Source organism: Flavobacterium sp. 245, from assembly GCF_004362055.1.
Taxonomy (GTDB): domain Bacteria; phylum Bacteroidota; class Bacteroidia; order Flavobacteriales; family Flavobacteriaceae; genus Flavobacterium.
In genome coordinates this window covers 713,162-770,832 of record NZ_SNXB01000001.1, presented here as the reverse complement: position 1 = coordinate 770,832, position 57,671 = coordinate 713,162, and the positions used below count along the sequence as shown (strand labels likewise).

38 protein-coding genes and 1 pseudogene (1 of these 39 cut by a window edge) are annotated in these 57,671 nt (G+C 35.6%); 19 read left to right on the top strand and 20 right to left on the bottom strand.

What is annotated here, in order from left to right; translation table 11 throughout:
* The 3 genes from hemH to EV145_RS03220 all read right to left on the bottom strand — a co-directional run.
* Positions 1–214, bottom strand: the 5' portion of a protein-coding gene (hemH, locus tag EV145_RS03230) for a ferrochelatase (protein ID WP_133523782.1). 800 nt of this gene lie to the left of the window's left edge; only the first 214 of its 1,014 coding nucleotides appear in the window; it begins with the start codon at positions 212–214; its stop codon lies off the left edge, out of view.
* A 155-nt stretch (positions 215–369) separates the two neighbouring features.
* Positions 370–732, bottom strand: a complete 363-nt coding sequence (locus EV145_RS03225; protein WP_133523781.1) for a hypothetical protein — start codon at positions 730–732, stop codon at positions 370–372.
* 3 nt (positions 733–735) lie between these two features.
* Entirely contained in the window at positions 736–1,608 is an 873-nt protein-coding gene (locus EV145_RS03220; RefSeq protein WP_133523780.1) for a helix-turn-helix domain-containing protein, read from the bottom strand.
* Between the two features lie 227 nt (positions 1,609–1,835).
* Here EV145_RS03220 and hemA point away from each other — a divergent pair, with 227 nt between their 5' ends.
* The 11 genes from hemA (at position 1,836) to EV145_RS03165 (ending at position 11,390) form a co-directional block, all read left to right on the top strand.
* Positions 1,836–3,086 carry a glutamyl-tRNA reductase gene (gene hemA / locus EV145_RS03215; protein WP_133523779.1) on the top strand — a complete coding sequence of 417 codons (1,251 nt, stop codon included), beginning with the start codon at positions 1,836–1,838 and terminating at the stop codon, positions 3,084–3,086.
* Positions 3,087–3,201: 115 nt separating this feature from the next.
* Positions 3,202–4,125, top strand: a complete 924-nt coding sequence (hemC, locus tag EV145_RS03210; protein WP_133523778.1) for a hydroxymethylbilane synthase — start codon at positions 3,202–3,204, stop codon at positions 4,123–4,125.
* Positions 4,125–4,799: a uroporphyrinogen-III synthase gene (locus EV145_RS03205; protein ID WP_133523777.1), complete on the top strand. Its 675-nt coding sequence runs from the start codon at positions 4,125–4,127 to the stop codon at positions 4,797–4,799. The genes hemC and EV145_RS03205 overlap by 1 nt, the downstream gene beginning before the upstream one ends.
* 105 nt (positions 4,800–4,904) lie before the next feature.
* A complete protein-coding gene (gene hemE, locus EV145_RS03200) occupies positions 4,905–5,933 on the top strand; it encodes a uroporphyrinogen decarboxylase (RefSeq protein WP_133523776.1) in 1,029 nt (342 codons plus the stop codon).
* Positions 5,934–6,009: 76 nt separating this feature from the next.
* A complete protein-coding gene (locus EV145_RS03195) occupies positions 6,010–6,387 on the top strand; it encodes a hypothetical protein (protein WP_133523775.1) in 378 nt (125 codons plus the stop codon).
* 2 nt (positions 6,388–6,389) lie between these two features.
* On the top strand, positions 6,390–6,941 hold the full coding sequence (locus tag EV145_RS03190) for a GNAT family N-acetyltransferase (RefSeq protein ID WP_133523774.1): 552 nt from the start codon (positions 6,390–6,392) through the stop codon (positions 6,939–6,941).
* Entirely contained in the window at positions 6,931–7,833 is a 903-nt protein-coding gene (gene hemF, locus EV145_RS03185; protein WP_133523773.1) for an oxygen-dependent coproporphyrinogen oxidase, read from the top strand. Before EV145_RS03190 ends, hemF begins: the two co-directional genes overlap by 11 nt.
* An 81-nt stretch (positions 7,834–7,914) precedes the next feature.
* A complete protein-coding gene (locus tag EV145_RS03180; RefSeq protein ID WP_133523772.1) occupies positions 7,915–8,853 on the top strand; it encodes a DUF4421 family protein in 939 nt (312 codons plus the stop codon).
* Between the two features lie 63 nt (positions 8,854–8,916).
* Complete coding sequence (locus EV145_RS03175; protein ID WP_133523771.1) at positions 8,917–9,819, top strand: fructose bisphosphate aldolase; 903 nt, start codon at positions 8,917–8,919, stop codon at positions 9,817–9,819.
* Between the two features lie 166 nt (positions 9,820–9,985).
* Positions 9,986–10,978, top strand: a complete 993-nt coding sequence (gene hemB / locus EV145_RS03170; RefSeq protein WP_133523770.1) for a porphobilinogen synthase — start codon at positions 9,986–9,988, stop codon at positions 10,976–10,978.
* Position 10,979: 1 nt separating this feature from the next.
* On the top strand, positions 10,980–11,390 hold the full coding sequence (locus EV145_RS03165; RefSeq protein WP_133523769.1) for a c-type cytochrome: 411 nt from the start codon (positions 10,980–10,982) through the stop codon (positions 11,388–11,390).
* 57 nt (positions 11,391–11,447) lie between these two features.
* Here the strand turns inward: EV145_RS03165 and EV145_RS03160 are convergent, their stop codons facing one another.
* Positions 11,448–13,508 (bottom strand): M13 family metallopeptidase, encoded by a 2,061-nt coding sequence (locus tag EV145_RS03160; protein ID WP_133523768.1) that lies wholly within the window; start codon positions 13,506–13,508, stop codon positions 11,448–11,450.
* A 202-nt stretch (positions 13,509–13,710) separates the two neighbouring features.
* On the opposite strand from EV145_RS03160, the gene EV145_RS03155 reads away from it, so the two are divergent.
* From EV145_RS03155 to EV145_RS03135, 5 genes are all read left to right on the top strand, one after another.
* Entirely contained in the window at positions 13,711–14,634 is a 924-nt protein-coding gene (locus tag EV145_RS03155; protein ID WP_133523767.1) for a DMT family transporter, read from the top strand.
* A 293-nt stretch (positions 14,635–14,927) separates the two neighbouring features.
* The gene (locus tag EV145_RS03150) at positions 14,928–15,593 is read left to right on the top strand and encodes an SCO family protein (RefSeq protein WP_133523766.1); all 666 of its coding nucleotides are present in this window, start codon (positions 14,928–14,930) and stop codon (positions 15,591–15,593) included.
* Positions 15,594–15,696: 103 nt separating this feature from the next.
* Positions 15,697–15,936 (top strand): ferrous iron transport protein A, encoded by a 240-nt coding sequence (locus tag EV145_RS03145; RefSeq protein WP_133523765.1) that lies wholly within the window; start codon positions 15,697–15,699, stop codon positions 15,934–15,936.
* On the top strand, positions 15,936–18,035 hold the full coding sequence (gene feoB, locus EV145_RS03140; RefSeq protein WP_133523764.1) for a ferrous iron transport protein B: 2,100 nt from the start codon (positions 15,936–15,938) through the stop codon (positions 18,033–18,035). Before EV145_RS03145 ends, feoB begins: the two co-directional genes overlap by 1 nt.
* Positions 18,036–18,042: 7 nt before the next feature.
* Positions 18,043–18,165: a FeoB-associated Cys-rich membrane protein gene (locus EV145_RS03135; RefSeq protein WP_208110888.1), complete on the top strand. Its 123-nt coding sequence runs from the start codon at positions 18,043–18,045 to the stop codon at positions 18,163–18,165.
* A 148-nt stretch (positions 18,166–18,313) separates the two neighbouring features.
* On the opposite strand, the gene EV145_RS03130 is transcribed toward EV145_RS03135, so the two are convergent.
* From EV145_RS03130 to EV145_RS03120, 3 genes are all read right to left on the bottom strand, one after another.
* A complete protein-coding gene (locus tag EV145_RS03130; RefSeq protein ID WP_133523762.1) occupies positions 18,314–18,967 on the bottom strand; it encodes an HD domain-containing protein in 654 nt (217 codons plus the stop codon).
* Between the two features lie 164 nt (positions 18,968–19,131).
* Positions 19,132–20,124, bottom strand: coding sequence for an acyl-ACP desaturase (locus EV145_RS03125; RefSeq protein WP_133523761.1), 993 nt, complete (start codon positions 20,122–20,124; stop codon positions 19,132–19,134).
* Positions 20,125–20,176: 52 nt separating this feature from the next.
* Positions 20,177–20,917, bottom strand: a complete 741-nt coding sequence (locus EV145_RS03120; protein ID WP_133523760.1) for a lysophospholipid acyltransferase family protein — start codon at positions 20,915–20,917, stop codon at positions 20,177–20,179.
* Between the two features lie 125 nt (positions 20,918–21,042).
* On the opposite strand from EV145_RS03120, the gene rnpA reads away from it, so the two are divergent.
* The 3 genes from rnpA to EV145_RS03105 all read left to right on the top strand — a co-directional run bounded on the left by rnpA (position 21,043) and on the right by EV145_RS03105 (position 24,011).
* Positions 21,043–21,459, top strand: a complete 417-nt coding sequence (rnpA, locus tag EV145_RS03115) for a ribonuclease P protein component (RefSeq protein WP_133523759.1) — start codon at positions 21,043–21,045, stop codon at positions 21,457–21,459.
* A 103-nt stretch (positions 21,460–21,562) separates the two neighbouring features.
* Positions 21,563–23,200 (top strand): S41 family peptidase, encoded by a 1,638-nt coding sequence (locus tag EV145_RS03110; protein ID WP_133523758.1) that lies wholly within the window; start codon positions 21,563–21,565, stop codon positions 23,198–23,200.
* A 7-nt stretch (positions 23,201–23,207) separates the two neighbouring features.
* Positions 23,208–24,011: an OmpA family protein gene (locus tag EV145_RS03105; protein WP_133523757.1), complete on the top strand. Its 804-nt coding sequence runs from the start codon at positions 23,208–23,210 to the stop codon at positions 24,009–24,011.
* Between the two features lie 181 nt (positions 24,012–24,192).
* On the opposite strand, the gene EV145_RS03100 is transcribed toward EV145_RS03105, so the two are convergent.
* The 13 genes and pseudogenes from EV145_RS03100 to EV145_RS22525 all read right to left on the bottom strand — a co-directional run.
* Positions 24,193–24,639, bottom strand: a complete 447-nt coding sequence (locus EV145_RS03100; protein WP_133523756.1) for a GNAT family N-acetyltransferase — start codon at positions 24,637–24,639, stop codon at positions 24,193–24,195.
* A 122-nt stretch (positions 24,640–24,761) separates the two neighbouring features.
* Positions 24,762–25,409, bottom strand: a complete 648-nt coding sequence (locus EV145_RS03095; RefSeq protein WP_133523755.1) for a DUF1579 domain-containing protein — start codon at positions 25,407–25,409, stop codon at positions 24,762–24,764.
* A 223-nt stretch (positions 25,410–25,632) separates the two neighbouring features.
* Positions 25,633–26,598, bottom strand: coding sequence for a DUF4837 family protein (locus EV145_RS03090; RefSeq protein ID WP_133523754.1), 966 nt, complete (start codon positions 26,596–26,598; stop codon positions 25,633–25,635).
* 45 nt (positions 26,599–26,643) lie between these two features.
* On the bottom strand, positions 26,644–28,476 hold the full coding sequence (locus EV145_RS03085; protein ID WP_133523753.1) for a LysM peptidoglycan-binding domain-containing protein: 1,833 nt from the start codon (positions 28,474–28,476) through the stop codon (positions 26,644–26,646).
* Between the two features lie 110 nt (positions 28,477–28,586).
* Entirely contained in the window at positions 28,587–29,774 is a 1,188-nt protein-coding gene (locus EV145_RS03080) for a phosphoglycerate kinase (RefSeq protein WP_133523752.1), read from the bottom strand.
* Between the two features lie 258 nt (positions 29,775–30,032).
* Positions 30,033–30,536, bottom strand: coding sequence for a hypothetical protein (locus tag EV145_RS03075; protein ID WP_133523751.1), 504 nt, complete (start codon positions 30,534–30,536; stop codon positions 30,033–30,035).
* Positions 30,537–30,545: 9 nt separating this feature from the next.
* Positions 30,546–31,241, bottom strand: coding sequence for a hypothetical protein (locus tag EV145_RS03070; RefSeq protein WP_133523750.1), 696 nt, complete (start codon positions 31,239–31,241; stop codon positions 30,546–30,548).
* A gap of 18 nt (positions 31,242–31,259) precedes the next feature.
* The gene (locus tag EV145_RS03065) at positions 31,260–32,003 is read right to left on the bottom strand and encodes an intradiol ring-cleavage dioxygenase (RefSeq protein WP_133523749.1); all 744 of its coding nucleotides are present in this window, start codon (positions 32,001–32,003) and stop codon (positions 31,260–31,262) included.
* 165 nt (positions 32,004–32,168) lie between these two features.
* Positions 32,169–32,858, bottom strand: a complete 690-nt coding sequence (locus EV145_RS03060; RefSeq protein ID WP_133523748.1) for a LytR/AlgR family response regulator transcription factor — start codon at positions 32,856–32,858, stop codon at positions 32,169–32,171.
* Entirely contained in the window at positions 32,855–33,946 is a 1,092-nt protein-coding gene (locus EV145_RS03055; RefSeq protein WP_133523747.1) for a sensor histidine kinase, read from the bottom strand. Before EV145_RS03055 ends, EV145_RS03060 begins: the two co-directional genes overlap by 4 nt.
* A gap of 158 nt (positions 33,947–34,104) precedes the next feature.
* Complete coding sequence (locus EV145_RS03050; protein ID WP_243739193.1) at positions 34,105–35,079, bottom strand: type IX secretion system membrane protein PorP/SprF; 975 nt, start codon at positions 35,077–35,079, stop codon at positions 34,105–34,107.
* Between the two features lie 43 nt (positions 35,080–35,122).
* The gene (locus EV145_RS03045) at positions 35,123–56,314 is read right to left on the bottom strand and encodes a T9SS type B sorting domain-containing protein (protein WP_133523746.1); all 21,192 of its coding nucleotides are present in this window, start codon (positions 56,312–56,314) and stop codon (positions 35,123–35,125) included.
* Between the two features lie 125 nt (positions 56,315–56,439).
* Positions 56,440–57,671, bottom strand: a pseudogene (locus EV145_RS22525) (hypothetical protein); the annotation flags it as partial.

The following is a 57,671-nucleotide window of genomic DNA, read 5'->3' as shown; positions in this document are numbered from 1 at the left end:
ATGGAGAACCTTCTTCCCACCAAATTTTAGCGTATGCATGTGCTGATTCTTCCGGTCTTTTTCTTAGGATAATGCCACGAACTAAAAATGCTCTCAACAAATACGGAACATCGATCACGTATTTATCCATTAAAAATTCGTCTAAATATGGTTTTACATCTTTTGTAGTTGGACTTTCTGGAGATCCTAAGTTTACTAATAATACGCCTTTCATTATTTTTTTGCTTTAGGCTTTAAGCTCTAGGCTTTAAGCTTTTTATTTGTTTTTAAAAATTTCGTCAAAAGTATTGCTTGTAACTTTTTAGAAATATGATAATTATTACTTTTTAATTATACTTTGATTTGTAAAATTGATGCTTCATTATCCCTTCAATTTATATTATTTACTTCTTCCTTCAATCTTTCTCTCCAAGCTTTTCCGTTTCTCTTCTCAAGATAAATATCTGTTATTTTTCTGTACTCATTTGTTGCTTCATCTAATTCTTTGTCTCCAACAATACATCCTAAATTCTTGCTATACAAACCGTATTTTTTATAAATTGCTATTTTTTTATTCTCTTTCAATAACTCCAATGAATCACGTGGTGGAAGTGGTAATCCAAAACCAAATGTCTTTACACTATCTGTTTTAATATCAAGAAGTGCCATATTTCTATATTCAATCAAAAGAGAATTTTCTTCAGATTTACAACTCAAAAAAACAATTAAAACCAGGAAAATTACTTTTTTCATTAATTACACATTCGTATTAATCGACATTAAATACTTCTTTGGAGTTGTGGCAAACTTCTTTTTGAACGCCGCTATAAAGTGACTTCCTGTGCTATAGCCAATTTTCAATCCCACTTCGTTTACATTATAAGATCCGCTATCTAAAAGTTTTCTAGCGAAATCCATTTTATAATCGAATAGAAAACCGTAAACCGTATCGCCGTAAATTTGTTTGAAACCCATTTTGAGTTTCTTTAAATTTAAACCAATTTCATCTGCCAGTTCTTGCAATCCCGGCGGTTCGGCCATATTGGCGATGATGATTTCTTTGGCTTTTCGGATTTTTAAGACGTTATCTTCATCAATCAAAAACGGACATTGTTCTGCGTTTGGATCTTCGGTTCGATTGAAATACAAACTCAATAATTCGTATCCTTTTCCTTTATAATAAAGGTTTTTTATCGATGGATGAAGGTTATAATGAAACAACTGACTCAGCACAATCGCCATCGACGGACTAATATTTCCTTCATTATAATACTTTTTGTCCTTATTATCAGGACTTAAAAAAGTAATATAATCGGCTTCTGCAGAAAACAACGCGTGAAATTTTTTGATGGAAACAATTACCGAAATCACCCACGAGTTTGGAGCGAGTTCTAAATTCAGCGGTAATTCTTTTTGGGGATTATATAAAAGGAGCGATTTTTCTTCCTTCAAATCTAAAGCATAAGAACCTTGATTGAATAAGAATTTCGCATTGCCTTTTATCCCGAAGTGAAACTGTATCAAGCCAGTACCAATTTCGTGCTGTGCAGAAAAAGGTTCTAAACTGTCATTTTGAAAACGGATCAGCGTAAAGTCGTCTTCAATTTTTATAACTTCTTGAGAACTCATAGCGATATTTTTTTTAAACGAAAATCAAAACAAACACAAAATGTTATTTAGAATCACTCTAAACAAATAACTTGAAATGAGTTGATTTTGCTACAAAAATAGTCCTTTTTACTCAAAAACACCTATTTAGGTTCAAAAAAACATACAGCGATATAAAAAGTACTTTTAGCGTTACTTTTATAAACAGTATAGTAATAATTTTGTTGCACTTTTATGAAAGTGAATTTATGGAAAACAATAACGTACCGAAACACCTTTATTTTTACTCAGTTGGTCTGAGTTATAAAAAAGCTGATGCTGAGGTCAGAGGTCAATTTAGTTTGGATGCAATTGCTAAAACGCGTTTGCTTGAACAGGCTAAAAGCGATGGAATAGAAAGTTTACTAGTTACTTCAACTTGCAACAGAACTGAAATTTACGGTTTTGCTGAACATCCATTTCAATTAATAAAACTTATTTGCGACAACAGCAACGGCTCTGTTGATGCTTTTCAAAGAGTTGGTTTCGTTTACAAAAATCAAGAAGCAATAAATCATTTATTTCGTGTAGGAACCGGACTTGATAGTCAGATTCTGGGTGATTTTGAAATTATATCTCAAATCAAAACTAGTTTTGTTCATTCAAAATCAATGGGATTGGCCAATAATTTCATGGAAAGATTGGTGAATGCAGTAATTCAGGCGAGCAAAAGAATTAAAAACGAAACAGAAATCAGTTCTGGAGCAACTTCGGTTTCTTTTGCATCGGTACAATATATTTTAAAGAATGTTGAAGACATCAGCAATAAAAATATTTTACTTTTCGGAACTGGAAAAATTGGAAGAAATACTTGTGAGAATTTAGTAAAACATACTAAAAACGAACATATTACTCTAATCAACAGAACGAAAGACAAAGCTGAGAAATTGGCCGGAAAACTAAATCTGATTGTTAAAGATTATTCGGAACTTCATTTAGAACTTCAAAAAGCCGATGTTGTGGTTGTAGCAACTGGCGCGCAAAACCCAACGGTTGACAAAGCGATTTTGAATCTAAAAAAACCTTTATTGATTCTGGATTTGTCTATTCCGAAAAACGTAAATGAAAATGTAGAGGAATTAGAAGGCGTAACTTTAATTCACATGGATTATTTGTCGCAACTGACAGATGAGACTTTGGAAAACAGAAAATTACACATTCCGGCAGCGGAAGCAATCATCGAAGAAATCAAAGAAGAATTTGTCATTTGGATGAAAGGCCGAAAATTTGCCCCGACAATTAATGCCTTAAAAGAAAAACTAAACGCAATCAAAGCTTCAGAGTTAGATTTCCAAAGCAAAAAAATTGCTGATTTCAACGAAGCGCAAGCTGAAATCATCAGTAACCGAATCATCCAAAAAATCACTACTCATTTCGCAAATCATTTAAAAGACGACGACACCATGGTCGATGCAAGTATCGAATGGATCGAAAAAGTCTTCAAAATAAAAGCATCTTAAATAAATTTTAAACCATATAAGTCATATAAGTTCATTTTAATAGCAAACGGTTAATTGTTGTTTAATCCAAACTGCTTAAATTTCTTATATAACTTATATGGTGAAATTCAACAAAATGGCTGAAAAAACAATCAGAATTGGAACGCGCGATAGCGAATTAGCACTTTGGCAAGCACATACTGTCGAGAAAAAACTAAACGATTTAGGTTATAAAACCTCAATTGTTGCAGTAAAATCTCAAGGCGATATTATTCTGGACAAACCGCTTTACGAACTCGGAATTACCGGAATTTTTACCAAAACGCTAGACATTGCCATGATTAATGGCGATTGTGATATCGCAGTGCATTCCATGAAAGATGTTCCAACGGCTTTACCACAAGGAATCGTTCAGGCGGCAGTTTTAGAAAGAGCCAATGTTTTAGATATTTTAGTTCATAAAGGAAATCCTGATTTCGAAAACCCGAGCACAATTGCGACAGGAAGTTTACGTCGTCAGGCCCAATGGTTTAACAAATACCCAAATCATACTGTAGTTGATTTACGCGGCAATGTAAATACACGCATGCAAAAATTACAGGACAATAATTGGGATGGAGCCGTTTTTGCAGCTGCAGGTTTGGAGCGAATTAACTTAAAACCTGAGAATTATATCAATTTAGATTGGATGATTCCGGCGCCCGCACAAGGAGCAATGCTTGTTGTGGCGATGGAGAATGACAATTATACGCTTGATGCACTTTCGCAGTTAAATGATATCGAAACTGAAATTTGCACCTATATTGAACGTCAGTTTTTAAGAACACTTGAAGGTGGCTGTACAGCGCCAATCGGAGCTTTGGTTACTTATAATGAAGACGAAGATACACTTCATTTTCAAGGTGTTTTACTTTCTATCGATGGGAAACAAAAACTAGAAATCAACAAAACAGTTGATATTTCAGAATGGAAAAAGTTAGGTTTTCATTCAGCTCAAGAGATTTTGAATAATGGCGGAACGGAATTAATGCAGAAAATTAAAGAATCCCTAAAAAAATAATGGCAAAATCAACTCAGATATTATCTACTAAAATATTATCTCCTCTTCACAAACAAGAGTTGACCAAAGCCGGAATTGAATTAATCGAAGCCGATTTCATCAAAACCGAAAACAAACCTTTCGAACTTAAAAACCTCAACGAAAGTTTAATTTTTACAAGTCAAAATGCCGTTCACAGTATTTTATCAAATCCAAAATCAGAAGAACTTAAAAGCAAAAACGTGTATTGCGTTGGCTTAAAAACAAAGATTCTTTTGTCTGAAAATGGATTCAATGTTGTGGCATATACAGGCTACGCTTCAGATTTAGCAGAAATTATTACTTTGATTTATCGCAATGAAAGTTATACTTTTTTTAGTGGAAATTTAAGACGAGAGACATTGCCAAATGCTTTAAAAGAAGCCGGAATACAGCTTAATGAAATTCAGGTTTACGAAACCTCATTACAGCCTCAAAAAATAAAAACGGCTGTTGACGCGATCTTATTTTTTAGTCCGTCTGGTGTTGACAGTTATTTGAAAGACAATACTATTAAAAAAGAAACCTGCTTTTGCATTGGCGAAACCACTGCCGAAGCTTTACATAAAATCACAAAAAATATCATCATCGCAGACCAGCCAACGATTGAGGATGTGATTGAGGATGTAATTGTTGAATACAGCAATAAGCTTTAAGCCTTAGGCAATAAGCTAAAAATGATGCAGCTATAAGCTGTAAGCAAAAAAACTAAAACAAACAAACGCTTAAAGCCTAAAGCTTAAAGCCTAAAGCAATAAAAAATGTTAAAAAACGACCTATTTTTAAAAGCATTAAAAGGAGAAACTGTTCAACGTCCGCCGGTATGGATGATGCGCCAAGCAGGTAGATATTTACCTGAATTCAGAGAACTTCGTGATAAATATGATTTTTTCACAAGATGTGAAACTCCTGAATTAGCTGCTGAAATTACCGTACAGCCTATTCGCCGAATTGCGCCAGATGCTGCAATTTTATTTTCAGATATTTTAGTAGTTCCTCGTGCAATGGGAATTCACGTAGAATTGAAAGATAATTTGGGACCGATAATTCCTAATCCTATCCGTTCTTTGGCTGATGTTCATAAAGTTTTCGTTCCAGATGTAAATGAAACTTTAGGTTACGTTTTTGATGCTGTGAAATTGACTAAAGAAATGTTGAACGACGAAGTGCCATTAATTGGTTTCGCTGGTTCGCCTTGGACAATTTTCTGCTATGCTGTTGAAGGAAAAGGTTCTAAAAGTTTTGATACTGCAAAAGGATTCTGTTTTTCAAACCCAGCTGCAGCACATACTTTATTGCAAAAAATCACCGATACAACAATTTTATATTTAAAAGAAAAAGTAAAATCGGGAGTAAATGCTGTTCAGATTTTTGATTCTTGGGGCGGAATGCTTTCTCCGGTTGATTATCAGGAATTTTCATGGAAATACATCAACCAGATTGTTGACGCTTTGGCTGAGGTAACTCCGGTTATTGTTTTCGGAAAAGGATGTTGGTTCGCTCTTGGCGAAATGGGTAAAAGTAAAGCTTCTGCATTAGGAGTTGACTGGACTTGTTCGGCTAGAAATGCTCGTTACTTGTCTGGTGGAAACATTACTTTACAAGGAAACTTTGACCCTTCAAGATTGCTTTCTCCAATTCCGACTATCAAAAAGATGGTTCACGAAATGATCGACGAATTTGGAAAAGATAAATATATCGTAAATTTAGGTCACGGAATTTTACCAAATATCCCTGTTGATCACGCAAAAGCGTTTATTGACGCGGTTAAGGAATACGGAGTAAAATAGTTAATAGTTGACGGTTGATAGTTGTTAGCACCTCATAACTATCAACCATCAACTTACAACCATCAACTTACAAGAAATGCTCAACAAAGGCCTAAGAGACGACGAAGCAATCAGAATTGACAATGTTCTAAAAACATTGCGCTCTCTTGATTTTGTACCTCAGCCTTTAACCGATGATGAAAAATTTGATATTGAAAATCAATTAAAAGAATTCGGTTTAAACATTGAAAGTTTAATTGATTATGAAGATGATGAATTGATTACATTAGTAGTTCGTCGTCATTTAGATTTCAATCAATTAGAACAGTTTGCCGATTTTTTAATGGAATTTTCAAAAGTTGAAAACTATAATTTTGAAAATAAAGCGCTAGCTCTTTACCAATATATACAAAGAGAAAGCAAAGTTTTCTCCTTTGGAATAAATGCCAAAATCGCCTCAGCTAAAAACAAATAAACATGAGTTTTACAGATTGGAAAATAGATAGAATTGAAAACGTTTCTGCTGAAGAGTTTTTCACGCTGGTCAATAAAAATAAAAAACACATCCACAAAACTTTTCCGGTAACCCTTGCCAATTCTGATTCTTTAGAGAAAGCTAAAGATTTTCTGGCAGTCAGTCGGGATAAAGAAAAAAATAATGAATGGTTTTATTTTTACGCACGAGACATTAAAACCAATGCTTTGATTGGTTATTTATGCTTAAAAACGATAGATTATCGCATCTCAAAATGTGAATTAGGTTATTTTACCCATGAAGATTATCAGGGAAAGGGAATCACATCAAAAATGGTTTCAAATGCACTTGAATTCTCTTTCAACGAATTGAAGCTGAACAAAGTTTTCATCTGCACACAAGAAATTAACTTTGCAAGCCAGCGGGTTGCATTAAAACACAATTTCAAACAAGAAGGAATTTTACGGGACGAATTTAGAGATGGTGATGGCGAATTGCAGAATACTGTTTATTTCGGATTGCTTAAATCAGAATACAATACTCATGAAAGATAAATTTTACGCATACATACAAAATCTACAAGATCAAATTTGTGCCGGATTAGAAGCTGTTGACGGAACGGCAAAATTCCGTGAAGATCTTTGGAAACGCCCGGAAGGCGGTGGCGGAAGAACACGCGTTATTGAAAACGGTGCGGTTTTCGAAAAAGGAGGTGTAAACATTTCAGCCGTTCACGGGAAATTGCCTGAAGCGATGCAGAAAATGTTTGGCGTAGGCGAAGCTGATTTTTTTGCCTGCGGATTAAGTTTGGTTTTACATCCAAAAAACCCAATGACACCAACCGTTCACGCAAACTGGCGTTATTTTGAAATGTACGATGAACATGGAAAAGTGATAGAACAATGGTTTGGCGGTGGACAGGATTTAACGCCTTATTATTTGTTTGAAGAAGATGCAAGACACTTTCATCAAACCTGTAAAACCGCTTGTGACAAACATAATTTGGAGTTTTACCCGAAATATAAAAAACAGTGTGACGCTTATTTTTGGAATGAGCACAGAAACGAAGCCCGCGGAATTGGTGGTTTATTCTTTGATTATTGCAAAGCAAATGAGTCAATGTCAATGGAAAACTGGTTCAATTTCGTATCTGAAGTTGGTAATAGTTTCTTAGAAGCTTATGTTCCAATTGTGGAGAAAAGAAAGAATTTAGCCTATACTCCTGAAAACAGAAATTGGCAGGAAATCCGTCGTGGACGTTATGTGGAGTTTAATCTGGTTCATGACAAAGGAACTTTATTCGGATTAAAAACGAATGGACGAATTGAAAGTATTTTAATGAGTTTGCCACCGCACGTGCAATGGGTTTATGATCATCATGCAGAAGCCGGAAGCGAAGAAGAGAAATTGGTAAATGTATTAGAAAATCCAATTGATTGGGTTTAGACTAAGTCCCACAGGAATGCTATATTTATAAAATTTATACCCTGTTTAATAGGTGATATAATCCCAACTAATATAATTTGTATGAAGCTAAAACTGATTTACATAGCATTCTTTGGAAGTATTTTTGGCTGTTTTGCCCAAAAAGACACGCTACAAAACCCTTATTTTAAATCATATAATGATAAAATTACGGCCAGCGTTTATTATTTAGACACTTCTAATAGTTTTCAAATCGCTTCAGATACGCAGGAACCAAAAGTATATTTGAATCTTATTCCGAACAGAAGAGAACAAATTGGTTTTAATTTGAATTATAAAATTATTGATGTTACGATTGGTTTTGCACCAAAATTTCTTGGGGGCAATACTGGTGATTCGCATTCCAAACACTTTAATTTCAACACCCGTTTTTATTATAAAAAATGGATGCAATCTTTCACTTACATAAATCAAAAAGGGTTTTATGTGAAGGATAACAATATAACGGCACAATTGCCTGCTATGCGCACTATGAAAATCGGTGGCTCTACAGCTTATGTTTTTAATGATAAATTTTCCTTTAAAACGCTGGTAAGCCAAAACGAATGGCAAACCAAAAGTTCGGGAAGTTTTATTCCTACTTTCTCCTTTTATTACACGAATATCGATTTAAACACCCCAGATACATCTCCCGGCGATATTTACGTTTTTACGCTAGCTCCATCTTATTTTTATAATTTTGTAATAAGTGATCGCGTTTTAATTGGGGCAGGACTTGCATTGGGTGCTGGAATCAATGTTAGTGATGGAGATACCTCAGCATTATATCAAGCCGATTTAAATTTAAAATTAGCCTATAATCAAGATCGTTTCTTTGCTTTTGCAAGTCTTAATTCAGTAAGTTTTGCTCAGGACGAAAAAGTCGATCCGCGATTGAATGATAATGTTGTCACTTTAAAAATTTCTGCAGGATATCGATTTGATCCTCCAAAAAAAGTAAAAGAAGTATACGACAAAGCAAATAAGAAAATAGGCCTTTAAAAAGCCTTCAAAACAACAAAAACAAGCATAAGCATGGATTTCTAATAATTAAAAATCATTATTATGGAAAAGAAAGATGTAAAAACGGCACAATTAAATCGTATGCATTCCGGAAAAGGCTTTATCGCCGCACTTGATCAAAGTGGCGGAAGTACTCCAAAAGCTTTAGCCCAATATGGCGTACAAGAAAACAGCTATGCGAATGAAGAGGAAATGTACACACTTGTTCATGAAATGCGAACCCGAATTATTAAGAGTCCTGCGTTTGACAGTGAATATATTTTAGGAGCTATTTTATTTGAAAATACAATGGATCGCAAAATCGACGGACAATGGACGGCCGATTATTTATGGGAGAAAAAGAACATAGTTCCGTTTTTAAAAGTAGACAAAGGACTTGCTGATCTTTCAAACGGAGTACAAATCATGAAGCCGATTTCTAATTTAGATGATTTGCTAACCCGAGCAGTAGAGCGAAATGTTTTTGGAACTAAAATGCGTTCGGTTATTAAAGAAGCAAATCCAGAAGGAATTCGCGAAGTTGTTGAACAGCAGTTTGCAGTTGGTTTACAAATCTTTGAAAAAGGATTAATTCCGATTATCGAGCCTGAAGTTGATATTTACAGTTCTGATAAAGCAAAATCAGAAGAAATTCTAAAAGAAGAGATCAAGAAACAGCTTAGCTTATTAGATAAAAATGTAAAAGTAATGCTGAAATTATCGATTCCGACTGTTAATGATTTTTACAGTGAATTAATGTCAGATCCACATGTTGTGCGCGTTGTCGCATTGTCCGGCGGATACGGACAAGATGAAGCAAATCAAAAATTAGCACAAAACCACGGATTGATTGCCAGTTTTTCAAGAGCTTTATCAGAAGGGCTTTCTGCAGGTCAATCTGATGCAGATTTTAATACTAAAATTGGTCAAACCATCAAAGAGATTTACGAAGCTTCGATTACATAATTTAGTCGAAAGATTAAAGTCTTAAGTCGAAAGCATCTATCAATCAATTAATAAAAATAAGATTGCAGAAAAATCTAAATCTGCATTCTAAAATCTAAAATTCAAATACAATAACAATATTCAATTTCAGCGAAACCTGAAACTTGAAACTTTAAACAAAAACACAATGTTCCCATTACAAAGAAACCGCCGTTTAAGAACCAATGAATCTATTCGTTCTTTAGTTCGTGAAACAAGTTTAAGTCCACAAGATTTTATGCTTCCAATGTTTGTTGCTGAAGGAAAAGATGTAAAAGTTGCGATTCCGTCAATGCCAGGAATTTATCGTCATTCTTTAGATAACACCATCAAAGAAGTAAAAGAAGCTTGGGATTTAGGAATCAAAGCGGTTAATATTTACGTAAAAGTAAGTGATAAACTAAAAGACAATAAAGGTGTTGAAGCCTGGAATAAAGACGGTTTAATGCAACAGACAATCCGAGCGATAAAAGATGCAGTTCCTGAAATGATTGTAATGCCGGATGTGGCTCTAGATCCCTATTCAATTTACGGCCACGACGGAATTATAGAAAACGGTCAATTAATCAACGATGCAACAGTTGATGCATTAACCCGAATGAGTTTAAGCCATGCTGAAGCCGGAGCCGATTTTGTAGCGCCAAGCGACATGATGGACGGAAGAGTTTTGGCAATCAGAAAAGCGTTAGAAGAAAACGGTCACCATAACGTGGGGATAATGAGTTATAGTGCAAAATATGCTTCAGCATTTTACGGACCATTTCGTGATGCTTTGGATTCTGCTCCGGTAGATTCTCAAAATATTCCAAAAGACAAGAAAACCTATCAAATGGATTATGCCAACAGAATTGAAGGAATCCGCGAAGCATTATTAGACGTTGAAGAAGGCGCAGACATCGTAATGGTAAAACCCGGAATGGCTTATTTAGATATCGTTCGTGAGGTAAAAAATGCCGTTCACGTGCCAGTTGCTGTTTACCAAGTATCTGGTGAGTACGCTATGGTAAAGGCCGCAGCAGAAAGAGGATGGTTAGATCACGATAAAATCATGATAGAGCAACTTTATTGCATTAAGCGTGCGGGTGCTAGTATTATCTCCACTTATTTTGCAAAAGAAGCTGCTGTAATTCTAAATAAATAAAATGAAAAAAGCAGTATTCTTAGCCACCGTCTTAGCGTTTGCGTCATGCAAAAAAGAAAGTCAGGAACCTTTTGGAAAGTCATCTGAAAGTACAACCGAAGCATCTTCCGAAGGAGAATCGGCGACAGTCAAAACTCCAGTAGATTTAGGAAAAGAAATTTTTGAGGGAAGAGGAAATTGTACTTCCTGTCATCAGCCTGATCAAAAAGTTATTGGACCAAGCATTCAGGAAATAGCAAAAATCTATAAAGACAAAAAAGGTGACATCGCAACATTCTTAAAAGGAAACGCAGATCCTATTGTTGACCCGAGTCAGTTTGCAGTAATGCAGACCAATTTTGCAATAACCAAAGAAATGTCTGATGAAGAATTAAAAGCAATTGAAGCTTACATCAACAGCTATTCAAAATAAAAAAACACACATAAAAAAAACGGCGCTTAAATAAGCGCCGTTTTACTTTTTATAAGATTACCAGATTTTAACTCTCTTGTCTGGTTCAACATACATAGCATCTCCTTTTTTAATTCCGAATGCTTGGTAAAATGAATCTAAGTTTTGGATTGGCACAACTGCTCTGTACATTCCTGGAGAATGCGGATCAGTTTTAACCTGACTTTTGATTGCTTCGTCTCTAGATTTTGTTCTCCAAACTGTAGCCCAAGAAATAAAGAAACGCTGTTCTGGTGTGAAACCGTCAATTAATCCAGGATTTCCGTTTGCTTTCAAATACAATTGTAATCCATCATAAGCAGCATTTGTTCCACCTAAATCACCAATGTTTTCACCTAAAGTAAATTTACCATCAACGTGAATTCCTGGCAATGGCTCTAAAGCGCTGTATTGTGCGGCAAGTTCACCACCAAGAGCAGTAAATTGTTTTAAATCGTCAGCTGTCCACCAGTCAACAAGATTTCCGTCTGCATTGTAACGTGCACCAGAATCATCAAAACCGTGAGAGATTTCGTGACCAATTACAGCTCCAATTCCACCATAATTTACAGCAGCATCAGCTTGGTAATTGTAGAATGGCGGTTGTAAAATCGCTGCTGGGAAAACAATCTCGTTGTAAGACGGATTGAAATAAGCATTAACCGTTTGCGGAGACATTCCCCACTCTGTTTTATCAACAGGTTTTCCTAATTTATCTAAATTGTCTGCATAAGCCCATTTTGAAATACTTTTCATATTATCAAAATAAGTTCCGCCTTCCTTAACATCTTTAAGCTCTAATTTTGAATAATCTTTCCATTTGTCAGGATATCCAATCTTAACCGTTAATTTTTTTAATTTTTCAATCGCTTTAACTTTAGTTTCAGCAGACATCCACGGCAAAGCATTGATTCTGTTTTCATAAGCCAACATAACATTAGCAATCATGTCTTTTGCTTTTGCTTTTGCTTCAGCTGGGAATAATTTCTCAACATAAAGTTTCCCTAAAGCTTCACCAGTTGCTCCGTTGATAACTTGTAAAGCAACTTCCTCACGTGGACGTTGTTTTAAAGCTCCAGTTAATGTTTTTCCGTAAAAATCAAAGTTTGCGTTTTCAATTTCTGTAGTCAAAGTTGAAGCAGCTCTGTTTAATAACGACCATTTTAAATACTCTTTCCAAGCTTCTACTTTCTTTTCAGTAAAAGTCTTTTCTAAAGCGATCATGTAACGAGGCTGCGCCACATTTACAGTATCTAATTTTGCCATTCCAATTCCGATGAAATATTTTTCCCATTGAATTGATGGTGTATTCTTTTTCAAATCAGCAACAGCAGTTGGGTTGTATTGTTTTCTTCTATCTCTTCTTTCAACACGATCCAATCTTGGTGCAGACATTTCAACTTCTAAAGCCAAAATTTGTTTTGCACTTTCTTTTGCTTTTGCTGGAGCTTCTCCAATAAATTGCATCATACGAGCAACATGAACTTCATATTTCTCGCGTTTTTCTTTAGAATCTTTATCATCTGAATTGTAATAATCCTTATCAGACAATCCTAAAGTACCAGGACCTAAGTTTACTGAATTTTTATTACTGTTTTTAGCATCGGCTCCAACATAAACACCAAAGAAACCTGATCCGCCAGAAAGCTGCATTTCAGTAATATAGTTTTGAAGATCTGCCACATTTTTAATTGCGTCAATTTTCTTCAAATAAGGTTGAAGTTGTGTAACTCCTCTTTTGTTTCTTCCAACAGTATCCATGATAGTGTTGAACAAAGCAATTGCTTTACCTTGATCAGTATTTGATTTATACTTCGGATTTTTCGAAGCTTCTTTCAAAATAGCAAGAGAATTCTCGTCTGTTTTTTGACGTAATTCATTAAAACTTCCCCATGAATTTCTATCACTAGGAATTTCAGTCTTGTCAAGCCAAGCTCCGTTTACATAACGAAAAAAGTCCTGACCCGGACTCACTTTTGTATCCATATTGGCAATATTGATACCTGGTTCTTTTGGTTTTGCATCTTGAGCTTGAACTGCAGTTATTGATAACATTGCAGAAACTACACAAAACATAGGTTTAGTAAGCTTTTTAATCATTATAATTTATTGTTTTAGTATATATACAAACGTATTGTTATTATTTTGAATATTATGTTAAAATTTTCCAATAATTAAAGCTGCGAGTTAATATTCAATATTTGAATGGAATGCAGCAAAAACTTTCATCAATAATCTGTGCGATTTATACCCAATATTTTAAATACTTTTTGGAATATTTGTGAATCGAATCAAACTCAAAATGAAAGCAAAAATTCAGAATGCCGTTTCAGGAAAAATTGAACTAATTGGATTTCCAATTCTAGCTTTATGCTGGGTAAGTTTTGGCTGGGGAACAACCTGGCTTGCATCAAAAGAAGGTGTAAAACATATGCCAGCCCTTCAATTAGCAATGATTCGCCAGTTTTTAGCGGGGCTAATTTATGTTGGTTATTTTCTCTGGAAAAAAGAACCTTGGCCTAGAGGAAAGCAATGGATTACGATTCTGATTCTTGCTTTTTTGAATTTTGTATGCAGCAACGGCTTGAGCACTTGGGGCGTAAAATACATCAGCAGCGGTTTAGGAGCAATCATTAGTGCCATTTTTCCAATTTGGATTATAATCATCAACTTTTTCAATGGCGAACGCGTCGCAAAACTCGCCATAACCGGAATTTTAATCAGTTTTGGCGGGATCTGTATAATATTTATGGACCATTTGACCGAGTTTTTCAAACCTGATTTTCAATTCGGAATCTTCTTGACTATCATTTCTACAATAACTTGGGCTTTCGGAATTTTATTTATCAAGAAAAAAGCAGCGAGTTTTAATCCGTATTTTAGTTTAGGCCTTCAAATGCTGCTTTCCAGTTTTATACTTTTCGGAATTACAGAACCTTTAGGAATGAACATTTCATTAACTGCAATTCCAACTGCATCTTGGTGGTCAATTGGCTATCTTGTAATAATTGGTTCTGTTTTGACTTTTATCGCTTTTATCTATACGTTGCAACATCTTCCAACCGAAATCAGCAGTATTTACGTCTATATAAATCCGATCGTTGCGATGGTTTTAGGCTTTATTATTTTTGGAGAAATGCTTACGCAAGCTATAATTATTGGCGGTATTGTCACTCTGATCGGAATATATTTGGTAAACAAATCGATACGAAAGCCGAAAGTTTAAAACAATTCATTGCGATTTAATCTCGCAAAGTCGCAAAGCTTTTAAATGTTTGTCAGGCTGAGCGAAGTCGAAGCCTCGGAAGTAGTTCCACAACGATTGGCCATTTTGCATACAGAGTAACTTCCAGGGCTTCGACTTCGCTCAGCCTGACAAACTGAAAACTAATCTTTAATTTCAAAATTAAACTTTGCGTCTTCGCGACTTTGCGAGATTAAACCTCAAACCTTGTTAAAAAGTGTTATAGCCGTCGCTTTTAAAAAGCTCTTTTTGTATTTTTGCGCCAAATTATTTTTATGAAATCGCTTTTATATAAATACCGCAAATTTTTTATTGTTTTAATTCTATTTTCGGTTGTCACTATATCTTTATTTTATTCGGCTTTAAAACCACAAAAAACGCTTCCCATTTACAACCCTTCTGATGTAAATCCAGAATTGGTAGACAGTACGATTCAATACAAAAGCAAATACCATACTATTGCCGATTTTTCTTTTGTAAACCAAAATGGCGACACCATTACTCAAAAAAATTACGAAGGAAAAATTTACGTTGCCGATTTCTTTTTTACAACCTGTGGCTCCATCTGTCCAAAAATGTCAACTAATCTTGTTGATGTACAAAAAGCAGTTTTAAACAATCCGAAGGTAATGTTGCTTTCACACACCGTTTTTCCAGAGGTTGACAGCGTTTCGGTTTTAAAAGCATATGCCATAAAATATGGTGTTGTTGACAGTAAATGGAATTTAGTAACTGGTGAGAAAAAAGAGATTTACACCATGGCCAGAAAATCCTATCTGGCAGTAAAACTTGGAAGACCAGATCAACTTTACGATATGGTTCATACAGAGAATTTTGTTTTAGTTGATCAAAAAAGACGTGTTCGTGGATTTTATGACGGAACCAATAAGGAAGAAATTAAACGTCTTTTAGAAGACATTGATTTTTTGTGTAAAGAGTAAATCCCTTATTTTTAGAAAGATTTAGCATATTCAAAAGTGTTAAATACCTTGAAATAAAGAATAATTGCCTACTTTTGCAATCTAAATTCAATCTAAATAAGCTTTGCAAAATACAATTCACACTCTGAAAAAAGGCGAAAAAGCCATTATCAAAGATTTTGATATCGATCTTATTCCTTTAAAATTATTAGAAATGGGTTGTTTGCCAGGCAGTGAAGTCGAATTACTACAAATTGCTCCTTTTGGAGATCCTTTATATCTTGACATTAACGGCTCGCATGTTGCAATTCGTATTGAAACAGCTCGTGAAATTGAAGTTGAACTTATCAAAACCAATTTGTAATGAGTGTTCAAAATATTAATGTTGCCCTTATTGGAAATCCAAATACCGGAAAAACTTCTGTTTTTAATCAATTAACGGGTTTAAATCAGCAAGTTGGAAATTATCCCGGAATTACGGTTGAGAAAAAAATCGGATTCTGCAAACTTCCGCACAATATTAAAGCCAATATTCTGGATTTGCCAGGAACGTACAGCTTGAATGCCAGTTCAATGGACGAAAGCGTTGTTATTGAACTTTTACTCAACAAAAACGACAAATTATATCCCGATGTTGCAGTAGTGGTAACCGATGTTGAAAATCTGAAGAGAAACTTACTGATTTACACACAAATAAAAGACCTTGAAATTCCAACTATTTTAGTCATCAATATGTCTGATCGCATGGAACGAAAAGGAATTTCTCTAGATATTCCGCTTTTAGAAGAAAAACTAAAAACTAAAATTGCATTAGTAAGCTCACGTAAAGGTTTAGGAATCGATGCATTAAAAGAATTAATTGTTTCGTATAAAACCATTCCGCACGAACCTTGCTTAAACGCTTCAGTAATTGATGAAGAATATTTCAAAAAACTGCAGCATGCGTTTCCCAACCAATTGTTATATAAATTATGGCTTGTCATCACGCAGGACGTTAATTTTTCGAACTTGGATCGAAATGAAATCCGAAGCACGTTTACTAAATCACATTCTGAATTAAAGCGTTTACAGCAAAAAGAAACAATCAAACGTTATCAATTTATAAATGATGTTCTAAAAGAAGGTTTAAAAATCGACGCTTCAATTGCAAAAGACGTTCGTGCAAAAATTGACCGCGTTTTAACGCACAAAGTTTGGGGTTATGTCATTTTCTTTGCCATATTATTTTTGATTTTCCAGTCGATATTCAGCTGGTCAACCATTCCTATGGATTTCATTGACAGCACTTTTGCATCATTAAGTGCATGGACAGCCAAAGAATTGCCAAGTGGTATTTTAACCGATTTGCTTTCTCAGGGAATTATTCCGGGTATTGGCGGGGTTATAATCTTTATTCCCCAAATTGCCTTTTTGTTCTTGTTCATTTCTATTTTAGAAGAAAGTGGCTATATGAGCCGTGTAGTATTTTTAATGGATAAAATAATGCGCAAATTCGGGCTTTCGGGCAAAAGTGTTGTTCCTTTAATTTCAGGAACTGCCTGCGCAATTCCGGCTATTATGGCAACTCGAAATATTGAAAACTGGAAAGAACGCCTGATTACCATTTTAGTAACTCCGTTTACAACCTGTTCTGCAAGATTACCAGTTTATGCGATTATAATTTCATTAGTGATTCCGAGTACTCGTGTTTTTGGTATTTTAAATCTTCAGGGATTAACCTTAATGTTTCTGTATGTTTTAGGATTTGCTGCAGCAATTATATCGGCTTATATTTTGAATAAAGTTTTAAAACTTCAATCAAAAACCTATTTTGTTGTCGAAATGCCGAATTACAAAATGCCTCTTTTTAAAAACGTCGGAATTAATGTTGTAGAGAAAACGAAAGCTTTTATTGTTGGCGCGGGTAAAATCATCTTGGCAATATCTGTTATTTTATGGTTTTTAGCTTCATACGGGCCTGGAAAAGATTTTAACGAAGCAGAAGCTATCGTAAAAGAAAAATTTGCAACGACAGCTTTAACAGAAGTTCAATTTGAAAACGAAGTGAATTCACAAAAACTTGAGAATTCATACATCGGATTAATGGGAAGAGCAATCGAACCGGCAATCGAACCTTTAGGCTACGATTGGAAAATCGGAATTGCATTAATCAGCTCGTTTGCAGCACGCGAAGTCTTTGTGGGAACTCTTGCTACCATTTACAGCGTTGGTGACAGTGATAACGAAGCAACTATAAAAAGTAAAATGCAGGAAGAAATTCATCCTGATACCGGACAAAAAGTATTTAATTTTTCCACTGGTATTTCATTATTGCTCTTTTATGCTTTTGCTATGCAGTGCGCAAGTACACTTGCCATTACTAAAAAAGAAACGAATTCATGGAAATGGCCTGCAATGCAGTTGGTCTTCATGAGTGGCCTGGCTTATTTTACAGCCTTATTAGCTTATCAATTATTAAAATAAAAATATTATGATTCAGGAAATTATAGCCTTTGCCATATTAGGATTTGCCGTAGCTTTTTTGATCAAAAAATTCTTCTGGAAATCTAAAAAGAAAAAAGACTGCGGTGATGGAAATTGCGGATGTAGTTAGTTTTTTTTAAGGTACAAAGAGGCAAAGGTGCAGAGATACAAAGTTAAAAAGCTGTTCAGTTGAACAGCTTTTTTTATTTTAAGTCTCAAAATACTGAAACTGTGACTGTAAACTGTGACTGAATACTCAATACTGAACACTGAACACTTTACTTCACCCCTTCCCACTCTGCATAAAACTGAGCAAGAAACTGTTCCATAAATTGATGTCTTTCGGCAGCAATTTGTTTTCCTTTTACGGTGTTCATTTTATCTTTTAAAAGCAAAAGCTTTTCATAGAAATGATTAATTGTTGGCGCATTATTTTTCTTGTATTCCTCTTTCGTCATATTCGTCAGTGGCGCAATTTCTGGATCGTATAACGCTCTGTTTTTAAATCCGCCGTAATTAAAAGCTCTTGCCACTCCAATCGCGCCAATTGCATCAAGACGATCTGCATCCTGAACAACATTTAATTCAACAGAAGAAAACTTCTTTTCGAAATTGCCGCCTTTATAAGAGATATTTTCGATGATGTTAACTACGTGTTGGATAATCTCTTCTGAAACATCTTCTGACTCTAAAAATACGCGAGCTGTTTTTGGCCCAATAGTTTCGTCACCATTGTGAAATTTACTGTCTGCAATATCATGAAGCAAAGCCCCTAATTGCACAACCACTAAATCACAAGCGGTATCATTTGCAATTAAAAGAGCGTTTTTATATACACGTTCAATATGAAACCAATCATGTCCGCCTTCGGCATCGTTTAGTTTTTCTTTTACGAAGGCAATTGTTTTATTTATTAATTCTGAATTATTCATAGTTTTTTGTGTTGGGAATGGGACGCGGATGACGCTGATTTAGGCGGATTAACGCAGATTTTTTAATAGTATCTTTTAAATAAAAAATGTTGATTGCCGTAGTTTAAAAACCTCAGCAATCAACAATATATTTTAATCTAAACTCTAAAATCAGAAATCTAAAATTAAAGTCTCGCAGGTTCCACCCATTTAAAGATATGCGATTCTTGTGGAATTACAATTCTCTCAGAGATTCTAGCCATACGAGCTGGTAATTTCATTAAATAATCACGCGCTTTTTCTGCTTCATCTGTCAAATTCGAAATTTTATCAATTTCCCATTTCGTGATTAGTTTCTGCATAATATCCACATAATCATTAGCGGTATAAACACCAATACGTTGTGCAGAATCTGAAAATTGTTCAAATGCAGAACTTATTTTTTGTCCCGATTCTCTCAAGAAATGAGCCGGCATAACGATTTTCTGCTTCATCATGTATTGAAAAGCAAGCATCATTTCGCTTGGATCAACTTGAAAAATTCTAGTTACAAATTCGCTATAAGCATGATGATGACGCATTTCATCACCTGCAATCATTTTACACATTTTAGACAACTTGTTATCGCCAAATTTCTTTGCAATCTGCGCTACTCTATTGTGCGAAACATAAGTCGCTAATTCCTGAAAACTAGTATATACAAAGTTTTTGTATGGGTCAGTTCCAGTTCCAATATCAAAACCGTCGTTGATCAAATGCTGTGTTGTCATTTCGATTTCACGCATGTTCACGCGACCAGACAAATACAAGTATTTATTTAAAAGATCTCCGTGGCGATTTTCTTCTCCAGTCCATTGTCTGATCCATTTTGACCATCCATTTCCGCCATTTTCAATCTGATCGATGCCTTCTACATCCATTAACCATGACTCATATGTAGGCAAAGCTTCCTCAGTGATGGTATCACCAACAAGCGTAACCCAGAAATCATATGGTAATTCTTTAGCAATTTCACGCAACTCTTTAACCTCTTCAAAGAAATTTTCTCCTTCAGAATTAGGCAAGAAATCTGACGGCTGCCAAATTTTTTCCACTGGAATTAAATACTGTTCAACGAAGCTATCCACGTTTTTTTCCAAAAACTGCATTACTTCTAATCTAATGTTTTTTATAGACATTACTTATTTTTGATTTGGGATTTTTGTTTTAGCTCGGACTAAAAACAAAAATCTATTTATACTCGTTTACTCCTTCTACTACAGCCTTTTCTGTCAAAGCCATTAATTCGGCAAAATCATAATCTTTTACTGCCATTGCTTTATGCGCTGTAAAAGTTAGACGGTTTCCTAAACCAACAGGAAACATACCATAGCGAACCATTTTCCATGAATTATTGATACTCACCGGCACAACATAAGCTGAAGGCGCGTATTTACATAAGATTTTTAAACCGCTTTGGGCAAATTCTTTAGGTTTTCCAGTCTTGCTGCGGGTTCCTTCCGGAAAAATAACTGCCGCTCTGGTGTTTTTTTCGATATATTCAGACAAGCCTTTGATTACTGGAATCGCTTGTTTAGGGTCTTTACGGTCAATAAGCACTGATCCGCCGTGTTTCAAATTGAAAGAAACACTTGGAATTCCGCTTCCTAACTCTTTCTTACTTACAAATTTACAATGAAAACGTCTAAAATACCAAATCATTGCGATTATATCGTACATACTTTGGTGATTTGAGACAAAAATAATTGGAACGCCAGTAGGAATAGTATCTACACCTTCGATTTTATATGTGGTTCCAACAAGATTGGTACATCTTAAAAGCCAAAAATTCAAGTAATCAACACTTTTTTTGTGTGCCTGATAACCAAATAGATTCAGGCAAATCCATTGTATTGGGTGAAAAACAACCAAACACAGTCCAAAACATAAATAGTAAATAACGGATATGGGGTACGAAATTATCTTTTGCATGCTTGAAAAATTAATTGCCAAAAGTAGTAAATAAATTTTTAGCGGTATAAAAATTGAAAACAATAACCGTTTTTCTCGTTTAATTGTACCTTTGTCGTAAAATTTGCAAATTTTTTCTGAATTAAATGAACTTCACTTACCCTAAAAATGAACGCTTAAAAAGCAAAACAACGATTGGATTACTGTTTTCTGAAGGAAAATCGGTATCAAAATATCCGCTTCGTTTGGTTTACCGTCAAGCGGAAGAAAATTCAGAAGAAAAAATTAAGCTTGGTGTTTCGGTTTCAAAGAAATATTTCAAAAAAGCCGTTGACCGAAATTACTTCAAAAGAGTTTTGCGAGAAACCTATCGATTAAATAAGCATTTGCTTTTAGACCAGCTGCATCAGCCCTATTCAATCATGTTTTTTTATCAAACAAAAGACAAATTATCGTATCAGGAAATCAACACCAAAACGATTCAATTGTTTGAGAAATTTTTACAGCAAGTCAATAAAGCAGAGGATTCTGAAAATAAACCAGAATCTCAGAATCCCTTATAATCAATCAGTTTGAAATGCTTGATAGAGATTAGTCTGTCCGAATAATCGTAATTGATGATTTATTCTTATTTTAGTACTTTATTATTTAAGATATTTCACAATTATGTATCCCTATTTCAAAAAGAAATTTATCATACCGGCTGTTGCGTCTGGACTTTTATTTGTTGGAGCGAGTTTCAAAGAAGATTTTTTTGAAATTGCCAAACAAATCGAAATCTTCACTACTTTATTCAAAGCGGTTAATACGAATTATGTAGACGAAACCAATCCAGGTGATTTGATGGACAAAGCCATTAAAAGCATGCTGGCAAGCCTAGATCCTTACACGGTTTATTTTAATGAGCAGGATGTTGTGAATTTTAAAATCAACAATACTGGCGAATACACTGGAATTGGTGCTTTGATTTCTCGCAAGAAAGACCGTTTGATTGTTCGCGAGCCCTACAAAAATTATCCTGCAGACAAAGCCGGACTAAAAGCGGGCGACGAAATTATTCAGATTGGTGATGTAATGATTGCTGATTTTAAAGATGATGCATCGCAATTATTAAAAGGAACCAAAAACACTAAAATTCAGATTAAATACCTTCGTCAAGGAAAAACAAATACTACAGAATTGGTTTTGGATGAAGTTGATATTAAATCGGTTCCGTTTTATGGGAAAATTGATGCCAAAACAGGTTATATTGTTTTGGCACATTTTAGCAGAAAGGCATCTTTAGAAGTAAAAGAGGCTTTAGAAAAATTAAAAGCTGATGGAGCAACTCAAATTGTTTTAGATTTAAGAGGAAATCCAGGAGGTTTATTAAACGAAGCAATTGACATCTGTAATTTATTTGTTCCAAAAAACGAAGTAATTGTTACAACAAAATCGAGAATCGAAAAACACAACAACACCTACAAAACTACCAAAGAACCCGTTGATACTGAAATTCCGCTTGCTATTTTAGTTAATGGAAGAAGTGCATCGGCATCTGAAATTGTTTCTGGAGCTTTGCAGGATTTAGATCGAGCGGTAATTCTTGGAAGCAGAAGTTTTGGAAAAGGTTTGGTGCAACGTTCTGTTGATTTAACTTACGGAACACAGCTTAAAGTAACGATTTCGCGTTATTACACTCCATCTGGCCGTTGTATTCAGGCACTTGATTATGCACACAAAGACAAAAATGGCGTAGCACAAAAAACAGATGCTAAAAACTTCAACGCTTTTAAAACCAGAAAAGGCAGAACGGTTTACGACGGTGGCGGTGTTTTGCCTGACATTGAGCTGGACGAAACAAAAATGAGTCCAATTACGAGTGCTTTATTAAAAAACGACGGTATTTTTGATTACGCTACAACTTACTATTACAAAAACCCCAATTTAGGAGACAAAATTCCGGTTCTTACTGATGCTGATTACGTAAGTTTCAAGCAATACTTAAAAACCAATAAAATCACTTTTGATACCGAAACCGAAATTGCGCTGAAAAATACTTTGGCAGCAGCCAAAACAGAAAAAATAGATGAAACCATTGCACCTGAATATCAGCAATTATTAGCGGCTTTAGAAAAAAGCGAAACTACTTTACTGGACAAAAATCAGAAAGAAATCAGGAATTTAATTCAGGAAGAACTCATCAAAAGATACCAATATCAAGAAGGTCTTTATCAATTTTATTTAAAAAACAATTCAGAAATTAAAAAAGCGGTCAGCGTTTTAAATAATCAGACGGAGTACAAAACGATTTTAAAAATGTAAAAATGAAATGAAACTTTGTTTAGCCCTATTTCTGTTTATTATTTACAATTTATCGGCACAGCAAAAACCTATTGAAACCATTTATTTTGAGTTTGACAAATTTGATCTTACTCCGAAACAAACCGAAGTTGTAACTAATTTCATTAAAAGTATTGACACAACAAAAGTTGAATCAATACAAATCTACGGATACTGCGATGATCGCGGTACAGATGAATATAATTTTAGATTATCAAATAATCGTGCCAATACGATTCAGAACTTATTGGTAGCTACTGGATTTAATCAAAGTAAAATCGTCATTTTAGAAGGAAAAGGCCGTATTGTAGTACGGCCTGACACGATCGAGAATCTTCACGAAACCCGATCACGAAATCGGCGGGTCGATTTGATAGTAGTAAAGCGAAACAGTTTTGGAAAAGGAATCTACACTTCTTTTAAAGACAATCTAAAAGTTGGCGACAAAATATATATTGAAAGTATACTGTTTGATATTGGCAGTTCTGTTTTAACCTCATCATCTAAAAAGGAACTTGACAAAATTGCCGAAATACTGCTTCGGCATAAAAATTTTAAATTTGAAATAAGAGGCCACGTATGCTGTACACCTGACATGTACGACGACGGAATCGACAAAGCCACCAAAGAAAGACGACTTTCCTGGAACCGCGCCAAAATGGTTTTCAATTATCTGAGTTCAAAAAAGGTATCCAAAAACCGAATGACATATCAAGGCTGTGGTAATAAATATCCGCTAGGAAAAGGAGATAAGTATGACCGCAGAGTTGAATTTTTGATTACGAAGACATAATAAGCATTCATTCAATCGAAATAAAAAAAAATCACATTTTTACTTAAAGCAAAACTATAAAACAAACTGATATTTCTTTGTTTTTTAGCTTTTTATAAAAATAAACAAAACACCATTTTTGTTAATGCAACTTTTTTGCGTTTGTAATTTTAATCATCAATTAGCTGAAAAATTAAACTCTTTAACCACGAATCATCTCAATATGTTCAATATCATCTTCAAGATACATTTCACTTGATTGAACAAAACCATGACTTTCGTAGAATTTCTTTAAATACAATTGTGCGCCTATCGTAATTTGATCTTTCCCAAAATTTTGTTTTATAGCTGCAATTGATTCACGCATCAAATCATGTCCCCATTTTCTATCACGATACTTGGCATCAACAACCACTCTTCCTATTGAAGCGTTATCAAAACTAATTCCAGCATCAAATAAACGCGTATAAGCGACAATTTTGCCGTCAAATTCGCCAATTAAGTGTAATCCTTTCTTGTCTTTGCCGTCAAGATCTAAATAAACGCAATTTTGCTCCACTACAAAGATCTCACTTCGCAGTTTAAGCAAATCATATAACTCATGAACCGTTAATGCCTCAAACGGCTTCATTTTCCATTTTAACTCCATTTCTATTTGTCGTTTTGTTTTGGGTTTCTTTTTATTCTTAAGATCTGCAAAATTACATCAAATAGAAATCCCGACTACAATTTGTAATCGGGATTTCTATTATTTATATCGAAAGTAAACGACTATTTTTTCTTCATGACAATTTCCATGCTTTTATATTCGGCGCCATTTTTTGTATCGAACATTTCCATTTTGCGAGTTGTTGGATCGACAATTGTGTAAAGTTCACGATAAGGTGCCTTTTTTCCTGTTATCGGATTTACAACTTCACCTTTTAATTCTATTGTTTTTGAAGCTTCGTCATATTTACCCATTGCCACCATCATTCCGGTTCCCATATTATCAATAAAAGTATTGGTGTATTCTTTAGTTACATTATTATATGCTATAGTACCTTTCCCTTCAAAAGGAGCTCCCATAATAGTCCCTTTGTAATCTGTTTCTTGATAACGCCCGCCAAGAACCATTTTTACATTTGCTGTTGCACTAGCTTTTTCAGGTTTTCCGTTTGGCTCATACCAAAAAGTCATATCGCAATTCCATGCTCCCACTTCGTCTGCCATTATTTTATGTGGCTCACCTGGAGTCGCGTAAGCCTGCCATGCCTTTACCTGCGTTGCAGAATCTACTGGTGCTTCAGCTTCAGCAATTGGTTCTTCGGTTTTAATACTGTCTGAATCTTTTGTTGTTACTGTTTCTGTTTTTACATCTTTTTTACAGGAAATAAAACTCAATATCAATACTACTAATATTCCGGTTACATTTTTCATAAGTATTTGTTTTTACGTTTGTTACAAACAAATTTAAGGAAAAATTTTTAGTTTCAGGTTTCAGGTTTCAAGTTTCAAGTTCTACACCTAATTTGAGGCTTATGCATTTTTTATGTCACCCTTAGCGAAGTCGAAGGGCGCAACGTAAAGGGCTTCGACTTCGCTCAGCCTGACACTACAATTAGGATCTGAAACTTGAAACCTTAAACATGAAACAAAAAAATTACTTCTTATCAATCTTAACTGATTTAATAATGGCTTCTAAATCCAGCATTAAATCACGTTCTTGATTTGATGGTGAGTAACAAAAACCTTCAATCACTAAAATTCGGTTATGTGTTTCGTCGAGAATTGCGTAATTAATAAACGGTCCAGCCATAAAATCGTTTTTCATTTCCCAGCTTCCTTTGGTTTCGTACGCCTTTTTTCCATCTAAAATTGTATTAGTAAAATAAGGCGCATAAGCCTCTCCTGTAATCATTCGCGTATAGGGCTCACGTCCTTTAATATACCCGCCAACAGAATCTCGCATTTTGACAATATCTGCAACAACATTTGATTTCTTGAAAGATTTAAGCGGAATCTGATAAATAAGCAAACTTGTATTGCCGCTTATAATATTCTTTTTGAGCCAAATAAAATTCTTTTTATGAAGCATATATTCGTAACCAACTGGAACTTCAAGTTCTACATGAAATTTATTCTTGATAATAGCCTGATTAAGTAATGATTTGCTATTGTCCTGCTGCACTTTTTCAATCTCAGCATCGCGAATTATTTTAATCATTTGCGCCGAGTTGAGTTCGATACTGCAAATAATATCATCTACCGATTTTCCATAAATCCGAAAAGTATTGTGAGGAAGTTTTGTACTTCGAATAATTTCAAACTTATCCGTTGCTGCTTTTTTTACCACAATAATGCTTCGGCTGTCGGTAACAAAACCTTCTAGCAAGCGTGCAGGATATTGATTTATGGTAAAAAGAGGCTCTTCTTGCGTCAGGCCCCAAACAGGCGATGCAAATTTATTTCTGATAGTGTCGCCAACTTCACCGTACCAAAGCTGATCATCAATAATAATAGAAATGGTGTTGGTTTTACCAGATACAGGCTGAGACTGTTTTTCGGTTTTTAAACACGAAATCAGTAAAAACGGCAGTATTAGAAATAAAAAATGGGTTTTATTCATTTTTTTAATTTATGAAATAAAACCCAAATTTAGATGATTTTTTTATTATCCGTTTATTTTAAGCTTCATTCCGGGTTTTATATCTCCATCTTTAATGCCATTCCATTTTTTAATATCTGAAATCGTAACTCCAGGATATTTTTTAGAAATGCTATAAAGAGAATCTCCTTTTTTAACGTAATAATCTTCGCTCATCTTTTTTGACATCGCGTTTTTCTTGAATGAATCTACAGAAGCATTTGATGCTAAAGCTGTATTTACATTTGCAGTTTCTTCAATAACAGGAACTTCTTTAGAAATCACTAGAGTTTTTCCTAAACCAATATTATTTGAAGGAAGATTATTAAGTTCTTTTAACTCCGCAATAGTCGTACCGAATTTTTTAGCAATGCTTCCTAAATTGTCTCCAGCGACTACAACATATTCTTGAGGCTGACCCGCATTTTTATCTTTATCATCAGCAGAAGCAATTGCTTCTTCCGATTTTTTCTCAACAGCAGGAATCGCTTTTGCTTCTTTTAAAGCCTTAGCAGGATCAACGTCCGACTTGATTTTCAAAGTTCTTCCTAATGCAACATTATTTGATTTTAAATTATTCCATTTCCTTAAATCAGTAATATTGACATCGTATTTTTCAGCAATTGCGCCTAAGTTATCACCTTTCTGCACTTTATAAAGTTGCATATCGGTATCAATTATTTTCTCAGCTTGTGGTTTTACTTTTGGAGCAACTTTAGAAGCCAGTTTCGCAGGTATAGTACGAATTGTCGATTGATGATCTACATAAGCATAAATTTGCTTTTCATTTGAAACAAAAGTGGCAATTTTATCTTTCGGAAGTCTCAGACAATGTTGTTCACCTTGATAATAAGGCACAACATTTAATTTATAAGAAGGATTTAAAAGCTGAATTTGAGATTGTGGCATGTCAAGCAAATCGGCGATTTGTTTGAAAGTCATTTCTTTTTTAATGTTCAGCGTGTCTGTTTCGAAGTTTTTGACAACAGCTCTTTCAGGATTAATTCCGTGTTCTTTGTGATATTCAAAAAGATACATTGTTGCATAAAATGCCGGAACATAACCTTGAGTTTCTTTTGGAAGATTACTGCGAATGTCCCAGTATTTTGTTTGTCCGCCAGAACGACGAATAGCTTTAGTAACATTTCCAGGTCCTGAATTGTATGACGCCAAAACAAGTTCCCAATCACCAAAAACCTCAAACATTTTTGTCATGTAATCACTTGCTGCAGCGGTCGCTTTCATAGGATCACTGCGCTCGTCAACATACGAATCGATTTTTAAAGCGTATTGCTTTCCTGTTCCGTACATGAACTGCCAAAGTCCTGTAGCGCCCATTTTAGAAACTGCTTTAGGATTTAAAGCAGATTCTACAACGGCTAAATATTTTATTTCTAAAGGAACATTGTTTTTTGCAAAAGACTCTTCAAAAATTGGGAAGTAGTATTCTGATAAAGCCATTAATCGAGAAAACGATTTTTTACGATTCTTAAGAAATGACTTTATTATATTTTCTAAACCTTGATTATACTCTATATTAAACGGTGATTTTTCGTTCATTGCCTGTAGACGCTGTTTTAGCAATTCTGTAGGCAATTCTTCATCAACCGTAACATCTGAATTAATAGTTTGAATATCTTTCGATAAATCATCATAAATGTCGAGGCTTGTTAATTCTTTCATCCAAAGACTGTCTGCTTTTGCAGCCATATCATTTTTTTTGAAAGTGCTTTTAACCGAATCTAGATACGATAATTTTACTTCTGGCTTTATTTCAACTTCTGATGATGCAGATTGCTGTGCAAACATTGACATTGAACATAGAGCTCCGACTATTATAGATATTTTCCGTACAATCATATAACATTTTTTTAAAATCTTATAAATCAAAGAATTATAAGATGCTTATTTTTGCAAAACTAAAAAGTTTAGTGTTTAAAAATACGCAAAAAAATGTTAATTGTGATATTTTAGTCTAAAATTGCTGCAATTCCAGGTAAAACTTTACCCTCAAGCATCTCTAGCATAGCTCCACCACCAGTTGAAACGTAGCTCATTTTATCTTCAAAACCGAATTGTTTAACAGCAGCAACAGAATCTCCTCCTCCTACTAATGAAAACGCACCATTTTCTGTAGCTTCAGCAATATAATCACCTAAAGCGATAGTTCCTTTTGAGAAAGTTTCCATTTCAAAAACTCCTAAAGGACCATTCCATAAAATAGTTTTAGATTCTAAAATTACTTTTTTGAAATTCTCTAAAGATTTAGGACCTGCATCAAGACCTTGCCATCCGTCAGGAATAGCTGTTACATCAACAATCTGAGTATTTGCAGTATTTGAGAAATCATCTGCGGCAACTACATCAACTGGAATATGAATTTGAACTCCTTTTTCTTTAGCTAATCTTAAAATTTCAAGTGCTAAATCTTGTTTGTCATCTTCACAGATAGAATCTCCAATTTTTCCGCCTTGCGCTTTTACGAAAGTAAAAGTCATACCACCACCAATAATCATATGGTCAACTTTGTCTAAGATATTTTCAATAACTGTGATCTTTGAAGAAACTTTAGAACCTCCAAGAACCGCTGTTACAGGTTTTTCACTGTTTTTCAAAACTTTATTCAAACTCTCGATTTCTTTTGCTAATAATGTTCCGAAACATTTTTCAGTTGGAAAAAACTGAGCAATAATTGTAGTCGAAGCGTGCGCTCTGTGTGCAGTACCAAAAGCGTCATTTACATAAATATCACCAAGTGAAGCTAATTCTTTTGCAAAAGCAACATCTCCAGCCTCTTCTTCAGCGTGGAAACGTAAATTTTCTAATAAAAGAACTTCTCCTGGTTTAAGATTTTTAGCGGCAGTCTGAGCTGGTTCTCCAACGCAGTCTGAAGCAAACTGAACTTGAACTCCTAAGATTTCAGAAGCCGTTTTCAAAATATGTTTTAATGAGTATTTTTCTTCAGCACCTTTTGGTCTTCCTAAATGTGACATTAAAATTACACTTCCGCCTTGCGCTAAAATAGCGTCAATTGTAGGTTTAGCCGCTTCAATACGTGTTGCATCAGTTACATTGAAATTTTCATCTAAAGGGACATTAAAATCAACACGGATAATTGCTTTTTTATTTTTAAAATCGAAATCGTTTAAAGTTTTCATTTGACTAGTTTTTTAATTTTTTTGAAAGAACAACAAATATAGAACTTTTGCAGTACTAATAAATTCGGATAAACTAAAAAATCGATAATTAAAAGAACGAAAACGTTATAATTTCACAAATAAATTGGTTTATTAAATATTAAACACAATTTTAAATGCAAAATTTACATCTACTTTACCAAAAAAAAACCTTTCCTGCTTACAGACTAGCAGAAAAGGCAAAAAACGAAACGAATAATTTCTGTTTTTTTATGTTTACTATTTATTTTGGAGAAAACAAATTGCTAAATTCTTCTGCACAGGAAACATTATGGTTTCAAATTCGTTTGTTTCTTCCGTATTTTTCGAAACCAGATAACTTCCTTCGACAATTCCGAAATAAGTTAAAAGTGGAGAATAAAATGTAATTCCGATTTTATGTTTTGATAAATCAGTACTATCTGTATTGATAATATCCAGCTGATAATTAATAAATGGAAAATAGTGGTTTCCCAGAACATCCGTAACGCGATGAAAACTTCCTTTTAACTGATCAACGTATCCGCTTGCAGCGATTCCGGTTAAAAAATGCAATTTTTCTGCTTTTTCATTTTCGGCTACTAATTCACGAAAAGTGTTTTTTGGATTCTCTTCCGAATTAAACTGCTGACTCTGCATTTGATATTCTTTGAAAGTATCTTCAAAAACATATTTATCCCACAAAAAAGTTGAAGAACTGTCGATAACAATTCGGTACGCCAATTTTATCTTTTTGATTTCCATTTCTCAATTTTAAAACTTTAATGGCACTTCAATAACCAGCAAAATTGCATTTTCAGACAAAGCTTCCCATTCGATGGTTGAGATTTTTTTTATTCCTAAACCGTCTTTAGCTTCTAATAGCCGATTTTCGATTTCAAAAGCTCCATTTATAATAAAGACAAAAACACCATTTTCGGCATTTTTTAAAGTATAAAAGCCCTCTTTTCTTCCATCATAAATTCCGATGAAACCCAGCGCTTTTTCAATCTCAAATAAAGCATTCAGCTTATTGTGTGCCGTGATATCAAACTTGTACTGCTGAAAATAGTTTTTAAAATATTGTGGGCTCATTTGAAAATCGATTTCAAGGTAACTAACATTTTCCCCGTCATATGGGTTAAATAGTTCTACTTCTAAATCATCATCAGCCGCTATGACCCGAATTTGATCGACACGCAAAAACTCCTCATTACCAAAATTATCCTTGTATTCAATACCGCCAAATAAAGGCAAAATGATCACATTAGTATTTGAACTTATAAATCTTGTAATACGTTGTTGGGGAGCAAGTATTACTTCGTTTAGAATTTTCAAGGAACCAAAGCCTTTTCTGGATATATCTTGGTAATGTTCAAAATTAAAAGTCGCAAAACGATTGTGCTTTGCAGAATTAAACACACCTCTTGCATCTGACTTATAAATTTGAGCTGGAATTTGAACGATCATTATTATAAAATTTTAAAACTAGCTTGCAACATTTATTGTATGTGTTAAAACAAAACCATCACTCACGCTTCCGGTTACTGTAGACATTTCATTGGCAACTGAATCTGAAAAAACATTATCAGACGCATTATAAGTGTAACCAGACAACCCTTTTTTATATCCGTTAGCGCTTGACGCGTTTACTAAAGTAACTGCACTGTTTGAACCTTCGGGAAAAGCAATTTGAGTAACTAATAAAGAAGTGCCGCTGGCATTGTAAACATGCACGTGAATATGCGTTGCCCGGCCTGAATACCAGCCTGGAAAAATAGAGGTAAAAGTGACCAATCCATTCTCATCTGTAGTTTGTCTTCCTCTTAAAAAATGAACCGAAGTGTAATTTACAGACTGCATTGAAGTTCCTCCATATTCAGAATAATAACCATCTTTATCGCAATGCCAAATATCAACTATAGCGCCTTTTAAAGCTGCACAACTCGCTTTTGTGTTTTTAATGGTGATTTTTATAGTAAAACCAACGCCGGTTCTATCCATTACGATATTTGATTTTACTAGAGATGAAGGCGTAATTGTTGGGAAAGGTCCGGCAGTTTCTGACGGAGAGACGGAGCAATCACCCGAAGATGATCCTGAACCAGAAGATGAACCAGAATCTGACGTAGCATCAGATGCGTCATCTTTACTACATGAGTTGATAATAGGAATTGCCAAAGATGAAATCCCGATTAAACCCAAACCTCTTAAAAACTCTTTTCTTTTCATTGCTTTTGTTTTAAATGTTATACCAATTAAATGATTAACAGTTATTTTCGAGTAAAATTATTCGAAATTGAAGCGTTGAAAAAAGTTTGAGGTAAACCACAAAATTTATGAGGTGAACAAAGAAAAAAATGTTTTTTGTAGTAAAAATAAGTCGGACAGAATCTTTTATTTTTTATCCAAAAGTGCAAAGAAAGCTTCTTCGTAACTGGCGCTTATCGGGATTTCAGCCTTTTCTATAAACAGTACTTTGTTTCTGATTTTCTCGATTTTTGCAATTGGAACAATAAAAGAACGATGCACTCGGATAAACTCCGTTTCTGGCAATTTTTGAAGTATCGCTTTTAAGGTCATTCTTGCAACGACCGTTTTTTGATTTTGAATGTGAATCTTCAAATAATCATCTAAACCTTCGATATATAAAATATCAGAAAACAAAATCTTGATCAAACTATAATCAGCGCGGATAAAAAGATATTGCTGTTCAATATTTTGATTTTGCAGTTTCCATTGCGAAAAAGCTTTTTCGGTGGCTTGCTGAAAACGGGAAAGCGAAATAGGTTTTAAAAGATAATCGGTTGCATTTAAGGTAAAACCTTCAACAGCAAATTCAGAATAAGCCGTCGTGAAAATAACCATTGTTTTGTGTGGCAGTTTTTTATAAAAATCAAGACCAGAAATCGACGGCATATTAATGTCTAGAAACAGTAAATCGACCGGATATTTTTTAAGATATTTAAAAGCTTCATCAGATTTCGTAAAGACTTTGTCCAGATTTATGTAATCAATTGTATCACACAAACTCTGAAGAATTTCTAATGCCAATGGCTCGTCATCTAATGCAATTGCTTTGATCATTCTAATTTTATAGAAAGGTTTACAACATATTCTTGAAGAGTATCTTCAATTTTAAGCTGATGTTTGTTTGGATAAACCAATTTTAATCTTTCGATTGTATTTTGAAGTCCAATTCCGGATTCAGACTGTACTGAAAATGTTTTTTTATTGGAAACGAATAACGTTAGCACTTCTTCTCTAATATCAATAGTGATACAAATTTCAGAAGTTTGATCTGGATTTACACCATATTTGAATGCATTTTCGATGAAAGATATTAAAATAAGCGGTGTAATCTGTTTTCCGAAAGTATTTCCGGTGACTTTATAATCAACAATTACGGTATTTCCTAAACGTGTTTTTTGGAGTGAAATAAAATTATTAATGTAGTTTATTTCTTTGGACAGATCAATAACTTCATCATTTGAATTGGTCATTATATAGCGCATTAATTCGGAAAGCTGTACTACGGCGTCTGGTGTTTTATCATCTTTCTTTAAGGCCAAAGCATAAATACTGTTAAGTGTATTGAACAAGAAATGCGGATTTATCTGCGCTTTTAAAAATGCCAGTTCCGATTTTACTTTTTCTTTTTCAACACGTTGCAATCTGCCTGTAATCGCAAAAAGCAGGCTAGAAATTACTCCAATTAAATAAACCAAAGCGGTATGCCCATATTGTGTTGGCGGACCACCTACGAAATCAAAAGGTTCTTCTTTTACAAAAGAGGGATGCGGAGGAAAATGCTCTGAAAATAGTCCAGGATTGTGTTCAAAATGTTCTGGAGGATTTCTGAAATCTAAAAAATTTCGGGCTGGATGATCTAGAGTGGTTGATATCCAAAGAAAAAATAAAAGAAATACAACAATGATGGAATAGTATAGAAATTTCTTTTCGGAAAAATAGAACCTCGGAATTAAGTAATAATAGTTAAAATAGAAAAAACAAAGAAGTGTAAAATAGATGAAAAAGTAAATGCGGTCGTGTGCATTTGTGTATAAATGCGGCAACGAAAAAATGGTATTTGTCGATGTGAAGGCATACGGCAAAAAAAGAAAAGCGAGGCACAGAACTATATGTTTCGCATAAAGTGAAAATTTTGCTTTCATAAATCAAATTTGATTTATCATTTTGACAATGCAAACTGATACTATCCAAATTTAATGTTATTGCCAGTTTATTTCAAATTATTGCGGTAAAAACACATAATGTTGCGACTCGCTTTATACTTATGGCTTATTAGCCTTTGAAATGGTTTTGTCTTTTATTAATCGTGAACCGGACTCTGCGTACAAGGACAGTTACTGATAGCCTGCAAGAAATCAAAACCTATGGTTACTACGTGAGTACCTGTATTATAGTTTCCTAAATCGTTGAACATAACTTGGTAAGAATATCCAAAATAAAATCTAGACTTCATAAAACCTGCCATTGGCCCAACAGATAATGGTTTTGGAAACTGGTCGTTTAACATACGATAGGAAACACCAATCCAGTAATAATCTTCGTAACGGTTGTAACGTCTGTATTTGAAGTTAAAATCGGTTGTTGAACGTTTATCGCTGGCAAAATATTGAAAGTAAACAGATGGTTCATATTCAATACGTCTATTTTCTCCGTCGTTAAAAACATATCCTGTGTAAACTTGATAATTAGAAAGCAAGTTTGGCTCTACTCCACGGTATTTATCGACATTTTTCTTTAAAACGTTATTTGCGTTGAAACTCAAATAGAAGTTTTTATTACGATATAAAGCACTAATATCAAAGTTATTATTTGCCGTATAACGATTGTCTGTTACCGATGGATCAAGAATTGGATGCTCAATGGTATTATTGAACTCATCAATATCAATTCTGAAACTGTTGAAGTTATACGAAATACCAAAAGACAAATACTGCTTAGAATAATAATCTAAAATCAAGTGGTGAGCAAAGGAAACCTTAGCTCCGGTTTGTCTTGTATATCCGTTTTTATCATTATAAAGCGAGATACCAACACCTGAACGATCCAAGATTCTAAAATCAGCATATAAAGACTGGTTTTCAGGCGCATCTTTAATTCCGACCCACTGCGTTAAACCGTTCGCTCTAATACGAAAGTTATCTCCAACACCGGCATAGGCAGGTGAAAGCACGAATGGGTTATCAGCTAAATACTGGGTAAACACTGGTAGGTTTAACTCTTGGCTGTAACTTGTTGTTACAGCCATGAGTACTAGGGATAAAATAAACTTTTTCATTGTAATAATTTTTTTAGATAACATCATAGGGGCTATTACTTTGTTATCTGTATAAAGTGAAATGTCCAACAAACTCTCTTGCATCTTTCTCGTCATTTAGTTTAAGAACATACCAGTAATCACCAGAAGGCAATTCTTCTCCATTGTATCTTCCGTCCCATTTTTGACCATAGTGATATTTAGCAATTACACGACCGTATCTGTCGAAGATTGAGAATTCAAGGTTGTTGTAAATATTTGTACAACCAGGACCCCAAGTATCATAAATACCATCTCCGTTAGGTGTAAAGTAATTGTCTAAGCAAACATCAACATAAATCGCTGGCACTGTAATAGTAGCCGTACAGCCGTTTTGATCTCTTACTACCACTACATAATCACCTGATTTGTAGATTTTGTAAGTGTTAGAAGATGTAAACGGTTCTCCGTTGAAACTGTATTCATAAGCTGGAGCTCCACCTGAACCTGTCACTGAAATTACGTTCATTTCAGGTTTACCTGCAGATAAAGCAATTGCTAATGGCTGAACAGCTTTAATTTCGAAGCTTACTGTTGGAACTTCACATCCGTTCGTATGTCTAGCCGTTACGTAGTGGTTACCTGGAGCAACATTTGTAAAGATGTTGCTTGGCTGATAAGCACCCGTTCCGTCAAGTTGATAATCAACATCAACTGGGTTAGTGATACTACTATCAATAGTAATTGTTACTCTGTTAGCAGCTTTATTGTCAACGCAATCATAGTTTATTTCCGCTTTTGGATCAAGAACTACTGGAAGTGGCATGTCGATTTGAACAACATTCATACATCCTGCAGCATCTTTAAAGTAAACCATGTGTGTACCTCCAGTTAATTTAGTGAAATCAAATATTGTCTGACCAGCTGCACCAGCAGTAAATGGTCCTTTTTCAACATCAAGACTTACACTATAAGGAGCAGTACCACCGCTAATTTCAACACTAAATGCACCATCTTTATCACCTACACAAACTTCAGGAATCATAGAGTTTGGAACCTCCGTCGCTTTAAGCAATGCTGGTTGTGTGATAGTGAAAGTGTACACTTCATTACATCCGTTTGCATCGATTGCCGTAACAGTGTATTCACCAACTGCTAAGTTCTCAAATACATTTTTAGTATCGTACTGATCTGAGTCTGGAGAAATAGAGTATTTGTATGCTCCCGTTCCGCCAGTTGCTGTAATCACCATCTTACCATTGCTTTCACCAAAGCACGTCACATTTGTTTGAGCAAAACCAACTGCAAATGGAGCTAGTGGTTCGGTAATTTCAAATGCACGGCTTACTGAACTACAATCACCGCTTTGTACACTTATTCTGTAGAAGCCTACTGGCAAGTCTAAGAATTGACCTGTATTTTGAGCAGCACGTACAACATTTGTTCCTGTTGTACCACTGTACAATGTGTAAACATAATTTCCTAAACCACCTTCTGCCTTAGCAATCAAGATTGCTGTTGCATCACCTTTACATCTCACGATTGCGCTAGATACATCTAGATCAACAGTTAATGGAACTAATGGATTAACCGTTATTCCGTTCGTAGCAAATCCAACACATCCGTTAGCATCAGCAACATAATAGCTGTACTGTCCAGGAGTTACATTGAATGTAACCGAAGTAGTAAATGTTCCTAAAACTGTAGTACCATTTACACTATATGTGTAAGGAGCACGTCCGCCAGTTGCGCTTAATGTAAGCTGTGCTGGTAATGTACATGTTGCTGCTCTAGATTGAAGCAAGCTTCCGGTAACAATAGTTGGCTCACTAATCACGATTTGAGCTGATGTAGCTGAACAGCTGAATCCGTCTGTAACTGTTACTGTGTAAGTTCCTGCACCTAATCCTGTAAATATCGGACTTGGCTGTGGACCTGCAACACTGATTGGATTATCCGAAAGCGTATTTAAAGTGTACAAGTAATTGCTTCCTTGACCTCCTGTTGGAAGTGCCACTGTAATTACTGCGCTCTTATCTCCGTAGCAAGACAACATTGTTGCACTAGCTGTAGCATTAACAACAATTGGAGTTGGATTAACAAGTACAGCAGTTGTAGTTGCTACACATCCTTTTCCATCTTTTACATTTATAGTATAAGTTCCAGCGGTTAAGCCTTTGAATACATTTTCAGATGAATACACTTTGCTTACTGGGCCAACTAATTCATATTCATAATTAGCATCCCATCCGCCAACAGCGGCAACTGAAATTGATCCGTCATTGTTTTCAGCAGCACATGTAATTGGCGTTTGTGATTTAGTAATCGTCAATGCCGATGCTGGCTGTTTAATCGTGAATACTGTTGTTACCGTACATTCTGGGCTATTGACCAATTTAGCTGTAACTGAATATTGACCTGCCAATAATCCAGAAATTCTAACTGGTCCTGCATTTGCAGAATTTCCAGAACTTGGTACTGGACCTGTAATTGAATAGGTAAATGCACCTGCTTCGTTTCCAGGGTTCAATAAAGTATCAACAAATAACAAGTCAACACTTCCGTCTGCTGCTCCGTAACATACTTCTCCATTTACTGGAGTTGCATTGATTACAAAAGTATTAGCATCATTTACATAGTGGAAACCTTTAATTGTACAACCCGTTGCTGGGTTAAATACTGTAATTTGATAGCTTCCAATTGCTAATCCAGTGAATAATCCATTTGGATTTGTTTGATTGTAAACTGTTCCTGTAATACCTGTAAGTGTATAAACTAATGCAGCTGGAGTTCCACCTGTTGTTGCAACAGAAACTTGAATAGTTTGGTTGCTTACACATGTAATTGGAGCAGTCACATTCACATTTACATCATTCATAGTAATGAAAGGTGCAATTACGATTGGAGCTGTAGAAGATCCTACGCAACCATTGCTGTCGAATACTCTTACTGAGTAAGTTCCGCCTGCAAGATCTGTTTCATTGTAAACATTAGAGCTGTTGTTTTGAACAACTGTTCCGTTTTTAGTGAACTCATAAAGAACATAAGGAGTCGTACCACCTGTCACAGAATTAACCGTGATGCTCGCAAAGTTTTTAGTGTTTGTACCTGCTGTACATCCGAAAGGTGTAACAGTTGGAGCATTAACCACAATTGCTGTTGGTTGTAAAATTCTTGTGTCCGCTTGATCATTACATCCTCTTCCGGAAGTTACTCTTACTGTATAATCACCCGGTAGAAGATTATCAAAAATATTCCCTTCTTGAGGTCCTACACTTACAGCAGTTCCACCAATAGTAGTTCCTGTTAAAGTATAAGTATATACAGGGTTATCATTTACGCCTGGAGCATTAGGAGCCAAGTGAACAATGATACGCCCATTTGATTCTCCGTTACAAGTAACATCTGTTTTCTCTAAATTAAAGCCTGTAATAAGAGTCGCTGCTTTCATTTCAACAGTAACAATGTCTTTACAACGTGTAGTCAAATCTTCAACAGTAATTGTATGAATACCTGCTGGCATATTGTTGAATGTTGCAGTAGTTCCGACAATTACAGGAATATATGCTCCTGAAGTATATCTATAATTTCCAGATCCTCCAGTAGCACTAGCAACAATTCTTCCATCAATGAAATCACAGCTTGGCAATTTCTGAACATCTAATTGTAAATCAAGAGCATCGCTAATTACGACAGCACCTGTTACCGTAGTTGTACATCCGTTTGCATCTCTAACAGTGATGTCATAAGACCCAGAAGAATTTACACTGAATGTATTACTTGGTTGGAATCCTCCGCCAATACTGTATTCAAATGGTCCTACTCCTGAAGTTACTGTTACTGTGAAATCGTATGTTCCAGTTGAACTAGGACATTGACTTGCAACATTTGCAGTAATACCACTTGGAAGTGGAGCCGTTGAAATATTTTGTGTTTGTACTAAAGTTGTACATCCGTTGAAATCTTTCACATAAACATCCCATGCCAAATCAGTTCCGTTATTAGTATCAACAACAATTTTGTTATCAGTACTGAACGATGTTGGAGCTGTGGCATTTCTCACAACAGCAGCATAACCATAAGCTGGTGTACCTCCTGCTGCAGTTACTGTGATTGTTGCGTTTTTATTATTACAAGAAATATCTGTAGCAGTCATTGTAAAACTCAATGGCGCAGTTGGCTGATCAACAAGGAAGTTAGAAACATTATCTGTACAACCTGATGTACGATCAGTAACTGTAAACGTATAATTTGTTGCCGATAATCCAGTATAAGTAACAACATCACCTACTTGAGTGAAAGTTCCATTATTTGGAGACAATGCAAATGTATAATCAGCTGGCGCAATAAAATTACTGATTGTAAACGCGATTGAACCCGTTGTACCACCATTACATAATACATTACTCAATAATTGAGCTTCAACACTGATTTCGCTTGCTTTTTTAACTTCAATTGAATTTAAAGTACTACAGCCATTATTATCCGTAACTTTTATTACGTATGTACCTGGCAATAGATTAGCGAAACTACCTGTTGTATTTGACGTTGCTGAAGCCGTTGGTTCAACAATAGCATAGTTATATGGCGTAACTGCAACACCTCCAACAACATTGCTCACTGTTACCGTTGCAACACCGCCTACTGTATTACAGTAAATTGGCGTAGCCGATAAATCAAAACTTGTTGGCGGGTTGTAAGAAGGAACTGCTACAGATCCTGTTACTCTACATCCGTTAAAATCAACTACTACATAATTAATTGTAGATGCTGCGTTAACAACATGAGTTGGAGAAGATCCAAAACTCACACCATTATCAAAACTATAGCTATATGGTGAAGTACCTCCAGCCGCAGTAAGCGTAACTGATGCATCTTTTGCATTATTTGAAACATCACATCCAAATGGTGTTACCGCATTAGTTGCTGTTAAAACAACTGGTGCATTGATATCAATATTTGATGCCGATAATGGCGAACAACCTTTTGCATCTATTACGGTAACTGAATAAGTTCCTACAGCTAATCCAGTGAAAATATTAGAATCGAAATATGTTGTTCCTCCATTAATACTGTATTTGTATGGTGCAACACCATTTGAAGCAGTAATCGTAATACTTCCGTTTGAATCACCTTGACATAATACATCTACTGGTGCAGCTGCAAATGATGGAACAGAAAGAGGAGTAACTACTACTGGAACAGAAACTGTCTCACAAATACCATCATTCACTTTGAAAGTATATGTTCCTGCATCAACTGGGTGGTATGGTGAAGTCACTCCAACATAAGCACCTCCATCTTTAGAAACGTAGAAATTAGGATAAGTACCTGTTCCTTGAGTTGCTAATAATGTGATTGTTGCATCGTTAGTAGTACAGTTCAAATCTTGTGTAAGAGTCGCTTGTATCAATAATTCTTGTCTTAATACATATGTAGCATGTGCTATACAGCCATTACCATCTTTTATATAAAAGTCGTAAGTACCTGGTGCGTTCAATGTAAAGTCAGGACTAGCCTTATAGCCATTTCCAATACTGTACATTGGTGGTGTTGTGATTGATGGATCAGTTGTTCCAGTAATAGTAATTGAAACTGGTCCACCAGTGTAGCAATATACATTTGCATTAGGATCAATTGTTGGCGCTGCATGTTTAGTAAGCGTAACAAGTATTTTATCAGAACAAATTAGGTTTGCGTCTTGAACATATACATCCCAATCATTTGAACCTAAATCATCATAAGCTAAAACAGTACTATTGCTAGTTGTATAGTCTGAAGCTAACGGAGTAACTCCAGTTTTAACAAATGCATATTTATATGCTGGAGTTCCACCTGTTGCCTGAACAGTAACAATAGAACCTAAGTAACAATTTGCAGGAGTTTGAGAAACTAAATCAAGATCTAAAACTGCTGGCTCACCTACCTGAATACTTGCTGTTGCTGTACATCCTGTAACCTCATCTGTGATTACAATATTTTGTGCAACTCCTGCTGTTAATCCAGTAACATTGATAACTGCATTAGTTTGTGCTGTTACTGCAGGTAATCCATTAATTGAATAGCTGTAAGTTCCTGTAAAGTTTGCAACAGTAAACTTAACTGCTCCATCATTACCTCCATTACAAGTAACATTTTTAACCAATGCGCTTGCTACAGTAATTTCTACAGCTGGTTTAACTGTATATTCAGCTCTGAAAGTACATCCTTTGTTATCTGTAACTTCAAATACATAAGGAAGTGCATCAGGCAATAATCCCGTAAATACGCCGCTTGAAGCGCCAGTTACGTTAGTTGAACCAGCTGGCGATATGATAGCATAAGACAATGGCAATTCTCCTCCTGTAACAGTCAATGTAACTGTACTTTCTCTTCTTGCCGCTGGCTCGCAGAATACTAAAGTTCCTGTAGCACTCATTGCTGTCGGTGGCGTAAGAGCTGGAATATTTACACCTGTTAAAGCTGTAATACATCCGTTTGCATCTCTCACGCTTACATTTACCATTCCTGATAATGTAGTGGTAAATGTATTACTGTCGCCGTAAGTCGATCCGCCGTCAAAACTATACTGGTATGTTGGTGTTCCGCCTGAAGTTACGGTTACCGTTACTTCTGCAGCATTCGCAGCATTTCCTGTACCGCAGGTCAATCCTTGTGTCAAAGTTGCTGAGGCAACTAAAACTGCAGGCTCGCCTACTGTTACCGGTATAGTAATTTCACAGTCTTTGGCATCTTTAACCGTAACCACATAGTCCGTTCCAGCTACTAAACCTGTAAACACATTTGAAGTGCTGAAAGCTTTTACGATCGTTGCTCCTTTTTCTAATTGATACTGCAATGGCGTAATTCCTGATGTTGCAGTAACTTCAATGCTTCCATTGTTTCCTCCAATACAAGTTGCATCAATTGCTGCAGCTGTAGCGGCTGGCAATAACGCAGGAGTTACAATTATAGTGTTCGAGAATCCTTCACATCCTTGTGAATCTTCTACTCTGAATTTATATGTTCCAGCTGTATAGACCGCAGGAAGCGCAACATAAGTACCGCTGTTGTTTATTTCAACTTGGTAAATAGGATATGTTCCAGTTCCACCGCCTGGAGTCAATTTGATGTCTGCAGCCAAAGTACAAGTAAGATCCTGTAGAAGCTCTGCCAACAAAGTAACCTGAGGCTTAACTTCAAAACTTACAATATTCGATTCACATCCATTACCATCGACAACACTGAATTTATAAGTACCTGGAGCGGTAACATTATAAGTAGATCCTGTAATATCAGAACCATCTACTCTGTAAACTCCTGTACCGATATTCACAGTCGCTAAAGCGGCTAGATCAATTGTTACTGCAGTGCCTACAAAACATATAGGTGCTGGAGTTCCCATTGTTGGAGGTGCATCCTTAACAACAGGCACCGTGATTGGCGCTGTAATGATACATCCATTTACGTCTTTCACATACACATCCCAATTTGGAGTAGCAGGATCCAAAATTGCAGATGCTGAAGAAGTAAATACTCCTGGAGATCCCGCTCCTGCCACAACAAATGAATACTCATATGGTGCTGTTCCGCCTGTAGCTTCTACAGTAACTTGGGCATCATTATTACAATTTGCATTGATGTTGGTCAAAACTGATAATGCTAATGCTGCCGGCTGTGCAACAATAATCGAAGCTGTAGCCGTACATCCTGTAACTTCATCAATAATCGCAACAGTTTGCGTGCTTGCAGCCGTTATTCCCGTAACTGGGATTGTCAAGCTTGTCTGTCCGGTCACTGCAGCTCCTCCGTTAAGTGAATAGCTGTAGGTGCCTGTAAAGTTTCCTACTGTAAACAATACCTCGCCGTTAGTACCTGGATTACATGTTACATTGCTTACTAATTGTCCTGAAACTGTAATTACTTCAGCTGGTAAAACTTTATATGATTCTTGATAAGTACAACCATTTGCATCTGTTATCTGGAATACATATGGAAGATCATTTGGTGCTAATCCTGTGAATACATTTGAAGGTTGTTTAGCTCTTACAATAGGAGATAAAATTTCAAATTGAGGAGTTCCAACACCATTTTGTACATTAGTTATTGTTACTGTACTTGTTTGTCTAGCCGCTGGATTACAGAAAACTAATGTTCCTGAAATATCCATATCCGTTGGAGCGTCTAAAGCTGGAACAATAACATCCGCTAAATTTACAATACATCCGTGTGCATCTCTAACACTTACTTTTACAGGCCCTGAAGCAGTAGTAGTAAATACATTATTATCTCCATAATTTGCTCCATTATCAAAACTATATTGGAATGGTGGTGTTCCTCCAGATGTAACCGTTACTGTTACTTCTGCATCAATTGCATCATTATCTGGATAACAAAGTAGACCTTTTGTTAAAGCTGCAGATGCAACTAAGTTAACTGGTTCTTCTATTGTTACTGGTACAGTTATTTCACAATTTTTAGCATCTTTAACTCTAACAACATAATTGTTATCTGCTGATAAATCAGTGAATGTATTAACTATGCTAAAAGCTTTTAATATTGTACCGCCCTGCTCTAATTGATATTCAAAAGGAGGAATACCAGATGTTGCTGTAGCTTCAATGCTTCCGTCGGTTCCACCAATACAAGTTACATCAAACGGTGTAGCATTAGCTGCTGGCAACAATGCTGGCGTTACAATTACAGGACTAGAGAATGCTTGACATCCTTGTGAGTCTGCTACTCTGAAAGTATAAGTTCCAGCTGCAGATGGTTCATAAGGCATTGTAATTACACCATAACCTCCTCCGTCAATATCAACATAATAAGAACCATAAGTTCCTGTTCCTCCACCTGGAGTTAAGGTAATCGAAGCATTTGCCGTACAAGTTAAGTCTAGAGCTAAATTAGCCTGTAAAGTTACTTGTGGTTTTACTTCATAATCAATTGTTGCTGTACAGCCTTTACCATCCTTAATATATAAGTGATATGTTCCTGCAGCATTAAATTCAAATTCATTAGATGCTTGATAAGCAACATTATCAGTGCTATATGTTGGTGCTCCAACAATAGTTGGATCTACGGTTCCAGTAATAGTAACCTTAAATGGTGTACCTGTATAACAAATTGGAGCTACAGGATCAATTGTTGGAGCGGCGTATTTGTACACCGTTACTGGCACAAATTTTTCACAACCAAAATCATCTTTTGCATATACATCATATAAAGTTCCAGCAATACTTCCTGCTCTTGTAAATGTATTTCCAGAAACCCAAGCACCACTCACAGGAGAAGCTCCTGAAGCTACAACTTGATAAGTATAAGGTCCTGTTCCATCTTTTGCCTGAGCAGAAATAATGGCTAAATTATTACAGTCTTCTTTAGTTGAAACAGAAGCTGTTAAGCTCATAACTTTTGTAGACTCTTTAATGTTAAAATTAGCAGAAACTACTGAACATCCAGCATTTGGTCCTACATCTTCTTTAACTAAAATATAGTACGAGCCAACTGGAAGCGGACTTACAGTAAATGTAGTAGACGTCGCTCCAGCAGCAATTGTTGCTGTATTAGATGGAAGCGCCGGGATTATAGTCACCAACTTATTTGTTATTGCTTCATAAACCTCGAAACTTGCATCTACTGAAGGACCAGAAGTATAATTATTTTTAATAGCAAAAGTGTATTTACCATCATTTTCTCCCACACAAGAAACGTTATTTGCAACTCCTCCTACAACTTCTAAAAGTGAATTAGTTGGAACAGCATCTTCTGCTTCTTGATAATAATAACAATCTGTACCTTTATCGTACACAATAAAAGTGTATTTCACTCCAGGTGTCAAACCTGTAAAAACTGTCGATAAACTTCCTGACGGTATTTCTCCTTGCCAACCATCTACATTAACTGCTGTAAAGATTTGTGGAGGCGTTGATCCTTTATAAATATTAAAATAAAATGGTCCACTACTTGGGAAAGCAGATCCTATAGAAACTACTGCACTTCCACCTCCAGCACCACAGCTGGCAGATGTAGCAACGCTTATATCCAAATAATCTGGCGGAGCCGCAATTTTTATATTTGATTCTAATATAGAGCAACCATTAGCATCTTCAATCCTAATTTGATACAAACCAAAATCAACTACTTCAACTACATAAGATCCATTTGTATTCAATCTTTGTTTCGAAAAATTATTGATACCTGTTACGTAGTAATTGTATAATCCTGTACCACCTGTAACAGAATTGATAATAATTTTACCTTTCGTAACACCTGCTCCAGTACATTGCAAATCTTCAGTATCAAAATCTAAAACTAGTGGATCTGGTTCCGCAATAGTAATATCTTTACTTACAGGACATCCATTAGCATCTGTTACTGTGATAGTATAATCACCAGCTTTTAAGCCTGAAGTCTGAGTACCATAATCAAATGGTGGAGTCGAAGTTTTATTAAATACATTAATTACAAACGGTGCAACACCTTTTGAAGGATCTACTACTACGTTTAACGAAGCAGAAGCATCTCCATTACAACTAATTCCAGCTCCATTTGCAACCGTAAATTCTGGTTGAGTTGGAATTATAATTGGCACTGCCAACGTCGTTGTTGCAGTACAATTAGTATCTGTGTCTGTTACCGTAAAGATATAATTACCAGCATCACTAGTTGTAAACACATTTCCTGTAAAACTTCCTGTCGCTGGTGTACTTGTGTACGTAAAGTTTCCACTTCCACCACCTACTGTAAGTGTAATTTTAGCTGCTTCATCACCTGAAACGCAGGTAATATTTTTAACCAATTTTGGAGATACTGTCAATTGTGCTAAAACTGTAACCGGAGTTGCAGTAGAAGCAATACATCCATTTGCATCTTTTACATAAATTGTATAATTACCTGCTACATTTACAGGGAATTTATTTGATACTTGATAGTTAGTACCGTTAATACTATATGTAAAAGGAGCTACTCCTGTGGCACTAGCAGTTATTTCGTAAGTACCTGAACCTAAACATTGGTTTGCAGTACTAGCAGTAACAGTTGGAGCATTATCCGTATCAATTACAACATCAAGCCTCACTTGACATCCGTTGCCATCAACAACATATACATCCCAATCTTTGTTAACACTTGGATCTAGATTAGCAGTATTAGAAGTTGTCAATGTACCCATTGCTAATCCATCTTGTACAAATGAATATCTGTAAATTGGAGTTCCTCCAGTAACATTAACTGTTACTTTTGAAGTACCAATTTTACAATTTGCATTTACAGTAACATAATTTGCAGTAAGTCCTAATACTGGTTCGTCAATTGTAAGTGAACCTGTAGCTGTACAACCCGTAGCCTCATCAGTAATAGCAATATTGTAAGTACCAGCCAATTGATTTGTTAAAGGAATTGTAGTTGCAGTTTGTGCTGAAACTATAGTTCCACCATTGATGCTATAGCTGTATGATCCTGTAAATCCTGAAACCGTAAACACTCCAGATCCCGTAGCATCTCCTTTACATTTAACGTTACTAGATACGTCACCTCTTACAGCAATATTTGTTACTGGTTTTATAATAACGTTATACACATCATAACATCCATTAGCATCTGTAACTTTAAAAGTATATGATCCATCTGTTAATCCAGCGAATGAATTACTTGGTTGTTTAGGTAAAATTACTTTAGAAGGCGCAATAGTTTCAAATTCTAAAGTTCCTACTCCTGTTCCGGCAGTAATTACAACAGTTGCAGTACTAGTAAATACTGAACATGTAATTGCGCTTGAATTAACAATAGTAATTTTAGGAGAATTCAATCTATTTAAGATCGTTGAGCCGTTTGCGATACATCCGTTTGCATCTCTTACAGAATAAGTAATGGTTTGGTTTGAAGTTCCATTATCGTTTACTGTCAGTATTCTCGTCGGTCCGTACCCGCCTCCATTGAAGCTGTATTGGTAAGGTGCTGTTCCTGTTGTAGGAACATTGATCTCTACCGAACCTGCAACTTTGGTGTTAGTCGTACTACAAGAAAATGGAGTAGTGATGTCTGAGATCACTAATACTGATGGCTGTGTGATGGTAACAACAACACTTCCTGTACATCCTTTGCTGTCTTTTACATAGAAGGTATGTGCGCCTAAAGCTAATCCTGAGAAAGTAGCCGTTGTTGTATAAGTTCCGGCCAATGCATCACTATATGTATAACCGCCAGAACCTCCATGACCGGCCAATTGTACTGAACCGTTTGATAATCCGTTGCAAGTGATATTAGTTTGAGCCGCAATTGTTACTGTCGGATCTGATATAGCCGAAACTATTGCAGATACTTCGATTTTACAAGCAGGGCTGTTAGAATCCGTAATCTCAAATTTATAGGTACCTGCTGTTGTCGCGTTTGTGAAAACAAACTGCGTTCCCGTTACAGTCTGAACTGCTCCGTAAGTTCCAGTACCTGGATCTACTCTATAGGTATATGTCGATTTTCCTCCTTCAATATCAACTGTAATCTCAGCTTTTGGTGAAGCTGAACAGTCTAATTGTTTGGTAACATTTGCTTTTGCAGCCAACTGAGGATAAATCGTAATTGGTGCTGCAGAAGCTGTACAATTATTGGCATCTTTTACCCAAACTGTATAAGTTCCAGCTGGTACATTGAAAACATTGTTTGTCGAGAATGAGCCATTTGCCCCATTGATTCCATAAAGCAATGTTCCTTTTCCGTCTGCACCAGTAGCTGTAATCGTAAAGTTGCTTCCTGTTCCTGTACATTGATTGTCCAACACAGCTGTAACCGTCGGAACTTTATCTGCCTTGATCTCAACTGTAACAAAATCAGTACAGCCGTTTACATCTTTCACATAAACATCCCAGAACATTTTTGTACCATTAGCAGTATCTACTGTCAATGAAGCTCCTCCGTTGATCACAGTAGGTGCTGTTGCATTTCTTTCAACCACAGCATAAGTGTAGTTTGGCGTTCCGCCAGCTCCAACTGCTGTAATTACTGAAGTAAAGACTTTACAAGTGATGTTAGTCGCAGTTGCTGTAACATCTACATCAAGACTAGGCTCACCAATAGTTATTGATTCGTCCTTGAAACATCCTGTAGTAAGATCTGTAACTCTTACTGTATAAGTACCCGCTGCTACATTAGCCAATACCAATACATTTGCATTAGTTGCTGATTTTGTCAATGTACCTGTTCCTAATGTACCTGCTGTTAATGCAAATGAATAGTTTCCTACTGCTGAAACATTAGAAACTGTATAAGTACCGTTTCCTGTAGATGATCCTTTACATTTGGCATCATTGCCTTTATTTCCAATAACAAGGATAGGTGTTACATCATCAATTTTATATGTTTTTGTATCAAAACATCCATTTGCATCGGTCACTCTAAAAGTATACGTTCCTGGAGTTAATCCGTTAAATACATTGCCTGTTTGTTTTCCTCTGATAATAACAGAAGGTGCAATAGTTTCATATTGTAGTGTTCCAACTCCATTGCTTACTGAAACTGTAACATTTGTAGATGTTGCAGTACAAGTAATAGCATTATTTAAGAAGGTCATATTAGATGGTGGGTTCAATCTTCTTAAGATCGTTGAACCGTTTTCGATACATCCGTTTGCATCCTTAACAGAATACGTAACCGTCTGATCTGAAACACCATTATCGTTTACAGTCAATAATCTAGTTGGTCCGTAACCTCCACCGTTGAAGCTGTATTGGTAAGGCGCCGTTCCGCCAGTTGGAATATTGATCTCTACAGATCCTGCTACCTTTGTATTTGTTATACTACAAGAGAATGGTGTAGTAGTATCTGAAATAACCAAAGGATCTGGCTCTTGGATAGTTACGGTAAGGCTTCCTGTACATCCTTTACTATCTTTTACATAGAATGTATGAGCTCCACCACTTAAACCAGTGAATAATGAAGTTGATACATAAGTAGTTCCATTATCACTATATTGATAATTTTGACCTCCTGTTAATGAACCTCCTGATCCAATCAATTGAACTGAACCATTTGCCGCTCCATTACAAGAAACATTCTTTTGAGATCCAATAGCTAAGCTTGGATTTGTTTTAGGAAGTATTTCAGTAGTCGTTACAAATGTACATCCGTTCGCATCAGTAACTCTTATTAAGAACGTTCCAGCTGTTGCACTTGTATATACATTTGAACCCATTGGAGAATACGAAGTTCCACCATTTGTTGAAACTGCATAAGTATATGCACTTCTTCCTCCGTTTGGAGTAACTGTAATTGTAGCATCTGGACTTGTAGTAGAACAATCTAATTCTTTAACAACAGTAATAGCTGTTAATTGAGGATAAACCATAATAGCAGCCGCAGAAGCTGTACATAAGTTTCCATCTTTTACCCAAACTGTATAAGGAGTAGCTGAAGCAGAAACGTTGAAAACATTATTAGTACCAAAAGCTCCCGTTGGACCATTAATACCATAAGTCAATGTTCCTGTACCACCTGTTCCATTTGCAGTAATTGTAAATGAACTACCAGAACCTGTACATTGATTATCTAAAGTTGCCGTAACTGTCGGAACAGCATCCATTAGAATAGATACATTTACCGTGTCAGGACATCCATTCACATCTTTTATATAAACTGTCCAATTACGATCATTGCCGTTGTTTGTATCAACAGTCATTGTTGCGCTTGTAGTATAAGCTCCTGCCGCTGGCGCTGAAGATCCTTGTTTTACAACTGCGTAAGAATAATTTGGCGTTCCTCCAGATCCTACAGCCGTAATTACAGATGTAAATTTACTACAAGTGATGTTCGCTGCTGTTGCAGTCACATCTACTGCGGCATTTGGTTGTGTTAAAGTAACAGTATAAACAGCTTTACATTTCGTTAATCTGTCAGTAGCAGTGATAGTATAATCACCAGCAACTACTGCAGAAGCCACAGCAATTGTAGTAGTCGAAGCCGCTACGTTATTTGCCTGCTGAATTGTTGTTCCGCCAGCATTTTTAATAACATAGTCATATCCGCTAGTTTTAGCTCCAGTTACTGTAAACTGAATTGTTCCTGTACCACCATTACATTTAATTGTTGTAACTACAGATCCTCCGGCAACAATATCCGAAGTTCCTTTTACATCATAAGAAATGCTGAAAGTACAAAGTGTTTTGCTGTCTGTAGCTTGGAAAGTATATAATCCTGGAGTCAATGATTTAAAGTCCCCAGTTGTGTTACTCGCAGTATTATAACCTGCTGGTCCTGCAGTAATTTTATATGAAATATTTGCTAAAGTACCTGCTTTTACAGCTGTCAAAGTTACATGACCTCCAGGAGGTGTAGTTGAACAATCATAACCGCTATCAACTAAATTGATTCCTGTAATCTGATCAAATGCTCCAATAGTAATACTTAATGGACCGATTTGACAATTATTGCTATCTTTTATATAAGCCGTTACAATAGAACCTGCTGTTGTAGTTGGAAAAGTATTTGTAGTTGTAAAACTTGTTGCATTATTGAAACTATATTGATAGCCAGTTCCTGTTCCGCCAGAAGCTGTTACTGTAACTACAGCAGGAATAGTTCCTGTAGAACTACATGTAATTTCAGTTGCTTTAATAATTCCTTGAACTACCGTTGGCTCTGTTAACCTAATAGAACCTGGCAAAGATTTACATCCTTTGTTATCCATTACTTGGAATGGGTAATCAATTCCTGCTTTTAAACCTGTATATTTTACTGTGGTTGTAAAACCACTATTATTGAAACTATAAGTATAACCACCTGAACCACCTGAACCTGCAAGAATTACCTCTCCATTTGAACCACCATTACAAGTTACTTGAACTGGTGTTGCATTAACAGTAGGATTACTAATAGCATCTACTGTAGTCGAAACTTCTACTTTACAAGAAGTTGGACTATTAGCATCTGAAATTTCAAAATAGTATGTACCAGATCCTGGAGCTGCATAATCAAATGTAGTTCCTGTGACAGGAATACTTGCGCTATAAGTTCCTGATGCTCCAAGTTTGTATTTATATGTAAACGGAGCAGTACCTCCTTCTATATCAACTTTAATAGTTGCTCCTGTTGTATTACAGTCTAAAGTTTTTGTTACTTCAGGTCTAGCTTTTAATTCTGTCGCAACAATAATATTGCTTACAGTAGCTGAACAAGTATTGCTGTCTGTCACCACCACAGTGTGATTTCCTACTCCTACATTCGTAAATGTATTAGTATTTACTGCCGCAGCGCCATCCAAGCTATATGTTAAAGTTCCTGTACCAGTTGCTGTAACAATAATCGTGGCTTTATTTGCATCATAACATAAATCTGAAGTGGTGCTCAAGCTCGCCGTTGGTTGAGTTGGAGCGTTTACCACTATTGCAGGGGAAATTGAAGAAAGACATCCATTAATATCTTTAGCTGCAACCGTGTACGTTCCCGGTGCAGCAACATTTGTGAAAATATTTGAATGAGGAAAAGCATTACCAGCAATTACTGTAACACCATCTGCTGCTCTTAATTCATATGTATAAGTAGGTCCTGTTCCACCTGAAGCAGTCGCTGTAATTGTAGCTCCATTTCCTGTTCCACATTTTGCCTGGGCAGTAACTGTTGCATCAACAGTAACCGCAGTTGGAGCACCAACTGTTTTATTAAATGATTTAGAACAAGTACCTGCTAAGTCACTTTGTACAACAACAGTATAATTTCCAGCAGTCAATTCATCGATAATAACTGGAGATGTTGTAGAACTTTCTAAATTTCCACCATTTACAGAATAATAAAAACTTCCATTAAAGTTTTCAGCTGTAATTGTAATGGTACCTGTATTTCCACCGTTACAATCAACATCTTTAATTACTGGTTCTAAAACTGTAAATGCTTTATCAGTTCCTACTGAAAATTCTATTTCTTTTTCTTGTAAACATGATTTTGGCAATTGATAAACTGAAATATCATCAATTAACAAATCGTTTCCATTGTATTCTAAACTTCCTGAACGAATAACAAATGTTAGGTTGGTATTAGGCCCTGGGTTTAAAGAAATAGTTGGAATCTCGATCCATTTTGTTCTGTTTGGATCATTTTTATCTTCAGCAATTTTTCCAGTATCTACTCGGGCAACTACAACCCCAGCTGGATTTACTAATTCAAATCGCACAATTGGCGCCGCTCCGGCTACACCTGCATTTAATAAATTGGCAACAGCCAAATCAACTTTTACAGGCTGATTCGGAATAACATCAGCAATTGGCTTGCTGTATAAAACACCATAATCTCCAGCTGCTGAACCAATATTTACTAATAAATATCTTCCGTCAGCAACTGTACCATTTGAAGTGTGATCTTTAAATGGATACCAAGCTGTATCACCTCTCCAGAAGAAACTGGCAACAGAATATTGATTATCCTCAACCGATCTTGTAGGATTAGGGCATGTATGGATGTTTACATCTTGATTATTAAAACAATAAGCCGCTGCAATACCCGGGCTTGTTGTAGGGTCGCCGCTTCCAAAATCTTCTTTTAATAAATTACTATACGTCGTAGCGTCTTCTAATTTATATACAATTTTTACTTTGTGATCACCTGACAATACATTATCAAAAACATTATTTGTAATTGGTGTATTTGGTACATTATCTAAATAATACTCATAAGAATAATTTCCATTTGAAGGATTATTAATTGTTACTGTAGTTTTCCCTGTACCATTACAATTATAAACTACATTAAGTGGATCAATTGATGGGTCTGCTGGTTTTGGATCTAATACAACATCATAAGGCAATTTATAAGTACAACCTTCTGCATCTTTAACAATTAGTACATAAGTACCGTGCATCACATCTTCATATGGCAAATCATCAAATGTCAATCCTCCGTCGAAAGAATATTGATATGGAATTTTACCTCCAGTTACGTTAGTAAAACGTAATCTTCCTCCAAGACCTCCTAGTCGGCACCCTGCTAATTCTGAAACACCTCCAGAAGCTGTCAAAGCACCTGCCGGTGGCAAGATGGTAACTACTTGAGCTGGATCTGTACAGCTTTGTCCTGACAGTGTATAACGTACAACAACATTGTAAGCTCCCGATTTTAAATTTAAGAATGTTGGATCTGCGCCAAATGTATTTCCATTGTCTATACTATACTCTAAAGAATAGCCATTTGCATTGGATACATTTACAGTAATTGATCCTCTTTCTCCATAACATTTGATAACAGATGGAACAACTGTATATACAGGCTTTGGATTTGCTGGAACTGTAAATTTGTATGTAGTTTCACAAAGATTTGAATCACGAACTAATATTGTATATTCTTTTGCCGTAGGTGTTGACAGAATAATTGAATTAAGATCTGTATTATCATTTACACCTGAAGGTTGTGCAGTTGTAGAACCGTCTACAAAGAAAGAATAACTTCCGCTACCACCAGATGCTGTAATTCGATACAATCCCTCAGCACAAGTAGTCAGCGACTTTATAACTGAAGATGTAACACTTAATGCTGCGGCTGGATTAGGTATAAGCCTACCTACTGTATAAGTACATTCAATGGACTGATCTGCTTTTTTAGTGAAAACATCTACAGTATATGTTTTTCCAGGAGTTAAATCACTAAATAAATGAGTACGTGGAAGTGGTCCTAGTTCCTGAATTTTGACACCATCTTCATAAAGTATATAGTAGTAATTCGTAAATCCACTTGTAGCACTTACCTGCATACTTCCTTTGTCTCCAAAACAAAGTGGATTTTCATTTGGGTTGTCAATTCCTGCAGTAAAATCATCTTTAGTGATGATAATCTGATTTGTTTTGTAAGCACAAGTTGGGTTTACATTTTTAAGTCTGTAATTCACAACATAGTTACCCTCTTGTGTAATAGTAAAAACGTTATTGTCGTCCCAAGCAGTAGTTGTAGAACTAGAAGCCGGAATCAATACATGTGTTAGGCTAAACTCGTAACCCGTAAGTTTGTCTACTGTAATGCTTCCTGGTGTAGTACATAAAATATTTTTATGTGTTTCGTTTATCGCAACATCACTTTTATATACATTAAAATAATAACGGTTCACACAACCTCCTGACGTGATCGTTACTCTATAATAACCCGCTTCACTAGCTGTAAAAAGAGAACCGTTTGCTCCGGCTGAGATCCAAGTACAACTTGCTCTCTCATCAGCACATAATTCAGATAACTCCGAAAGTGGAGGACGAACACAGCTTGTTTTTTCCCATACCACGGTTGCTAATGGAAGCTCTAAATTAAAAAGTCTTGAATCATTGGCACCGCAAAGGAATATTTTTGGCAATGGTTTTCCATCAATATCACAAGGAGCAATAATACCATTTGAATCTTTATTATCTGCATATTTAATAATTGGATTGGCTTTTACTCCACCTCCATCTGTAACAGTAATAATTTCTTCAAAATCAGGACAACCTGTTTTTGTACTATACACATAGTATGTTCCTGGTCCTGTAATTTTAAGTTTTTGATTTGTTCCTAAAACTGGACTATAACTTGAGCTTGTCGCCCATTTGTAAGTAGTATAGCCACCAGATGCAGAAATTTCCATTTCAGATAAACATATTTCAGCTTTTCTATTTTTACAGGCATCCAATCCAACCAAAAAATTGGTAGATTGAGGTGAAATATTACATCCCGTAATTGAAGCATAACTCTGGTCTTCAAATAAAGTTTCGTTACCACCACCACCTGCTGCAGGATTACCGCGATAGCTTGAAAATGCACTGTTCTTAATTACGTTATTACAAGCATCTGTTAATGTAGCACAATCGTCTACCACATGAACCTTAAAACGAATTTTGTCTTTTGGATCATTTTTCTCAACTAGCGAATTAGGCACTTTGAATGTGATGGTTCTAGTTGCCGCATTATAAGTAACATTATTCGCAATTGTCATTACAGAAGGTAATTCAAAAATATCCCCTGGAAAGTTAAAGTTGGTATTAACCGGTAATTGATCTGTTATTGTAAATTCAGTCGCACTATCATTTCCCTCATTTTTAAAACCTAAAGTATAACGCAATTCCTGACTCAAAGTAACATTTTTATTACTCATGTCATTCTCTCCAGCATCATGAACGGCTTTTGTCAGTACGACCTTTGGCGCAATAACATCTACTGAAAATGCCGTGAAATAATAAATATAAACATCCTGGTTGGTTCCCAGCGTTATATCGGCAGAAGTTTGATTATTTGTAATAACACCCCAATCAGGATCAAGATCAATAACTCCAGCATCAAACCCGAGCGTATTTGAACTCTTTGGGTCTCTAGCTATAAAAGCTGTATTTAAACTGTTTATTGTACTGTTAAAAAAGTTATCATTTCCATTAACTAAAGGTCTTATAGTAGGTGTTATTTTTTTTCCATTAATTGAAAGATAATCTCCTCTATATCCTCTATCTCCTTCAAGTGCTGCAAATGCGAATCGGGCATTAACTGTACCTTTAGCAGGTGTTGTAAACCCAGTGACCTTAGTGGTAAGCGGAGCTTGATTACTTGCAAGTGCTTTGAAACCATTAAAGGTAGAAATTGATTTCGTTGCCAAATTAGCATCTTCATATACAATAAAAAGAGACCATCCCGCTGACAAACCTGTCTCACCATTTGTCTGTTCGACACCCTGTGTCGCAATTACATTAGCAACAGTATATTTACCATCAGGATTTTTAGCATTTAATAAATCTGTAACTACTGCCCAGCAAGCATAAGCTTGCGTTTTATCAGGATTTATTCCATTTGTAGGATTTGGAATGTCATGGATTAAAGTTCCAACAATATCTTGATAGGCACCATTTGGAATTTTAAACTTTACCTTATTAATATCTTTTCTTTTAGCAATCTCTGCCGCCGAATTATCTTTTGTTTTTAAAATACCTGACCAATATAATGCTGCATAGGCTACTTTGTAACATGGATCACCAGGAGCATTACTATTTGGTATAGTTAAAGTAGCACTACTTGAACTGAAGATTGGATCAGAGTTATTAGAAACAGGGTCAACATTGATATAGTACATATCAAAATTACCATTGTAATCAGTACCATTATAATCAGTATTTGGACTTACACTATAAGTACCGTCAGATTTCTTAGTACCTCTGTTAAGAATATTATTCCCAATAGTAAGAATATCTCCTCTAAGTTGTTTGTTATACTCTCTAGTAAAGTCTTTGCTTTGCGCCGCATTTTGAGAAAATACTATATCTGCTTGTAAAAACAACAGAAGCAAAATTGCAATTTTTAGAATAGTAGGTTTTTTCATGGTATTTAATTTTGTGGCCTTTTCTTAATCTCTAAGGGGCATTAGTGATTAAAATTTTGCCGCTTTAAAATATTTATTTTTGTGAGCACCTTAAAAATAAGGTGCTTAATTCTCATTATCTTCTATTAATTCTCCACTTTTACGATGGCCATTTTACCGTTATAAGGCTTGTTCCCTTTCGCTTCTAATGCTTTAGTAGCTTCTTGTAAACCTTCATATTTCTCGTAATAGATGTAATATTTACTTGTTGCTATATTGTAGAAGAAATTAATATCTGTACGTCCTGCGGCAACCGCTTTAGTAAGGAATTCATCTCTCTTTTCAACACTGCTATGAACCGCAACAATCATGTAATAACCACTTTCGGAATTTTTAATATTCTTGATAATCTGCATATTTGACTGGTCTTCACCAAAATCAAAATCACTTGCTGTTAAAGGCGTACTACTTGCTTTAGTAGTTTCCTTAATTCGCTTAAGAGCTGCCAGATCTTGATTATATCTTCCTTGATCATTTTCGTAAGCCGCACGTTTGATTCTACGTTTTTTCTCAATTTCCGTTTCAGCTTTAATACGCTCCAAATTGGCTAATAATGCTGCACTATCTTGTTCCATTTTCAATTGAGCTGCTTTTAGCTGGTTTATCTTTTCAAGATAAGCTTTGTTTAAAGCGTCATTTTTATTCGGAACTTTTTTAAGTCTTTCGTTATACAAATTCGTCAGCTTGGCAATCTCATCTTTTTGAAGTCTGTTTGCTTCAGCAATATTTGTTTTTAAAGCTTCTAACTGACTATTTTCTGCAGCAACACTTTTGAATGGTTTAGGTTCTCTATAGATTCCTTTTTCACTTAAATCATTTTCCTCTCTTAAGTCATTCAAATCTTTTTGTTTGTTAGCAACTGTTGCATTAAACTGAGCAAATAAATCACTTTGATTTTTACTTGACTCTTCTAGAGACTGAGTCAAATTATCAATAGCTTTTGCTGTTTCATCTTTTTGAGACTCTGCTGCTTTTGCTGCTGCATCGGCTGCTAGTTTAGCTTCGGCTGCAAGTCTTGCCGCTAATGCTTCTGCATCAGCTTTCGCTTTTGCATCGGCGGCTAATTTTGCTTGACGAGTTTCTTCTTCAATTCTTGCTTTTTCCTCTGTATCTTGTTTAGCTTTCAACGCTTCTGCGTCAGCTTTCGCTTTTGCATCTGCAGCTAATTTTGCTTGTAGTGCTTCGGCATCCGCTTTTGCTTTTGCATCAGCAGCAAGTTTTATTTTCAACGCCTCTGCATCGGCTTTCGCTTTTGCATCTGCAGCTAATTTTACCTGAAGTGCTTCTTCATCTGCTTTTGCTTTAGCATCTGCTGCTT

What these genes read in the sequence shown, in the direction of transcription:
- EV145_RS03225 (WP_133523781.1), bottom strand. Translation starts at nt 732, where the DNA reads ATGAAAAAAGTAATTTTCCTGGTTTTAATTGTTTTTTTGAGTTGTAAA.
- EV145_RS03220 (WP_133523780.1), bottom strand. Translation starts at nt 1,608, where the DNA reads ATGAGTTCTCAAGAAGTTATAAAAATTGAAGACGACTTTACGCTGATC.
- hemA (WP_133523779.1), top strand. Translation starts at nt 1,836, where the DNA reads ATGGAAAACAATAACGTACCGAAACACCTTTATTTTTACTCAGTTGGT.
- hemC (WP_133523778.1), top strand. Translation starts at nt 3,202, where the DNA reads ATGGCTGAAAAAACAATCAGAATTGGAACGCGCGATAGCGAATTAGCA.
- EV145_RS03205 (WP_133523777.1), top strand. Translation starts at nt 4,125, where the DNA reads ATGGCAAAATCAACTCAGATATTATCTACTAAAATATTATCTCCTCTT.
- hemE (WP_133523776.1), top strand. Translation starts at nt 4,905, where the DNA reads ATGTTAAAAAACGACCTATTTTTAAAAGCATTAAAAGGAGAAACTGTT.
- EV145_RS03195 (WP_133523775.1), top strand. Translation starts at nt 6,010, where the DNA reads ATGCTCAACAAAGGCCTAAGAGACGACGAAGCAATCAGAATTGACAAT.
- EV145_RS03190 (WP_133523774.1), top strand. Translation starts at nt 6,390, where the DNA reads ATGAGTTTTACAGATTGGAAAATAGATAGAATTGAAAACGTTTCTGCT.
- hemF (WP_133523773.1), top strand. Translation starts at nt 6,931, where the DNA reads ATGAAAGATAAATTTTACGCATACATACAAAATCTACAAGATCAAATT.
- EV145_RS03180 (WP_133523772.1), top strand. Translation starts at nt 7,915, where the DNA reads ATGAAGCTAAAACTGATTTACATAGCATTCTTTGGAAGTATTTTTGGC.
- EV145_RS03175 (WP_133523771.1), top strand. Translation starts at nt 8,917, where the DNA reads ATGGAAAAGAAAGATGTAAAAACGGCACAATTAAATCGTATGCATTCC.
- hemB (WP_133523770.1), top strand. Translation starts at nt 9,986, where the DNA reads ATGTTCCCATTACAAAGAAACCGCCGTTTAAGAACCAATGAATCTATT.
- EV145_RS03165 (WP_133523769.1), top strand. Translation starts at nt 10,980, where the DNA reads ATGAAAAAAGCAGTATTCTTAGCCACCGTCTTAGCGTTTGCGTCATGC.
- EV145_RS03160 (WP_133523768.1), bottom strand. Translation starts at nt 13,508, where the DNA reads ATGATTAAAAAGCTTACTAAACCTATGTTTTGTGTAGTTTCTGCAATG.
- EV145_RS03155 (WP_133523767.1), top strand. Translation starts at nt 13,711, where the DNA reads ATGAAAGCAAAAATTCAGAATGCCGTTTCAGGAAAAATTGAACTAATT.
- EV145_RS03150 (WP_133523766.1), top strand. Translation starts at nt 14,928, where the DNA reads ATGAAATCGCTTTTATATAAATACCGCAAATTTTTTATTGTTTTAATT.
- feoB (WP_133523764.1), top strand. Translation starts at nt 15,936, where the DNA reads ATGAGTGTTCAAAATATTAATGTTGCCCTTATTGGAAATCCAAATACC.
- EV145_RS03135 (WP_208110888.1), top strand. Translation starts at nt 18,043, where the DNA reads ATGATTCAGGAAATTATAGCCTTTGCCATATTAGGATTTGCCGTAGCT.
- EV145_RS03130 (WP_133523762.1), bottom strand. Translation starts at nt 18,967, where the DNA reads ATGAATAATTCAGAATTAATAAATAAAACAATTGCCTTCGTAAAAGAA.
- EV145_RS03125 (WP_133523761.1), bottom strand. Translation starts at nt 20,124, where the DNA reads ATGTCTATAAAAAACATTAGATTAGAAGTAATGCAGTTTTTGGAAAAA.
- EV145_RS03120 (WP_133523760.1), bottom strand. Translation starts at nt 20,917, where the DNA reads ATGCAAAAGATAATTTCGTACCCCATATCCGTTATTTACTATTTATGT.
- rnpA (WP_133523759.1), top strand. Translation starts at nt 21,043, where the DNA reads ATGAACTTCACTTACCCTAAAAATGAACGCTTAAAAAGCAAAACAACG.
- EV145_RS03110 (WP_133523758.1), top strand. Translation starts at nt 21,563, where the DNA reads ATGTATCCCTATTTCAAAAAGAAATTTATCATACCGGCTGTTGCGTCT.
- EV145_RS03105 (WP_133523757.1), top strand. Translation starts at nt 23,208, where the DNA reads ATGAAACTTTGTTTAGCCCTATTTCTGTTTATTATTTACAATTTATCG.
- EV145_RS03100 (WP_133523756.1), bottom strand. Translation starts at nt 24,639, where the DNA reads ATGGAGTTAAAATGGAAAATGAAGCCGTTTGAGGCATTAACGGTTCAT.
- EV145_RS03095 (WP_133523755.1), bottom strand. Translation starts at nt 25,409, where the DNA reads ATGAAAAATGTAACCGGAATATTAGTAGTATTGATATTGAGTTTTATT.
- EV145_RS03090 (WP_133523754.1), bottom strand. Translation starts at nt 26,598, where the DNA reads ATGAATAAAACCCATTTTTTATTTCTAATACTGCCGTTTTTACTGATT.
- EV145_RS03085 (WP_133523753.1), bottom strand. Translation starts at nt 28,476, where the DNA reads ATGATTGTACGGAAAATATCTATAATAGTCGGAGCTCTATGTTCAATG.
- EV145_RS03080 (WP_133523752.1), bottom strand. Translation starts at nt 29,774, where the DNA reads ATGAAAACTTTAAACGATTTCGATTTTAAAAATAAAAAAGCAATTATC.
- EV145_RS03075 (WP_133523751.1), bottom strand. Translation starts at nt 30,536, where the DNA reads ATGGAAATCAAAAAGATAAAATTGGCGTACCGAATTGTTATCGACAGT.
- EV145_RS03070 (WP_133523750.1), bottom strand. Translation starts at nt 31,241, where the DNA reads ATGATCGTTCAAATTCCAGCTCAAATTTATAAGTCAGATGCAAGAGGT.
- EV145_RS03065 (WP_133523749.1), bottom strand. Translation starts at nt 32,003, where the DNA reads ATGAAAAGAAAAGAGTTTTTAAGAGGTTTGGGTTTAATCGGGATTTCA.
- EV145_RS03060 (WP_133523748.1), bottom strand. Translation starts at nt 32,858, where the DNA reads ATGATCAAAGCAATTGCATTAGATGACGAGCCATTGGCATTAGAAATT.
- EV145_RS03055 (WP_133523747.1), bottom strand. Translation starts at nt 33,946, where the DNA reads ATGAAAGCAAAATTTTCACTTTATGCGAAACATATAGTTCTGTGCCTC.
- EV145_RS03050 (WP_243739193.1), bottom strand. Translation starts at nt 35,079, where the DNA reads ATGAAAAAGTTTATTTTATCCCTAGTACTCATGGCTGTAACAACAAGT.
- EV145_RS03045 (WP_133523746.1), bottom strand. Translation starts at nt 56,314, where the DNA reads ATGAAAAAACCTACTATTCTAAAAATTGCAATTTTGCTTCTGTTGTTT.